General features: G+C 34.8%; 48 protein-coding genes and 1 tRNA gene (1 of these 49 only partly in view). 24 read left to right on the plus strand and 25 right to left on the minus strand.

Annotated features, from left to right (window positions below):
* From GJU43_RS00270 to GJU43_RS00285, 4 genes are all read left to right on the plus strand, one after another.
* A protein-coding gene (locus GJU43_RS00270; protein ID WP_154338863.1) for a TonB-dependent receptor crosses the window boundary here: on the plus strand, nt 1-132 show its final stretch. It extends 2,832 nt beyond the left edge of the window; only the last 132 of its 2,964 coding nucleotides appear in the window; the start codon falls outside the window, past its left edge; the stop codon is at nt 130-132.
* A gap of 36 nt (nt 133-168) precedes the next feature.
* The gene (locus GJU43_RS00275) at nt 169-1,776 is read left to right on the plus strand and encodes a RagB/SusD family nutrient uptake outer membrane protein (protein WP_154338865.1); all 1,608 of its coding nucleotides are present in this window, start codon (nt 169-171) and stop codon (nt 1,774-1,776) included.
* Nucleotides 1,777-1,800: 24 nt separating this feature from the next.
* Nucleotides 1,801-2,553 (plus strand): SusE domain-containing protein, encoded by a 753-nt coding sequence (locus GJU43_RS00280; RefSeq protein WP_154338867.1) that lies wholly within the window; start codon nt 1,801-1,803, stop codon nt 2,551-2,553.
* A gap of 62 nt (nt 2,554-2,615) precedes the next feature.
* Nucleotides 2,616-5,483, plus strand: coding sequence for an alpha-amylase family glycosyl hydrolase (locus GJU43_RS00285; RefSeq protein WP_154338869.1), 2,868 nt, complete (start codon nt 2,616-2,618; stop codon nt 5,481-5,483).
* Between the two features lie 69 nt (nt 5,484-5,552).
* Here the strand turns inward: GJU43_RS00285 and GJU43_RS00290 are convergent, their stop codons facing one another.
* The 3 genes from GJU43_RS00290 to GJU43_RS00300 form a co-directional block, all read right to left on the minus strand.
* The gene (locus GJU43_RS00290) at nt 5,553-5,777 is read right to left on the minus strand and encodes a DUF6814 family protein (RefSeq protein ID WP_154338871.1); all 225 of its coding nucleotides are present in this window, start codon (nt 5,775-5,777) and stop codon (nt 5,553-5,555) included.
* An 11-nt stretch (nt 5,778-5,788) separates the two neighbouring features.
* Entirely contained in the window at nt 5,789-7,285 is a 1,497-nt protein-coding gene (locus tag GJU43_RS00295) for an MFS transporter (protein ID WP_154338873.1), read from the minus strand.
* Between the two features lie 433 nt (nt 7,286-7,718).
* Nucleotides 7,719-7,791: transfer RNA gene (locus tag GJU43_RS00300), tRNA-Phe, on the minus strand.
* 99 nt (nt 7,792-7,890) lie between these two features.
* Between GJU43_RS00300 and GJU43_RS00305 the strand changes: the two genes are divergently transcribed.
* The 7 genes from GJU43_RS00305 to GJU43_RS00335 all read left to right on the plus strand — a co-directional run bounded on the left by GJU43_RS00305 (nt 7,891) and on the right by GJU43_RS00335 (nt 14,876).
* Nucleotides 7,891-8,625: a type III pantothenate kinase gene (locus tag GJU43_RS00305; RefSeq protein WP_154338875.1), complete on the plus strand. Its 735-nt coding sequence runs from the start codon at nt 7,891-7,893 to the stop codon at nt 8,623-8,625.
* Complete coding sequence (locus GJU43_RS00310; RefSeq protein WP_154338877.1) at nt 8,618-9,847, plus strand: hypothetical protein; 1,230 nt, start codon at nt 8,618-8,620, stop codon at nt 9,845-9,847. The genes GJU43_RS00305 and GJU43_RS00310 overlap by 8 nt, the downstream gene beginning before the upstream one ends.
* Before the next feature lie 50 nt (nt 9,848-9,897).
* Entirely contained in the window at nt 9,898-10,449 is a 552-nt protein-coding gene (gene lptC / locus GJU43_RS00315) for an LPS export ABC transporter periplasmic protein LptC (RefSeq protein ID WP_154338879.1), read from the plus strand.
* Between the two features lie 9 nt (nt 10,450-10,458).
* On the plus strand, nt 10,459-10,653 hold the full coding sequence (locus GJU43_RS00320; RefSeq protein ID WP_154338881.1) for a hypothetical protein: 195 nt from the start codon (nt 10,459-10,461) through the stop codon (nt 10,651-10,653).
* Between the two features lie 3 nt (nt 10,654-10,656).
* Nucleotides 10,657-11,916 (plus strand): hemolysin family protein, encoded by a 1,260-nt coding sequence (locus tag GJU43_RS00325; RefSeq protein WP_154338882.1) that lies wholly within the window; start codon nt 10,657-10,659, stop codon nt 11,914-11,916.
* Between the two features lie 109 nt (nt 11,917-12,025).
* Nucleotides 12,026-14,125 (plus strand): peptidylprolyl isomerase, encoded by a 2,100-nt coding sequence (locus GJU43_RS00330; protein ID WP_154338883.1) that lies wholly within the window; start codon nt 12,026-12,028, stop codon nt 14,123-14,125.
* Between the two features lie 298 nt (nt 14,126-14,423).
* Entirely contained in the window at nt 14,424-14,876 is a 453-nt protein-coding gene (locus tag GJU43_RS00335) for a hypothetical protein (protein WP_154338884.1), read from the plus strand.
* 34 nt (nt 14,877-14,910) lie between these two features.
* Here the strand turns inward: GJU43_RS00335 and GJU43_RS00340 are convergent, their stop codons facing one another.
* Entirely contained in the window at nt 14,911-15,825 is a 915-nt protein-coding gene (locus GJU43_RS00340) for a GYDIA family GHMP kinase (RefSeq protein ID WP_154338885.1), read from the minus strand.
* A gap of 113 nt (nt 15,826-15,938) precedes the next feature.
* Nucleotides 15,939-17,252, minus strand: a complete 1,314-nt coding sequence (locus GJU43_RS00345) for a hydroxymethylglutaryl-CoA reductase, degradative (RefSeq protein ID WP_154338886.1) — start codon at nt 17,250-17,252, stop codon at nt 15,939-15,941.
* 182 nt (nt 17,253-17,434) lie between these two features.
* On the opposite strand from GJU43_RS00345, the gene GJU43_RS00350 reads away from it, so the two are divergent.
* The 6 genes from GJU43_RS00350 (at nt 17,435) to GJU43_RS00375 (ending at nt 24,913) form a co-directional block, all read left to right on the plus strand.
* On the plus strand, nt 17,435-19,606 hold the full coding sequence (locus GJU43_RS00350) for a S9 family peptidase (protein WP_154338887.1): 2,172 nt from the start codon (nt 17,435-17,437) through the stop codon (nt 19,604-19,606).
* 36 nt (nt 19,607-19,642) lie between these two features.
* On the plus strand, nt 19,643-21,511 hold the full coding sequence (locus GJU43_RS00355; protein WP_229654977.1) for a peptide MFS transporter: 1,869 nt from the start codon (nt 19,643-19,645) through the stop codon (nt 21,509-21,511).
* 1 nt (nt 21,512) lies between these two features.
* Nucleotides 21,513-22,997 carry a peptide MFS transporter gene (locus GJU43_RS00360; RefSeq protein ID WP_154339099.1) on the plus strand — a complete coding sequence of 495 codons (1,485 nt, stop codon included), beginning with the start codon at nt 21,513-21,515 and terminating at the stop codon, nt 22,995-22,997.
* Between the two features lie 53 nt (nt 22,998-23,050).
* A complete protein-coding gene (locus tag GJU43_RS00365; protein ID WP_154338888.1) occupies nt 23,051-23,518 on the plus strand; it encodes a thioredoxin family protein in 468 nt (155 codons plus the stop codon).
* Between the two features lie 222 nt (nt 23,519-23,740).
* Nucleotides 23,741-24,193, plus strand: coding sequence for a thioredoxin family protein (locus GJU43_RS00370; protein WP_154338889.1), 453 nt, complete (start codon nt 23,741-23,743; stop codon nt 24,191-24,193).
* Nucleotides 24,194-24,463: 270 nt separating this feature from the next.
* On the plus strand, nt 24,464-24,913 hold the full coding sequence (locus GJU43_RS00375) for a thioredoxin family protein (RefSeq protein WP_154338890.1): 450 nt from the start codon (nt 24,464-24,466) through the stop codon (nt 24,911-24,913).
* Between the two features lie 17 nt (nt 24,914-24,930).
* Here the strand turns inward: GJU43_RS00375 and GJU43_RS00380 are convergent, their stop codons facing one another.
* The 5 genes from GJU43_RS00380 to surE all read right to left on the minus strand — a co-directional run bounded on the left by GJU43_RS00380 (nt 24,931) and on the right by surE (nt 29,751).
* Entirely contained in the window at nt 24,931-26,967 is a 2,037-nt protein-coding gene (locus GJU43_RS00380; protein WP_154338891.1) for a ComEC/Rec2 family competence protein, read from the minus strand.
* 53 nt (nt 26,968-27,020) lie between these two features.
* Nucleotides 27,021-27,506 carry a C40 family peptidase gene (locus GJU43_RS00385; RefSeq protein WP_154338892.1) on the minus strand — a complete coding sequence of 162 codons (486 nt, stop codon included), beginning with the start codon at nt 27,504-27,506 and terminating at the stop codon, nt 27,021-27,023.
* An 11-nt stretch (nt 27,507-27,517) separates the two neighbouring features.
* On the minus strand, nt 27,518-28,639 hold the full coding sequence (gene lpxB, locus GJU43_RS00390; protein ID WP_154338893.1) for a lipid-A-disaccharide synthase: 1,122 nt from the start codon (nt 28,637-28,639) through the stop codon (nt 27,518-27,520).
* Between the two features lie 67 nt (nt 28,640-28,706).
* Nucleotides 28,707-28,979: a hypothetical protein gene (locus tag GJU43_RS00395; protein WP_154338894.1), complete on the minus strand. Its 273-nt coding sequence runs from the start codon at nt 28,977-28,979 to the stop codon at nt 28,707-28,709.
* On the minus strand, nt 28,972-29,751 hold the full coding sequence (surE, locus tag GJU43_RS00400; protein WP_154338895.1) for a 5'/3'-nucleotidase SurE: 780 nt from the start codon (nt 29,749-29,751) through the stop codon (nt 28,972-28,974). The genes GJU43_RS00395 and surE overlap by 8 nt, the downstream gene beginning before the upstream one ends.
* A 203-nt stretch (nt 29,752-29,954) precedes the next feature.
* On the opposite strand from surE, the gene GJU43_RS00405 reads away from it, so the two are divergent.
* The gene (locus GJU43_RS00405) at nt 29,955-32,141 is read left to right on the plus strand and encodes a carboxy terminal-processing peptidase (RefSeq protein WP_154338896.1); all 2,187 of its coding nucleotides are present in this window, start codon (nt 29,955-29,957) and stop codon (nt 32,139-32,141) included.
* Nucleotides 32,142-32,228: 87 nt separating this feature from the next.
* The gene (locus GJU43_RS00410) at nt 32,229-33,008 is read left to right on the plus strand and encodes a DNA/RNA non-specific endonuclease (RefSeq protein WP_154338897.1); all 780 of its coding nucleotides are present in this window, start codon (nt 32,229-32,231) and stop codon (nt 33,006-33,008) included.
* On the opposite strand, the gene rpe is transcribed toward GJU43_RS00410, so the two are convergent.
* The 15 genes from rpe to GJU43_RS00485 form a co-directional block, all read right to left on the minus strand.
* On the minus strand, nt 32,985-33,647 hold the full coding sequence (gene rpe / locus GJU43_RS00415; protein ID WP_154338898.1) for a ribulose-phosphate 3-epimerase: 663 nt from the start codon (nt 33,645-33,647) through the stop codon (nt 32,985-32,987). The genes GJU43_RS00410 and rpe overlap by 24 nt on opposite strands.
* A gap of 362 nt (nt 33,648-34,009) precedes the next feature.
* Nucleotides 34,010-34,873, minus strand: a complete 864-nt coding sequence (locus tag GJU43_RS00420; protein WP_007804760.1) for an RNA polymerase sigma factor RpoD/SigA — start codon at nt 34,871-34,873, stop codon at nt 34,010-34,012.
* Nucleotides 34,874-34,958: 85 nt separating this feature from the next.
* Complete coding sequence (locus GJU43_RS00425; RefSeq protein ID WP_154338899.1) at nt 34,959-35,615, minus strand: RNA polymerase sigma factor; 657 nt, start codon at nt 35,613-35,615, stop codon at nt 34,959-34,961.
* Between the two features lie 147 nt (nt 35,616-35,762).
* Nucleotides 35,763-37,517, minus strand: a complete 1,755-nt coding sequence (locus tag GJU43_RS00430; protein ID WP_154338900.1) for a hypothetical protein — start codon at nt 37,515-37,517, stop codon at nt 35,763-35,765.
* A gap of 20 nt (nt 37,518-37,537) precedes the next feature.
* Nucleotides 37,538-38,764, minus strand: coding sequence for a DUF4249 domain-containing protein (locus GJU43_RS00435; RefSeq protein WP_154338901.1), 1,227 nt, complete (start codon nt 38,762-38,764; stop codon nt 37,538-37,540).
* Nucleotides 38,765-38,861: 97 nt separating this feature from the next.
* Nucleotides 38,862-40,082, minus strand: a complete 1,221-nt coding sequence (locus GJU43_RS00440; RefSeq protein ID WP_154338902.1) for a DUF4249 domain-containing protein — start codon at nt 40,080-40,082, stop codon at nt 38,862-38,864.
* Between the two features lie 9 nt (nt 40,083-40,091).
* Nucleotides 40,092-42,872 (minus strand): TonB-dependent receptor domain-containing protein, encoded by a 2,781-nt coding sequence (locus GJU43_RS00445; RefSeq protein WP_154338903.1) that lies wholly within the window; start codon nt 42,870-42,872, stop codon nt 40,092-40,094.
* 4 nt (nt 42,873-42,876) lie between these two features.
* Nucleotides 42,877-43,647, minus strand: a complete 771-nt coding sequence (locus GJU43_RS00450; RefSeq protein ID WP_154338904.1) for a hypothetical protein — start codon at nt 43,645-43,647, stop codon at nt 42,877-42,879.
* A 195-nt stretch (nt 43,648-43,842) separates the two neighbouring features.
* Entirely contained in the window at nt 43,843-45,579 is a 1,737-nt protein-coding gene (locus GJU43_RS00455) for a hypothetical protein (protein ID WP_154338905.1), read from the minus strand.
* The gene (locus GJU43_RS00460) at nt 45,567-46,781 is read right to left on the minus strand and encodes a DUF4249 domain-containing protein (RefSeq protein ID WP_154338906.1); all 1,215 of its coding nucleotides are present in this window, start codon (nt 46,779-46,781) and stop codon (nt 45,567-45,569) included. Before GJU43_RS00460 ends, GJU43_RS00455 begins: the two co-directional genes overlap by 13 nt.
* A 2-nt stretch (nt 46,782-46,783) precedes the next feature.
* Nucleotides 46,784-49,534, minus strand: coding sequence for a TonB-dependent receptor (locus GJU43_RS00465; protein ID WP_154338907.1), 2,751 nt, complete (start codon nt 49,532-49,534; stop codon nt 46,784-46,786).
* Between the two features lie 11 nt (nt 49,535-49,545).
* Complete coding sequence (locus GJU43_RS00470) at nt 49,546-50,271, minus strand: hypothetical protein (RefSeq protein WP_154338908.1); 726 nt, start codon at nt 50,269-50,271, stop codon at nt 49,546-49,548.
* A 159-nt stretch (nt 50,272-50,430) separates the two neighbouring features.
* Entirely contained in the window at nt 50,431-52,566 is a 2,136-nt protein-coding gene (locus tag GJU43_RS00475; protein WP_154338909.1) for a polyribonucleotide nucleotidyltransferase, read from the minus strand.
* Between the two features lie 178 nt (nt 52,567-52,744).
* Nucleotides 52,745-53,011, minus strand: a complete 267-nt coding sequence (gene rpsO / locus GJU43_RS00480; protein ID WP_041516556.1) for a 30S ribosomal protein S15 — start codon at nt 53,009-53,011, stop codon at nt 52,745-52,747.
* Between the two features lie 163 nt (nt 53,012-53,174).
* Nucleotides 53,175-53,630, minus strand: coding sequence for a GAF domain-containing protein (locus GJU43_RS00485; protein WP_154338910.1), 456 nt, complete (start codon nt 53,628-53,630; stop codon nt 53,175-53,177).
* A gap of 70 nt (nt 53,631-53,700) precedes the next feature.
* On the opposite strand from GJU43_RS00485, the gene xrtF reads away from it, so the two are divergent.
* The 5 genes from xrtF to GJU43_RS00510 all read left to right on the plus strand — a co-directional run bounded on the left by xrtF (nt 53,701) and on the right by GJU43_RS00510 (nt 57,600).
* Entirely contained in the window at nt 53,701-54,237 is a 537-nt protein-coding gene (gene xrtF, locus GJU43_RS00490; RefSeq protein ID WP_154338911.1) for an exosortase family protein XrtF, read from the plus strand.
* Nucleotides 54,227-54,673, plus strand: coding sequence for an exosortase F system-associated protein (locus tag GJU43_RS00495; protein ID WP_154338912.1), 447 nt, complete (start codon nt 54,227-54,229; stop codon nt 54,671-54,673). Before xrtF ends, GJU43_RS00495 begins: the two co-directional genes overlap by 11 nt.
* Before the next feature lie 46 nt (nt 54,674-54,719).
* A complete protein-coding gene (locus tag GJU43_RS00500) occupies nt 54,720-55,118 on the plus strand; it encodes a hypothetical protein (protein WP_154338913.1) in 399 nt (132 codons plus the stop codon).
* Between the two features lie 104 nt (nt 55,119-55,222).
* Nucleotides 55,223-57,229, plus strand: coding sequence for a TonB-dependent siderophore receptor (locus GJU43_RS00505; RefSeq protein ID WP_154338914.1), 2,007 nt, complete (start codon nt 55,223-55,225; stop codon nt 57,227-57,229).
* Between the two features lie 29 nt (nt 57,230-57,258).
* Complete coding sequence (locus tag GJU43_RS00510; protein ID WP_154338915.1) at nt 57,259-57,600, plus strand: heavy-metal-associated domain-containing protein; 342 nt, start codon at nt 57,259-57,261, stop codon at nt 57,598-57,600.
* Nucleotides 57,601-57,671: the final 71 nt, after the last annotated feature.

Genomic DNA, 57,671 nt, shown 5'->3' on the forward strand with positions numbered 1-57,671 from the left:
ACTGCGGGAGTACAGAATGTTTTTGTACTTACTAAGTATGATGGTCTGGATCCGGAGAAATTTAATGGAATCGACAACAATGTTTATCCAAGAGCCCGAACTTTTATATTTGGTGTAAATGCTAATTTCTAAAAGTAACTGATAAATAAAATTTAAAAAATAAACAAAATGAAAATATCATTTAAATATATATCCTATTTCTTCCTATTTATTTTAGGATTAAGTATGACGCTTACCTCGTGTACGGACGATTTAAACGTGACGCCAAAAGATGATGATGAATTTCTTTCTGAGACTTTTTATAAGGATCCGGCTTCATACAAACAGGTATTAGCAAAATTATATGCAGGGTTATATGTAGGAGGAAATGACGGAGATGGAACTGCAGATATTGCTGGTATTGGGGGTGATTTTAGTAGTTATTTGCGTTTGCTTTTTGTAACTCAGGAGTTTCCTACTGATGAAGCTATTATTGCCTGGGCTGATGGTAATTTGCCAAGCTTAAACGGACAAACGTGGTCGGCAGATAACGAGTTTTTGTACGGAACTTTCTCAAGAGCATTTTATGAAATTAGTGTTGCTAATGAGTTTTTAAGACAAACTACGGATGAGAAATTATCAGCAAGAGGTGTTGATGCAAGCCTGAAAGCAGATATCTCTAAATTTAGAGCTGAAGCCCGTTTCCTGAGAGCTTTCTCTTATTATAACTTAATGGATTTGTTTGGAAATGTGCCAATTACGACTGAAAATGATCCAGTTGGATTCTTTTATCCAGAACAAAGATCTAGAACAGAGGTTTTTGCATTTATAGAATCAGAATTAAAAGATATAGATAACAGCTTAGCCGCTTCTAAGTCAAATGAATATGGAAGAGTGGATAAAACAGCTGCTAAATTTTTATTGGCGCAAATTTACTTAAATTCAAAAGTATATACAGGAACTGATAGAAATAATGAAGCAGCTACTGTATGTAAAGATATTATTGATAATTCACAATATAGTTTTGCTAATATTCCTTACAAGAATTTATTTTCTGCAGATAATAATAGAAATGGCGCTCAAAATGAATTTATTTTTCCGGTCGTAAGTGATGGAAATGCTATTAGAGCAACAGGTGGTGGAATGAGTTTTATACTTCATGCTTCTATAGGTGGCAGTATGGATGCTGCTGCTCAAGGAATGAATGGTGGTTGGGCAGGAATTAGAACTCGTAGAGAATTTGTTGGTCTTTTTCCGGATGCAACCGCAACAGGTGATAAAAGAGGAACCTTTTATACTGCTGGACAAAACTTAGATATTGCCAGAGTTGATATTTTTACTGAAGGCTATGCTGTTACTAAATATACTAACGTGAATTCTGATGGGACTGCGGCGCAAAGAAATGACATTCCTGATACTGATTTTCCTATGTACAGATTATCTGATGTATATCTAATGTATGCTGAAGCTAGTGTTAGAGGTGCTGCAGCAGGAAACATTGCAACTTCGGTAGGGTACATTAACCAAATTAGAACTAGAGCGGGTGCAGGAACAATTACAGCTTCTGACTTAACACTAGATTTTATATTAGAAGAAAGAGGAAGAGAATTATTTTGGGAATGTCACAGAAGAACCGATTTGATTCGTTTTGGAAAATTTACAGGAGGATCTAAAATCTGGCAGTGGAAGGGCGGTACAATGAATGGTAGTGCTACTGATTCTTACAGAGATTTAATGCCAATTCCTTTAAAAACAATTCAGGCAAACCCAACTTTAAAACAAAATCCAGGATACTAACTAACCTTATAAAAAATAATAAAAATGAAAAATATATATAAAATTTTAATCGCATTCGTTGGTGTATTAGCCGTATCGTGTAATGCAGATGACGTTGAAGATAGACCAGTAATAGAAGCTGCAAAAGCTCCTGTATTATTAACTCCAAAATCAGATTTTAGTATTGTGCTCCAAAATACAAATGCGGCAAATGCTGCAACAACTTTCGTTTGGGATGATGCACAATATCAGGGAACAACAACTATTGTAACTTACAGTTTAGAAATGGCAAAAGCAGGAACTAATTTTGCAAGTCCTACAATAGTTGCTACAACAACTGATAAATTCAAAAGTTTTACAGTTGCAGAGTTAAACTCAGCTTGCTTAAATGCTGGTTTTGCCCCTTTTAAGGCGGCGCAGATTGATGTTCGTGTTAAATCTTCTGTAGGGGCAGCAGGGGCAGTAGATCAGGTTTCAAATTTTTATACCATTACAGCTACACCTTATCCGGCTTGGCCAAATTGGGGTATTATTGGTTCTGCAACTCCTAATGGGTGGAATGATCCCGATACTAATTTAGATTATGATTTGACTACTAAAAAATATTCTTATGTTGGACCATTGGTAGTAGGGGAAATTAAATTTAGATTAGATGATGCATGGACTACTAATTTTGGAGATGATGGTAATGATTTGACATTAGATGCTGGAGGTGCTAATATTCCTATTCCGGTAGCTGGAAATTATACTATAGTTATCGATTTTGCAGCTAAAACGTATACCGTAAAAATGAACTAGGTTTTCAATAATCAAAAAGGGCTGTCTAAGGATAGCCCTTTTTTAATTATAACTAACAAGCTATGAAAAAAACTTTACTCTTATTTTTCCTTTTGCTGTCGACGGCTATTTTTGCACAGCAGCAAACAGTTACGTACTCTATAAATCCGTCACCTTTTGAGGATACCACTTCTATTACCATAACAATTAATGGTTCAAGTGTCAATGAAGGTACCTGGAGTGTTGCCGGCAATGCCTTATATCTTTGGTCATGGTCCTATGATGTAAACGATGCCGCTCAAATGGATTCCCCTTCAAACGGTTCCTGGACGGCTTCAAATGAAGCCAGTAAATTCACGTATAATGCCGGAACAGATACCTATACAAAAACTTTTGTCCCGTCGGTATATTTTAATCGAAACGGAATCGGCAGGATGGGATTTCTGGTTAAAGCAAAAGATGGATCGGGAGGTAAACAATCTCAGGATATTGTCGTTGAAGTGGGTTCTTTTCAGGCCACTTTGACTGCTCCGGCCGAAAATAGCGCCAGCATTATTGCTTCAGGTGCCAACTTTACTATTTCGGCAACCAATACAAACGGTGCTGCAAGTTATACGCTGAAAGCAAACGGAACGACAATCAATACCAATGCAGCTACATCTGCTTATTCCTATTCTCACACGAATATCACCAACAATCAAAGCTATGAATTAACTATAGTTCAGGGAGCAACAACAATTGTTAAAAAATTCTCTGTAATTGTAAATCCAAATACGGTTTCAGCAGCAATACCCGCAGGTTTAGTAGATGGAATTAATTATAACACTTCCGATGCCACAAAAGCCACTTTGGTTCTGGATGCGCCTTTAAAAGACTTTGTTTATGTTGCAGGAAGTTTTAATAACTGGCAGCCTACTTCGGCGTATGCCATGAAAAAAGATCCGGCTTCAGGGAAATTCTGGCTGGAAATTACAGGTTTGGTTTCCGGAGTAAACAATACCTATCAGTATTGGGTAGTGGATGCAACACCGCTTGCTAATTCGCCTTCATTGGTAAAAACGGCCGATCCGTATTCTACTTTGGTTTTGTCACCTTATGATGATGCCGGAATTCCATCAGCTTCTTATCCAAATTTACCAGTATATCCATCAGGACAAAACTTTGAAGTTACTGTGCTTAAAACAGGTCAGACACCTTACAATTGGCAGGTGACTAATTTTACAAAACCGGAGAAAGATAAATTGGTGGTGTATGAAGTTTTGGTTCGCGATTTTGATGCTGCCAGAAATTATCAAAGTTTGATTGATAAAATAGATTATTTTAAAAATCTTAAAATAAATGCGATCGAATTAATGCCGGTAATGGAATTTGAAGGCAACGAAAGCTGGGGGTATAATACTTCTTTTCATATGGCGCTGGATAAATTTTACGGGACATCAGATAAATTGAAAGAACTGATCGATTTGTGTCACCAAAACGGAATTGCAGTTATTCTGGATGTTGCTTTGAATCATGCCTTCGGAAGAAATCCGATGGTGAGAATGTGGATGAACGATCCTGACGGAGATGGTTTTGGTTCGCCAACAGCCGAAAATCCGTATTTTAATACGGTTGCCAAACATACTTACAGCGTTGGGGAAGATTTTAATCATCAATCGCTAAAAACGCAGAATTATGTGGATCGTGTGATCAAACAATGGATTCAGGAATATAAAATTGACGGATTCCGTTGGGATTTAACCAAAGGATTTACGCAAGCCTGTACAGCAAGTGATGAGTCATGTACTAATGGTTACCAACAGGACAGAGTTGATGTTTTGAAAAAATATGCCGATTATTCCTGGAGTCTGGATCCAACGCATTACACGATTTTCGAACATTTAGGTTCCGATTCGGAAGAGCAGCAATGGGCCAATTACAGAATTGCAGAAACGCCAAGTAAAGGAATTATGATGTGGGGAAAAATGACAGATCCTTATAATGAACTGTCAATGGGATACACAAGTAATATTTCAAGAATGACAAGCGGTAGTCGTGGTTTTACAGCAAATCGATTGATGGGTTATGCAGAAAGTCATGATGAAGAACGTCTGATGTATAAAAATATACAATACGGAGCTTCAAACGGAACGTATAACGTGAACACATTAAATACCGCCTTATCCAGAATGTCTGCTATCGGAGCGGTTTCTCTATTGGTGCCGGGCCCGAAAATGATCTGGCATTTTGGAGAATTAGGATGGGATGATTCTATTTTTACCTGTAATAATGGTACGGTAAATGATGCCTCTTCAACCATTTCGGGAGATTGTAAGTTAGACACAAAACCACAGCCTCAATGGGTGGAGAATTGGCTGGGAAATTCAAATAGAAATAAAATCTACAACGATTGGGCTAAAATGATTACGCTAAAAACTACAGAGCCGGTATTTTTGGGAACACCGACCATAGCGAATGCGAGTTCTTTAAGTGTTAACATAAAAATCACCAATGCAAATTTAGCTTCAACGCAACTAAAAGATGTGTTGATTTTGGCCAACTTTGGATTGACACCTCAAAATGTAGCGACAGGTTTTCAGTACACAGGAACTTGGTATAATCTAATGGATAATACCACCATAAATGTTACTGATGCTACAGCACCGATAAGTATTCCTGCAGGAGAATACAGAATCTACGGTAACAAACAGGCAAATTTGGCAATAGCTGATTTTGAAAAAGGGAATACGGTAAATCTGTATCCAAACCCGGTCTCCGATTATTTTACCTTAAATGTAATCACATCAAAAGTGCAGATATATTCCGTTTCGGGTCAATTGGTAAAAAGTTTTGTAACGAATGGAAATGCAGATTTTCAGTTTTCGGTAACAGACCTGACAACAGGATTGTATCTCGTTAAAGCTGTTGATGAAAATAATAAAACACAAGTGATGAAATTCATCAAGAAATAATGGTTTGTTAGTTATGTAAAAGGGCTGTCTGTAAATAGACAGCCTTTTTATTTTGATGCTTTTTCTAATTTATTTCTTTTCGTTGTATTCACCAATAACGGCAAAATAACCAAAAGTTCCCAAGCCCAGAACAATTAAAGGAGTGAGAATAAAAAGGATTATAATCCCAAATACAAGATCATCCTGCTTGTCTGACAGCAGTTTTGGTAAACCAAATTCAAAAACGCAAAAATAGGCAGCAGCAACTGCCAGTATCACCCATAGAAAACCTAACGCCTGTTTGATTGTATTCATTTTTTTTAAATTTAAAGGTGATTAATTTTGTTTTTATTATCAATGTAAATCATTCCAATTATAAAGCATACCGAAGCAATAACAATAGGATACCATAATCCGTCCAGATAAAAATCAGTTTTTCCTGTTTCTTTGGCATGTGTTACAAAATAAGTGGATATCGCAGGAAGCAATCCTCCAAAAATTCCATTTCCAACATGATAAGGCAAAGACATCGACGTATATCTGATCTTGGCTGGAAACATTTCTACCAAAAATGCTGCAATCGGTCCGTATACCATAGTGACAAATAAAACCTGAATAAAAACCAGTAAAATCAAGGTCCACTCATCATTGGAATTAATAAGGATGGAGACGTTGGTCTGAGGTTCTTTCTTCGTATTAAAAGCCGTTGTTTTTTCTATATACGAAGTTCCGTCAGTGTAGGTTTTTGAAATTGTGGTGATTACGTCATTATTTTTTGTTGTTTCCGTGTTTTGACTTCTTTTTTCTACAATTTCAGATTTGGTGCTTACAGCTGTAGTCGTATACATTGTTTTGTAAATGGGCCTGTACAGTAAAATGGCAAGCAGCATTCCGCCCATCATAATGTATTTTCGTCCTATCTTGTCGCTCAGCCACCCGAAAACAATAAAAAAGGGAGTTCCTAACAATAGGGCAATTCCCAGTAGTTCATCAACTTGGGAGGAGTCTATGTTCATTACTGTTTTCATAAAGCTCATGGCATAGAATTGTCCGGTGTACCAAACTACGCCCTGTCCCATTGTCGCGCCAAATAAGGCCAGTAAAACAAATTTTAAGTTATATCGGTTACCAAAGCTTTCTTTTAACGGATTTGTACTGGTAGTGCCTTCTTTTTTAGCTTTAGCAAAAACAGGAGACTCGTCCATGTTTTTTCGAATCAGATAAGAGATGCCAACCATAACAATAGATACCCAAAACGGTACACGCCATCCCCAGGAATCAAAATCTTCAGCTGACAACACATTTTTTGTGGCTAATATGACCATTAGAGAGATAAATAAACCAACAGTCGCAGTAGTCTGAATCCAGGAGGTCCAGTATCCCTTTTGCCCCAGAGGAGCATGCTCAGCAACATAAGTGGCTGCTCCGCCATATTCTCCGCCAAGAGCAAGTCCTTGCAGTAAACGCAGGATAAGTACCAGTAAAGGTGCTAAAAAGCCGATTGTTTCATAGCTGGGAATACAGCCGATTAAGAAGGTTGAGCCACCCATTAATAGTAAAGTAGCCATAAAAGTATATTTGCGCCCAATGATATCTCCAAGTCTTCCAAAGAATAAAGCACCAAAAGGGCGAACTACAAATCCGGCGGCAAAAGTAGCTAAAGTGGATAAAAAAGCTGCAGTCGGATTATCAGTCGGAAAGAATTTGGTGGAGATTACGACGGCCAGACTTCCAAAAATATAGAAGTCATACCATTCTATCATTGTTCCCATTGAGGAGGCCGAAATTACTTTCCAAATGCCTTTTGTAGAGTTTTTACTCATAAATTATCTTGTGTTTTCAATAACAAATAAAATCATTAGGTATCATTTTACGAATATATGAGATATTTTTTTATTTAGTTAATACTTTTTTAACAAAATTATATAATTGTTGAATTTACACTTTTTGGTAATTAAAAGTTTACAAATAAGATGTTTTTTTACCGCAAAGGACGAAGGTTTGCACAATCCCGATAGCTATCTGGAGCAAAGGTTTTATTAAAAGTTGTAAATCAAAGAAGTTTTAATCATGCACCAAAGAAAAAAAGCAAAGGTTCACAAAGCTTAAACTAACTTTGCGAACCTTTGCGTAAATCTTTGCGTACTCTGCGGTAAAACTTTTGGCAAGAATCGGAATAGAGAATATATAAGTAATGCATTTGTCAAAAGATATTAAAAACAAAAAACCCGAATATTTCTATTCGGGTTTTAACGGTGGTGCCTCCAGGGATCGAACCAGGGACACATGGATTTTCAGTCCATTGCTCTACCATCTGAGCTAAGGCACCGTGCTGATTGCGGGTGCAAAGATAGAATCATTTTTCGTTTATCCAAAACATTTTTTAAAAAAAATCAATTCGTATCTTTGCATTTATAAAAAAGTAAACATGATTTTAACTGTTGATGTTGGTAATACCAGAATTAAAGCTGCTGTCTTTGAGGGAAGTACTGTTGTTGAAAATTTTGTTTTTGAGAAAAATGAGCTTGAAAAAAAAATTAAAAAAATTTTAAAAAAATTTCAAAATTGTTCCGATTTGGTCGTTGCTTCGGTCGGAAATATCGAAAAACAGTCTTTTTTGGCTTTCGAAAAGGAACTCAATATTCATTTTTTAACACATGAAGATATTTTTCCCTTCACCAATCAATATGCAACCCCAAAAACTTTAGGAATTGACAGAATGGTTTTGGCTGCGGGTGCCACTTTGCAGTTTCCAAAACAAAACAGATTAGTAATTGATGCAGGAACTTGTATTACCTACGATTTTATCGACGAAAAGGACAATTATCTGGGCGGAGCAATTTCTCCTGGCTTAAGATTGCGTTATGAGGCTTTGCACAATTTCACGGCCAGACTGCCTTTGCTGACTTTGGAGTCGCCGGAACACTATATAGGGAATTCCACTAAAGAGGCGATTCATTCTGGTGTTGTGAATGGGTTCGTCTATGAGATTGATGGTTTTATCGATGAATATCGGGCAAACTTTTCAAATTTTATAATAATTTTAACGGGTGGCGATGCAGATTTTTTGGCTAAACGATTAAAAAATACCATATTTGCCAATTCAAATTTCCTTCTGGAAAGTTTGAGCCAAACATTTCAATATAAAATCGACAATGATTAAAAAAATTATAATAAGTACCTGTTTACTTATATCGTTCGTTTCATTCGCGCAACAAGGTACTGCTTCCCCATATTCCTTTTACGGAATTGGAGATGTAAAGTTCAAAGGAACTCTTGAATTCAGATCTATGGCAGGTGTTGCGGTAGAACAGGATAGTATACATTTGAATATTGAAAATCCGGCAAGTTATGCCAGTTTGGGACAAACGACTTTTTCTGTAGGAGGAACTTTTGGAACTTCTAAGATTAAAACAGAAGGAGAAACTTCAAAAGCACAAAGATCAACTTTTGATTATCTGGCAGTGGGAATTCCTATGGGGAAATTCGGAGCAGCATTTGGTCTGGTTCCTTTGTCGGCTGTAGGGTATAGAATTGCAAATGATAATACAGATACTCCCAATGCTGTAAGCAGTCAGCTGGAAGGAAAAGGAGGCGTTAATAAAGTGTTCTTTGGTTTAGGCTATAAAATTACGCCGAAATGGAACATTGGAGCAGATGTGCAATATGATTTTGGTAAAATTACGACCACCAGTATAGAACTTGTAACAGATGTTCAAAATGCAACCAGAGAAGAGAATATTTCTAAAATATCAGGTGCTACGTTTAACATTGGTACCATGTATCAAACCAGGATTTATCAGAAAATGAATTTATATACCAGCCTGAGCTATAATTTTTCCGGTAATTTAAATTCTGATAATACCAGAACTGTTCAGGTTGATGGTGATGCAGATCCATATACGTATCCTGTTACTTCAACCGACTTGAAATTGCCTAGTAAATTTACCATTGGAGCCGGTATTGGAGAAGCCAGAAAATGGTTGATTGGTACTACTTTGGCTTTTCAGGGAGATGGAAAACTGAATAATCATTACAATACAGTAGACGATGTGCGTTATGAAAAATATGCCAAATACGCTATTGGAGGTTATTATATTCCGAACTATACTTCTTTCTCAAGTTATTTTAGCAGAATCACCTACAGAGCAGGTCTTAAATACGAAAAAATTGGTTTAATCATAAATAACGAATCAGTTAATGATGTAGGTATGAGTTTAGGTGCAGGTTTCCCGATTACAGGATCTTTTTCAAATGTGAATTTTGGAGTTGAGTTTGGTAAAAGAGGAACGACTACTTCAGGTTTGGTTCAGGAAAATTATCTGAACTTTAGTATAGGTTTTTCTTTCAACGACAAATGGTTCGTGAAAAGTAAATACAACTAAGAAGAGCTTACTATTTTTTTAAGCTCATTACAATTTACTACATTTGGCAAATGAATTTACCAAAGAAATATATAATAACCATTGTCACAGTGCTAGCTGTGACAATGTTTTTTGGGTGCGAAAGTAATTTTAAAGAAGTTCAGAAAATTAACTTTTCAGAGTTTGTTCCCGGAAGTGACGCCGATACCGTTAATATAAAATATACAGATTCCGGACGCATAACCGGAGTACTGATCAGTTCAAAAATGCTGGATTATTCTAATCTTGAATTCCCGTTTACAGAATTTCCCAAAGGCATCGATGTTACCTTATATGATAAAAAACAAAAGCGTACTTTTATCCGGTCCAATTATGCGGTTTCGTACAAACAAACTGGAATTATTGACCTGCAGGGAAAGGTGAAAATTACTTCAGAAACAGGTCAGATGCTTGAAACAGAGCAATTGTATTTTGATCAGAAGAACGAATGGTTTTATACGGAAAGAAAATTTAAGCTTACCGATGCAAAAGGAGTTTCTTACGGACAGGGAATAGATTTTAGTAAAGACTTTAAAGTAATCAATTCACAGCGAATAACAGGCGAATTAGAAGCCGAAGAATAAATACATATTATGGGCATATTAAAATATACACAATACGTTTACTTAATAATTGCAGTTGCGTTTATTTATGACGGAATTACAAAGTTAAATGATCCTGCGACTAATCCGTGGTTAAGTTTTATAATTGCCGGCGTTAGTATTTTTATGTTTTTCTTCAGAAGAAAATATGCGAAAAGATTTGACGATCATTATAAAAAACAATAAAAAATGGAGATTAGTATTATAATACTATGTTTAATACTATCAGCCTTTTTTTCAGGAATGGAAATAGCTTTTATTTCCTCGAACAAAATTTATCTTGAAATAGAAAAAAAACAAGACAATTTTGTTTCCCAAATCCTGACCAGACTTACAGAGAATCCTTCCAAGTTTATTGCTGCAATGCTTATTGGTAACAACGTGGCACTTGTAGTTTACGGATTTTTTATGGGAGATCTGATTCTGGCTCAAATCCCTAAATTTGGACAGCATTTTTCGGATCTTACAAGTTTATTGATCCAGACCGTCATTTCTACTTTTATCGTTTTAATAACGGCAGAATTTTTTCCCAAAGTTTTTTTTCAGATTTATGCCAATTCATTAATTCGGATTTTTGCCATTCCGGCCTATCTGTTTTATAGATTATTTTACTATATCTCAACCTTCTTTATATGGATCTCAGACTTTATTTTAAGGAAGTTTTTCAAAACAGAAGGAGATCAGGTGCAGCTGTACTTCAGTAAAATAGAACTGGGCAATTATATCACCGAGCAAATGAGTTCTGTTGAAGATAATGAAGAAGTAGATTCCGAAATTCAGATTTTTCAAAATGCCTTAGAGTTTTCAGGTGTAAAAGCACGTGATATTATGACGCCCCGTACAGAAATTGTCGATATAGATTTATTTGACAGTGTTGGGGAACTTAAGGATTTGTTTGTAGAAACCGGCTATTCTAAAATTGTAGTGAGCCAAAATTCGCTCGATGATATTGTAGGTTACGTGCATTCTTTTGACTTGTTCAAAAAGCCGAAAACAATTAAATCTGTTTTGATGACCGTTGAGTTTGTTCCGGAAACCATTTCGATAAAAGATGCCCTGAACCTGCTGATCAAAAAAAGGAGAAATGTAGCTGTGGTGCTGGACGAACACGGAGGAACTTCAGGTATAATAACCATCGAGGATATCGTAGAAGAGCTTTTTGGTGAAATAGAAGATGAGCACGATTTAGACGAAGAACTGATAGAACAGGAACTGGGAGAAGGTAAATATTTGTTTTCGACACGACTGGATGTAGAGTATCTGAATGAAGTTTATAAACTGGCTATTCCTGAAGAAGATTCCTACGGGACTTTAGGTGGTTTCATCGTGAATTCCACCAAGGATATTCCGCAAAAAGGCGAAGAAATCGTTATTGGACGCTACTATTTTGTAATAGAGGAAGCCACAAACAAGAAAATTGAATTGGTAAAAATGACTATAAAAGAGTAATTTTTTTAGTAATTAAAAAAAAATGTGCAAAATAAAACACTAGTTGTATTGTTATTAACTAGATAATTGTATTTTCGCAAACTGAATATAAAAATTAACGATAATAAAAATGGCAGTTTTAGCAAAAATTAGACAGCGTTCCGCTTTATTGATAGGAGTTATTGCACTTGCATTATTTGCATTTATAATACAAGATCTGTTCACAAGAGGGACTTTCGGTCAAAGTTCAAAAGATGTAGGAAGCATCGATGGAAAAGATATTTCATTTGAAGACTTTAGAGTTAAAGTTAGTAATGTTGAAAAAAGTGGACAAGGGATTTCTTCCACTGAAGCTGCAAACAGAGTTTGGGACCAGGAGGTTTCAATCGCTTTATTGTCATCTCAGTTTGATAAACTAGGATTGAGAGTAGGTGAAAAACACCTTTTGGAAGTTTTAAAAGCAGATCCGAATATTGGTAAAAACCCAATGTTCCTGAATGCAGCCGGTATGTTTGATATCGTTAAATTCAAGGAGTACTTTAAAGCTAATCCTGAAGCGGCACAATATATTTCTGAGAAAGAAAAAGATGCTACTTTAAACGCAAAATTTCAAATCTACAATACTTTAGTAAAATCAGGACTTTACACAACTGCTAGTGAAGGAAAACTGAAATATGAAATGGAAGCCAACAAAGTAAACTTTGGTTATGCTGCCGGATTGTATTCTTCTATTAAAGACAGCGAAGTGAAAATTTCTGATTCAGATATTGTTGATTATATGAAGAAAAACGAGAAAAAATTCAAAGCGGATGAAACTCGTGAAATTCAATATGTTTTAGTAGAAGACAAACCGTCAAAAGAAGACGAAGCTGAAATCAAAGCTAAAATCACTGGATTATTATCAGGAAGTGTTGTTTACAATGCTAAAACAGGTAAAAATGATACTTTGCCAGGTTTCAGAAATGCAACGAACATTGCTGAATTTGTAAATGCAAATTCTGATATTCCTTATGATTCTACTTATATTGCTAAAAATAATTTGCCTGCAGTTGATGCTGATAAATTATTCAGTTTAGCGCCGGGTGAAATCTACGGACCTTATGTTTATGGTAAATACTACTGTATTTCTAAATCTCAGGGATTTAAAGCGGGAGTTAATGCAAAAGCAAGTCATATCTTAATCGGATATACAGGATCTCAGACTCCAAATACAAAAGAAAAAAGAACGAAAGAAGAAGCTAAAGCCAAAGCAGAAGAAATTCTGGCTCAGGTTCAGGCAAATCCGGACAGCTTTATGATGCTGGCGTTTACAAGCTCTGATGATTCATCTGCACAACAAGGTGGTGATTTAGGTTATTTTGGTCCAAACCAGATGGTAAAACCATTCAATGACTTTGTATTCAGCAACGGAATTGGTAAAATTGGTTTAGTTGAAACTCCTTTCGGATTTCATATTATCAAAATTACAGATAAACAAGACGGAATTCGTTTAGCTACAATTGCTCAGAAAATTGAGCCTTCTGAAGCTACTTCTGATAAAGTATTTACTTTGGCTACCAAATTTGAAATGGAAGCTGCTGATAAAGATTTTAATGCTACGGCAAAAGAATTAGGTTTGAAAGTTGCTGCGCCGGTAACGGCAAAAGCAATGGATGAAGCGTTTGGTCCTTTAGGAAACCAACGTAACATTGTAAGATGGGCATTTGACAAAGAAACAAACAAAGGGGATGTGAAAAGATTTGAATTGGCTAATATTGGGCACGTAATTGCACAATACAAAAGCGAAAACAAATCTGGTTTAGTATCTGTAAATTTAGCAAGACCTTATGTTGAGCCAATCTTAAAAAACAAGAAAAAAGCTGAAATGTTAAAAGCTAAAATGACAGGTTCAAGCCTTGAAGCAATTGCTAAAAGTGCTGGTGTTGCTGTTCAGCAGGCTACTAATGTAACTATGGACAATCCGGTTCTTCCAGGAGGAGTTGGACAAGAGCCAAAAGTGGTAGGGAATGCATTCGCTTTAGCTGCTAATAAAATTTCTGCTCCAATCGAAGGAAATACAGGTGTTTATGTTGTTAAAACTATTAGCGTAGTAAAAGCGCCGGCTATACCAAATCATGCTGAATATGTTGCAAAAGTGAAAGCACAAAGCGCATCTGATGCAAGCAGAATATTACCAGCGTTAAAAAACAATGCAAAAATTGAAGATAACAGGTTACAGTTTAACTACTAGGTTCAGAGTGTAGTACGTAAATAAAAATAGTTAGCCCGAAATGTTCTTTGGAATGTTTCGGGCTTTTTTATTTCGATTTATTTAGCAGGTTTTATTTGTAATAAATATCATTCAAATTTTGTTTAATTATATAAGAATTATAGAAATACAATCTAAAAAATTTGGCTTTTTCAAAATATTAATGTTAATTTGTCTGAATTTTTGTTTTAGCAAATGGTATAAAACATTAAACAGGTTTAATAAAATAAAAGAGCTATGATGAAAAAATACTTTAATAATCAGGTCTTTAATGGTTTTTATGTTTAAGTTGTTTAAAAAGAAACCCAGAGAATATTCCAAAATTGAAAATCATATTTTTGGAATCATCACTGAACTATTAAAAGTCGGCAGTACTGACATTAATTGTGATGAATTGGGAGGGAAGTATTATTTAAGCAACGAAGAACAGCACTTTAAAGTAACCATACTGGGACACGATAATGTGATCAGATTGACCAATACGCGTGATTCTGTTGCTGAAAAATACGACAAGATTTTTGTTGAGGATGTTTTAAAAGCGGTAAAAGAAGAAAAGCACCGCAGGATGGAAGTAGTCTACGATTCAATTACCAATAGTATAGAAAAGATGGCAGAGCGTTTACATAACACTCTTATCGAGTCCAATTCTGTTGTTGATTCGAATGAGCAGGAAAATCAGATAGTCCGGCGCCTCGAAACGAAACATATTAAAAATAAAAAAGTAAATTATTAAAAAAACTTTTTATTTTAAAATACAAATGATGTACCTACAAGATCATTTCGTCATACGAAAGAATAGTTTCATAGCCCCTTGAAGCGAAATAGTCCTTCGGATTTTCTTTCGATATTGCCATAACAAAATCGCCTCCCCAGGCTCCAAGACTCTTAACGACACCATTAAAATCAGAAAAAGCAATCTCTTTTATAGTTTGTAATTCTAAGATAGTACTTAAATGAATTTCATGTTTTTCGACAGCGGAAGCAAATTCTTTTAGCGTTTTAGCATTTACAATTGTCTCTGTTATTTTATCATTGTCTGCAATATTTTTTGCTAAATGCTCATTTTTGTTATTATAATAAGCATTTATGGCAACCCTGCTATTTTGTTTTTTATTAAGATAAACAAAGTAAATATAATCTCTGAAATCAGGATTAAAATCAACAGTATCTACAACAGGCAAATTCTGATCTAAACGGTATATAACAGGAGTATTGTTTTGAGCGCAGGCAATGTCGTAACCACTGCCTCCAAAGCTGTTTTTGAGCAAAGTAAAAGCATCGATTTTAGTCCATTGTGCAATATTGTTCAATAAAGTAGAGGAGGTTCCCAGTCCCCAGTTTTTGGGAAATGTAAGGTGCGTGTTTACTTTGTATCCTTTTGCAGAATCAATAAAATCAGGGTTGAGCAGATATGCTTCATGTAAAATACTGATTAATGTCGTTTTTACATTTTCGATTTTAGATCCGGTATTGTTTATAACTTCAGAAAAGGTAATCGTGTCTTCAAACCAGATGTGCTCATCAAAATCAAAACTTTTCCATTGAATTCCGGGAACAGAATCGTTTTCAACGATTAAATTCTGACCAAATTTAGTTGGTAAAGCAAGTGCTTCTGCACCATCTAAAACTAAATATTCGCCTGTAATTAATAGTTTTCCGTTACTATAATAGGTTGTTTTCATGCTTCAATTTTAAAATAAATTCCAATTCCGAAGCCTCAGGGTAAATTCCAAATTCCAACAATTGGGATTTGGAATTTATTCAGAAGCTCTAATACTTGAAATTTTTATTTATTTTATTTTCTAAGATTTTCGATAAATTCCACTACGGCACTATGGGAAATCGCATTTTTCTTAAAATGAGATTTAATTAAATGACGCTCTTCTTCAGTAGCTTCAAATTGATTGATGATGTTGTTTAGGTGCATTTTCATATGACCTTCCTGAATTCCGGTTGTCGTCAGCGAACGCAAAGCGGCAAAGTTTTGAGCCAGTCCGGCAACTGCAACAATTTGCATTAATTCTTCTGCTGAAGGTTTTTCGAGTATCTCTAAACATAACTTTACCAAAGGATGTAAAGAAGTTAATCCGCCGACAGTACCTAAGGCCAATGGTATTTCAAGCCAGAAGGTGAAAATTCCATTTTCGATTTTAGCATGCGACAAACTTGCATATTGACCATTTTTTGCCGCGTAGGCGTGCACGCCGGCTTCTACTGCTCTGAAATCATTTCCGGTTGCCAGAATGACTGCGTCAACACCATTCATAATGCCTTTGTTGTGCGTTACCGCTCTAAAAGGCTCCACTTCGGCAATTTGAACAGCTTGTACAAATCGTTCCGCAAAATCCTGTGGATTTGCAATATGTTTTTCAGTTAAATCTTCAACAGGACAGGAAACTTCGGCTCTGACAATACAATTAGGAACATAATTAGACAGAATACTCATGATGACATTAAGGGTTTCGTTTTCATCAAACGCATCAGAATTCTGAAATTCTTCCTTTAAGGTTGATGCAAATTGCTCGAGGCAGGAGTTGATAAAGTTGGCTCCCATGCTGTCTTTGGTTTCGAAAGTAGCATGAAGCTGAAAGTAATGTTCCAGGAGGTTTCGCTTGTCTTTGAGCTGAATATCGAGAATTCCGCCACCACGTTGCTGCATGTTTTTAGTGATGCTTTGAGTATTCGAGAAAAATAGCGGTTTTATCTGATCGAAGAAGGATTGTAATTTTTGTGCATCTCCATTGAAAGTAAAATGAACCTGACCAATTTTTTGCGTATCTATTACAGTTGCTTTAAATCCGCCGCGGGTTGACCAGTATTTTGCCGATTTTGAAGCCGCTGCTACCACCGAACTCTCTTCAATTGCCATGGGTATGGTTTTGTACTTTCCGTTTATCAGAAAGTTAGGAGCAACTCCTAGTGGTATATATAAATTGGTAATAGTGTTTTCTATGAATTCATCGTGCAGTTGTTGAAGCTTGTCGTCTGAATTCCAGTAATTTCCTATTATTTTAAGGGCCTCCTCAGGAGTTGAAAAATAGGTTTCTGCAATCCAGTTTACTTTTTCTTTTTTGGATAATTTCGAAAATCCGGCAACGGCGTTGTTCATTCTCAGTATATTAAATAGTAATGTTGCCGCAAATATACCAATTATAGGGTTTTGTTTGTAATCTATTTGAAAATTGAAAAGTACGCAATCGTTATTTTTTTTAACATTTAACACTTGAAATGTGTATTATGTTTATTTTTTTTACTAAAATTGGGCTCTTTTTTATATTTAAAATAATTCTAATGAATGCAAGTAAAATTACTGTAATATTTTTGTTATTAGTTGGTACCGTTTTCGGACAACAAAAAATCACTGTTGAGAATATTTACGGCGGCGCTTTCCGGGCCAAAGGAATGGATGAACTTCAATCCCTGAAAAATACAGATCAGTATACGGTATTGAATGTAGATCAGGCCAGCCGGAGTATGCAAATTGACTTATATGATTTTGCAACACTGAAAAAAGTATCGAATTTAATTGATACCAAAAATCATAAGGAACTTGCAGACGGCATTGACAGTTATACTTTTGATGCTTCAGAAAAAAAGATTTTAATTGCCTGCAACTCAGTTAAAATTTTCCGTCACTCTTTTACTGCAGATTATTTTTTATACGATATTACTTCGAAGTCACTAACCAAACTGTTTGACTTCAAAATTCAGGAGCCGACTTTTTCTCCTGATGGGACCAAAATAGCTTACGCCAGAGAAAATAACTTATACATTTACGACATCGCTTCAAAAAAAGCAACCGCTGTTACAACTGACGGGAAGAAAAATGCAATCATTAATGGTATTACGGACTGGGTTTATGAAGAAGAGTTTGCTTTTGTAAGAGCATTCGACTGGAGTAAAGACAGTAAAAAATTAGCGTATATCCGTTTTGACGAAAGCGCTGTTCCCGAATTTTCAATGTCCATGTTTCATAAAGATTTATATCCGACAATTGAGACTTTTAAATATCCGAAAGCAGGAGAGAAAAATTCAGTAGTTTCATTGCATATTTATGATGCTGCAGCAAATACAGCCAAAAAAGTTGATTTAGGAAACTATAATGATTTTTATATTGCCAGATTACAGTGGACAAACGATGCTAATGTATTGTCAGCTCAGGTGCTGAACCGCCACCAGGATAATTTAGATTTGTTATTTGTAGATGGAACAACGGCTGCTGCAAAAGTGGTTTTGAATGAAAAAGACAAAGCGTATGTAGATGTTACGGATAATTTGACTTTCCTAAAAGACAACAGTTTTATCTGGACAAGCGAAAAAGACGGTTTTAATCATATCTATGTGTATGATAAAGCCGGAAAATTAAAAAATCAGGTTACAAAAGGAAACTGGGAAGTAACTTCCTACTACGGTTTCGACGAAAAAACAAAAACTATTTTCTATCAGTCTACTGAAAATGGTTCGATTAACAGAGATATTTACAGAATTGGCTTAGACGGAAAAAACAAAGTACGTTTAACTTCAAAAGTAGGAACAAGTGTTGCGACTTTTAGCCCAAATTTCCAATATTTCATTACTACTTTTTCCAGTAATTTAGTACCAACGACTTATACTTTAAATGAGTCAAAAGCAGGAAAAGAAATTCAGGTTATCGAAAACAATCAGGCGCTTGCTGATAAATTGAAAGGATATAATCTTCCTGCTAAAGAATTCTTTGTGCTGAAAACGGCTAAAGGGAATGAGTTAAATGCTTGGATTTTAAAGCCAAAAGATTTTGACGCTTCTAAAAAATATCCTGTTTTCATGTATCAATACTCTGGTCCGGGATCTCAACAGGTAAATAATGACTGGAATAACACCGATGACTATTGGTTTTTATCGCTTACGCAACAAGGCTATATTGTAGTTTGTGTGGATGGTAGGGGAACCGGTTTTAAAGGTGCTGATTTCAAAAAAGTAACACAATTACAATTAGGAAAATACGAAGTGGAAGATCAGATTGATGCTGCCAAAGTAATCGGTGCTTATCCGTATGTGGATGCGTCAAGAATTGGAATCTTCGGATGGAGTTATGGAGGTTTTATGGCTTCAAACTGTATTTTTCAGGGGAACGATGTTTTCAAAATGGCAATCGCTGTTGCTCCGGTAACCAACTGGCGTTTTTATGACAGTGTTTACACGGAAAGATACATGCAGACGCCTCAGGAAAATGCAGGCGGTTATGATCAGAACTCTCCAATAAATCATGTTGATAAATTAAAAGGTAAATTTTTACTAATTCACGGTTCCGGTGATGATAACGTTCATGTGCAAAATTCAATGCAGATGATGGAAGCTTTAATTCAGGCGAACAAACAATTTGATTCGCAAATATATCCGGATAAAAATCACGGTATTTATGGCGGAAAAACCAGAATTCAGCTTTATAATAAAATGACTAACTTTATCAAAGAAAATTTATAATCTAAATCTTATTAACCTTTAAAAATAATGAATAATATGGGAGAAACTCAAGTAAAAACTGGGCATCCAAAAGGACTTTGGGTATTGTTTGGAACGGAGATGTGGGAGCGATTCAACTTTTATGGAATGCGAGCTTTATTAACTTTATTTCTTGTGAATTCATTATTGATGAAGGAAGAAGAAGCGTCTTTAATTTATGGAGGTTTCCTTGGACTTTGTTACCTGACGCCAATGTTGGGTGGTTTTGTAGCCGATCGTTTTTTAGGTAACAGAAATTGTATCCTTTTAGGCGGATTAACAATGGCTATTGGGCAGTTGTTGTTGTTTACCAGTGGAAGTGTTTTTGGCACTAATTTAAGTCTGGCAACTACTATTATGTATTGTGGATTAGGAGCGATTGTTTTTGGTAACGGATTTTTCAAACCAAATATTTCAAGTATGGTGGGGAGTTTGTATCCAAAACAGGAAAAAACAAAACTGGATACTGCTTTTACTATTTTCTACATGGGAATCAATATTGGAGCTTTCTTAGGTCAGTCAATCTGCCCATTATTAGGAGACGTTGTTGATACAGGTGGTGTGAGAGATATTCACGCTTTTAAATGGGGATTCTTAGCGGCTTCTGTAGCAATGCTTTTAGGAACAATACTTTTTTATGTTTTAAAAAACAAATATGTAGTATCTCCGGAAGGAAGACCTTTGGGAGGATTGCCATCTAAAAATGTAGCGGAAGATTTTGAAGAAGGAGAAGCACAAAAAGCTAATTTTTCGACCAAAGCATTAATTGGTGCTGGTATTGCATTTGTAATTTTAGGTTTGTTTTTTCACTATGTATTGGGGCAAAATCTAATTTATACATTGATTTATTCAAGCGGACTGGCTTTGGCCGGATTGATCATATCTGATTCTTCGCTGACTAAAATTGAGAGAGATAGGATTTTTGTAATTTATATCGTTTCGTTTTTCATTATTTTCTTTTGGGCAGCTTTTGAACAGGCAGGTTCTTCGTTGACTTTTATTGCAAATAATCAAACGGACAGACACTTTTTTGGCTGGCAGATGCCGCCATCTATGGTACAGATTTTTAACGGACTATTTGTTGTAGTTCTTGCCGTTCCTTTTAGTGTATTGTGGGATTATCTAAGAGCAAAAAGCAAAGAACCAATATCACCGGTGAAATTGGCTATAGGTTTAGTTATGATTACAGTAAGTTTCTTTATGATTGCTACTCAGGTTTCCTATATTGGAACTTCAGGATTGCTATTGGTTAAATGGCTTATTTTGTTATACTTTTTAAATACTTGTGCAGAGTTATGTTTGTCACCAATTGGTTTGTCATTGGTGGGTAAATTATCTCCAAAACGTTTTGCTTCTTTATTATTTGGAGTTTTCTTTTTGTCTAACGCTTCAGGTTATGCATTGGGTGGAACTTTAGGATCTATTTTGCCTCCAACAGGCGATAAATATAAAGCTGCGGAGAAAGTTAATGTCGACCTGGCCTCAATATTAGAAAATAAAACGGTAGCAAATGGAGCAGAATTGTTTGCTTTGGCAAAATTACAGATTGCCAAAATCGATAAGGAAAAATCTAAAGAATTTAAATTAGATGTAGAAAAAAAGATTGAAAATATTGCCGAAATAAAAAGCCAGAAAGAATTGGCAGCAAAGACAAATGTGAAGTTTGTAAATAATTTTACGGCAAAAGACACCACATTTACGGTAAAAGAATTAGATATTATCAAAGAAAAAAAGATTGTAACAGTTTCTTATCCTGAGTTTGCCGGATTTATCATTCACAACTTATATGAGTTTTTTATGGTATTTGTGGTTCTTACAGGTATCGCGGCACTTGTATTGTTTGCTTTGACTCCATTCTTGAAAAAAATGATGCATGGAGTCAGATAAAATGGAGAAAACAATTACGTTAGAAGAAATTCAGAATTTTAAGGGCAATTACCCAAAACAATTGTGGTATTTGTTTTTTGTTGAAATGTGGGAACGTTTCTGTTTTTACGGAATGCGTGGGGTGCTTACATTTTTTATGGTAGATCAGCTTTTATTAAAAGATGAACATGCTAATTTACAATACGGGGCCATTCAGGCTTTTGTGTATGCTTTTACTTTTATCGGAGGTATTTTTGCCGATAAAGTATTAGGGTTTAAAAAATCATTATTTTTTGGTGGAATCGTCATGATTCTCGGAAATCTTTTGATTGCCTTTTCGCCACAGGTTATGTTTTATTATGGTATTGCATTTTCTATTATTGGAACAGGTTTTTTTAAACCGAATGTTTCTTCAATGGTAGGGGAATTGTATCATGAAGATGATAACAGGCGAGACGCAGGTTATGGGATGTTTTATGCAGGTATCAATGTGGGAGGTCTTTTAGGAGGCGCCTTATGTATTTATCTGGGTAAATATTATTCCTGGCAATTGTGCTTTTTATCTGCAGCAGTAGTCATGTTTTTGGGGTTGGTTACGTTTTTATTTACCAAAAAATACTTAGGCCCAATTGGAGATTCGCCATTATTAAATTTAGAGCCTGGTAAGAGAAGAATTCGCGAGATAGCAGTCTATGCAATATCAATTTTAAGCTTACCGTTTATTTTCATAATGGTGAAAAATACAGATTATACAGATTATTTCATGTATACAATCGGTATTGTTGCTGTTCTTTATTTTACATATGAACTAATTAAGTTAGGGGATGTGAAACTGCAGAAAAAGCTCTTTGCAGCCTTTTTGTTTGTATTTTTCTATTTGTTATTTAATGCAATCTATGAGCAAAGTGGTGGTTCGTTATCTCTTTTTGCTAAAGATAACTTAAGTAATAAACTGTTGTTTTTTAACATTGATCCCAATGTTGTAAATAATAGTTCGAATACCTTCTTTGTGGTCGTGTTAAGTCCGCTTATTGGTCTGTTGTGGATATGGCTTGGAAAGAAAAGAATTGAACCTAATACTTTAATTAAATTCGGAATTGGATTCTTGTTTTTGGGAGCTTCTTTTTATATTTTTTATCTCACGAAATTCTTCGCAAATTCTGAAGGTATTGCCTCTTTAAATGTGTTTACTTTTGCTTATTTAGTAACGACTATTGGTGAACTTTGTTTAGGGCCAATCGGAATGTCGATTATTACGAAGCTGTCGCCAAAAAGATTATTTGGTATGATGATGGGATTGTGGTTTCTGGCCAGTGCGTTTGGACAATTATTCGCCGGAAAGCTGGGTGCAGAAATATCCAGATCAAATACGGGCGTTACTTTACTTTCAAAACTGCAGTCTTATACAGAAGGGTATTATCAACTGGCGATTTATTCTGTTGTTGCCGGAGTTATTTTAATTGCAGTTTCGCCAATTATTAGAAAATTAATGCAAGAAGTAAAATAGACGACATTTTGCAATTCAAATTTTGTTTAGATTTGTAAAAAATTAAAACGATCATGAAAAAAATATTTTTAGTAGCCTTGTTTATAATTGGTGCTTTTACTTCACAGGCACAGGAATTAAAATGGTATACAGATGTTAAAGAAGCCATTACGGTAAGTAATAAAGAAAACAAACCAATGTTGCTGTTTTTTACAGGAAGCGACTGGTGTGGCTGGTGTATAAGATTGCAAAATGAAGTTTTAAAAACACCTGAATTCACCAAGTGGGCAAGTCAGAATGTTGTTTTAGTTGAATTGGATTATCCAAGAAGAACGCCTCAGACTCCGGAGTTGAAAAATCAGAATAACGAATTACAGCAAGCTTTTGGAATACAAGGTTTTCCAACGATTTACTTTACAAGTGCCGAAGCCAAAGACGGAAAGGTTAATTTTAAAGGCCTTGGTCAGACCGGATATGTTGCCGGAGGTCCGTCAGCGTGGTTAGCAGTTGCCGAAGGAATTGTTCATCCAAATAAATCTTAAAACAAAGAAACACTTATAAATTTTTACAAAACTCCTTACAGCGACGTAAGGAGTTTTTTTGTTTAGTAAGAAAAAGTATCCACATGTGTTTGTGTTAATTGTTGTTTTAATATTTAATTATATTAAAAAAAACAAATAGTGTATTTTTTATATTAATAAAAATTGGAAAATTAAAATATTATGTTAATTTCGTTATGCTAATCTAACCAAAAACCTATCGATATGACCAAAAAATTACTTACCCTACTGTTCTTTTTAGGTTCATTTTTAATGCAGTCTCAAAATTTAGTCTGGAGAACTAATATGACCGATGCAATTGCAATAAGTAATGAACAAAGAAAACCAATGCTCATTTTATTCACCGCCGCTGGCGTGCCGGATAATCTTCAAAATGAAATATTCAAAACACCGGATTTTGCGGTCTGGTCAAGAGACAATGTTATCCTCGTAAAATTAGATTTATCGGATATTAATGCATCTGAAAGTGATAAAGAGCAAAACCTCAGATTAAAAAATGCTTTTGGTGTTGTAGATTTACCAGAGGTATGTTATGCCAGTGCTTCCATCAGGAAGAATAAAACTACTTTTAGTGCATTAGGGAAAATTGCTTATAAGCCTGGTGGTGCGCGATCGTGGATTTCAGAATCAGATGCTATTTTGCATCCTAGTGAATGAATAAAATTTAAATTAAGTTTCTTAGTTTAATTTGTAGAATCCCTTTTTGCTGTTCAGTAAAAAGGGATATTTTTTTACAATTAAAAAAGAGCAAATGAACTATTGTTATTTAAACCCCTTATTTTTTTTATTATATAAAATATTTATCGTTTTAATAATAAATTTCATTTTACTTTATGTTTATTCTGTTTTTAATGATAATATCTATTGTTTTTTAAGTGTATTATGCTAATTTAGTTTTTATTTGTTAACTTAATTAACTGCCCGTTTATGAATAGAAAACTACTTATCCTACTATTTTTTTTAGTTACATTTTTGACAAAGGCGCAGAATGTAGTCTGGACCACAAACGTGACTGATGCTATTGCATTGAGTAAAGAACAAAGAAAACCATTGTTGATTTTGTTTACTGGAACAGGTGCATCTGAAAATCTCCAGATACAGGTTTTTAATACTCCTGAATTTCAGAATTGGTCCCGTAAAAAAGTCATATTAGTAAAACTTGATCTGTCTGCTGAGACTTCCAGCGAGATAAGAGAGCAAAGCATTAAATTAAAAAATGCTTTTAATATTGTCGAATTACCGGAAGTGTGTTTTGCCTTCGCTAACACCAGGAATGGAAAAACAATGTTTCAGGCACTTGGGAAATTATCCTATAAAAATGAGGGAGCAAAAAGCTGGATATCACAATCTGAAGTGATTTTAAATCCGCTTGAATAGGCCTGTATAATAATTTCCTAGTTTAATTTGTAGAATCCCATTTCGTCTGTTGAGTGAAACGGGATTCTTTTTTTGGAGCAGCTCATTTTCCAGTATTTTTGAAGGGAATACGAATTTGATGCATCAGATACAATTATTTTGGGTTTCAGATCAAGCAAGACCCGATCTAAGTTGATCTTCGGAGATTGTGTAAGAATCAAAATGTCCGGGCAGCTGTTTCTTTTGTAGACACCGCTACTGTCAATCAACAATATCTTTTGATTGTTAAAAAAGAAGGTGTTTTTAATTTTGCTTATTGACTTTATGCATTCAGGATTTCCTATTATATTTAGAGATATGCTGTTTTGTTCCGAACCTCTGTTTTTGAAATTTTCATTGGTGAAAAGAAGGATTTTTTTTCCGTTTCGTTCCGTAATAATGGTTTTTTTCTTCGCATGATAGACAATCAGTTCGTGTTTTTCTTCAAGATCTTTTTTGGTTATAATAAAGGATAGCTGGACAAAAATCACAGAAATAAAAACAGCGACTAATTTAGGGTAACTGGGTTTTTTTAACCAAAAAACGGTAGTGATGGTTAAGACATAGAATGCAAGGAAATAATAAAAATTGAAACCGATATCACGGATTACAAAAGATTCTAATGAAGCTACACCATGCGTAATGAGGTTTAGAATGCAAATACTTTTTTCGAAAATTTTAATTAAGAAAATAGGGCAACTGGTAAACACAGAAATTAGCATTACTACAATTCCTGTAATCATTATAAAAGATAAAACGGGAAGGATAAGAATATTGGTTACAAAAAACAGACAGGGAAATTGGTGAAAGTAATACAAACAAATGGGGAAAGTTCCGATTTGAGCGGCAAAAGAAACAGTGAGAGCTTCCCATACGTAAGTTGAAATTTTATTTTTTGGTTTCCAGATCCCTTTTAGTAACGGTTGTATCCATAGAATTGAGAAAAGCGCAATATAACTTAACTGAAATCCAACATCGAACAAAAAGTAGGGCTCGAACAATAAGATCAGAAGAATTGAAATTAATAAGGTATGGTAAATATTGCTGCCGCGTCTTAAATGATTTCCAATCGCCAGAAAGGAAAACATAATAACAGAACGCAAGACTGGAGGCGAAAGGCCTGAAATAATCCCGAAAAGACTTAATGATACCAAAATGGCTATTAATTTCATAAGGGAACCCTTTCTTGTATTGGGGATTGGTTTTAAAATAAACAATATAAATAACATGATATAACCCACATGAAGTCCCGAAACAGATAAAATATGCGTTGCTCCTGAATATTGATAATCCCTGATGATATCAGAAGAAATTTCCTGGCGCTGGCCCAAGATCAATGCCATTGCGACATTCATTTCTGTTTTGTTGAAATGGGCTTTTTCAAGATTGTAGATGATTCGGGAGTTTAGCATTGATGCATAAAACCAAACAGTCTTTTCGATTTTTTTGCTGATCTCTATTTCGGCTTTAGAAATATAGACCTGCGCATATATTTTCTTATTGGAAAGATATTTAGCATAATCAAACTGATTCGGATTTTTAGGTGCAGTTGTGTGTTGTAAAAGGGCTTTTGTCTGAATGGTATTTCCGATAATAAACGTATTCGGAAGATTATCTTTCTGAATGTTTACAATAATTTTACCCCTGTAAATGCTACTTTTAATATGATTTAAACATGCAACATATCTATCGTTATACCTATTGCTTTTCAATTGTTCTGTTAATGTAAAAGAAATAGTTTGTTCATCTTCGAAAGCTTTTTTATAGTGGATATAATTGGATGGCTGAAGGGAGTCTGTGTGGAATAATAAAGTAATAATTCCAAGCCAGAATGAAATAAGACAGGTACTTATTCCGAAAAAAAGGAGTAGTTTTTTATTTTTTCCGGATAAAAAATAGAGCATTAAAAAAAGAATTTCCGTAATTAGTATAGTCGCAACAGCAACGAAAATTGTGGGTTGCCAATAGTAAGAAACCAATATGCCGGTTATAAAACAAATTGTAATTTTAGCCAACGGGAAATCTAATACTTTCATGGCTTAAAAGTATTAAATTTTTGTAAGAAAAATAATATTTTATTGAAAAATAATTATTCGATAACCCTGTTGATCTGAACAAATGAATTTTGGTAATATGGTTCTTTAGTCGAGGAAATTATAACGCCCTTTGAAGTTGAAGAATGTATAAATTTTATTTCACTGCCCGTTTTTTCCGTAATAAGCCCAACGTGGTTGATTTGTCTGCTTTTGTTGGTTTTAAAGAAAATCAGGTCTCCTTTTTGGGCATCATAAAAGGGTATCACTTTTCCAATTTTTGATTGTTCGTACGAACTTCTCGGCATCGTAATGTTTTCAGTCTGGAAAGTAGTGAAAACTAATCCCGAGCAATCATAGCCACTTTTAGTTGTGCCTCCGGCCTTGTACCGAACACCAAGATTATCAGTAGCAGTATCAATTAAATGCTTCACTCTATTTTTGTTTTCCCTTTTCGATTCATTTTTAACGACTGCTGCAGAACTTGATTTACAGGAAGTAAAAATGATGAACAATAGGGCGAAAACAAATACTTTTTTCAAAACAAAATCTTTTAAAGTTGTTTTTTTAAATCAGCTACAATAAGTTTTGCAGTTTTTTCGCTGGCGCCAACTCCGCCTAATTTCTGCTCTAAAATATCATAATTTTTTAGCAGTGCATCGCGATAAGCAGGCTCCAGTAATTTTTGTAATTCTTCTTTAATGCGTCTGGTAGTGCACTCACTCTGAATTAATTCAGTTACCACTTCCTGATCCATAATTAAGTTGACAAGGGAGATGTACTTTAAGGTAATAATACGTTTTGCAATCTGATAGGAAATGTTACTTCCTTTGTAACACACCACTTCCGGAACTTTAAACAAAGCGGTTTCTAAAGTTGCCGTACCGGAGGTTACCAATGCCGCAGTTGAAGATCGAAGTAAATCGTAGGTTTTATTCGAAATAAACTTGATGTTTTTGTTGGTGATAAATTGCTGGTAAAATTCAAAATCCTGACTTGGCGCTCCTGCAATTACAAATTCATATTCCTGAAAATCATCTACAACACTCAGCATTACGCTCAGCATTTTAGTAATTTCCTGCTGACGGCTTCCCGGTAAAACGGCTATAATTGGTTTTTCGCTCAGATGATTTTCTTTTCTAAAAACAGCTTCATCAAAAGGTGGTTGGTTCTGAATAGCATCAATTAAAGGATGCCCCACAAAATCTACAGGAAATTGATGTTTATCTTCATAGAAACTTTTCTCAAAAGGCAAGATGACAAACATTTTGTCCACATCTTGTTTAATAGCCTTGATTCTGCTTTCTTTCCAGGCCCATATTTGCGGGGAAATATAATAATGCGTTTTGTAATTAAGCGCTTTGGCCCATTTTGCAATACGCATATTAAAACCCGGGTAATCAATGAAAATAAGAACATCAGGCTGAAAGGCTGTGATGTCTTTTTTACAAAAAGTAATGTTTGATAAAATGGTTTTTAAATTAAAAACAACTTCAATAAAACCCATAAATGCCAGTTCACGATAGTGTTTTACTAAAGTTCCGCCTGCTTTTTGCATTAAATCACCGCCCCAAAATCTAATTTCAGCCTGAGGATCTTCCTTGTATAACGCTTTCATTAAATTAGAGCCATGCAGGTCTCCCGAGGCTTCACCAGCTATTATATAGTATTTCATATTCGTATTTTTGAGAATGTGTTCTTTTTTTCAACAGAACTAATTTTTTGCAAAGCAAAGATAAGATTTAAATAAACATAGTAGAAATTGCCAGAACAATCACAGCTAAGATAACACCACGAGCCATAAATTCTTTGTCTTTCTTTAAAAGTATGGCAAAAACGGCGAGGTCTAAAATAGTTCCCAAAGTGATAATTTTTCCTAAATAGCCATGATCTTTAATAGTTTTGAATCCTGTTGCCAGGTCAAATTGGGTAAAAAACGTAATAAATAAATAACTTCCTAAAAGAGAAGTAAAAATTCCAACGATAAAACCGATGAGCAGTTCTTTTTTATTCATTTAAATTCCAGGTGTTAAGTTGTTGTATTGTATGATGGGCCGTTAAGTCAAATTGGACAGGTACTACCGAAATGTAGCCGTTTTCCAGTGCCCATTCGTCAGTATCTTCCCCTTTATCTTCGTTTACAAATTTCCCTGTCAGCCAGTAGTAATCTTTGCCGAAGGGGGTTTGTCTTTTATCAAATTTTTGGGCATAATACGCTTTCGCCTGGCGGCAAATCTTTATTCCTTTGATTTCATTTTTCTTCAATTTTGGAAAATTGACATTTAAGACAATTCCTTTAGGAAGTTTATTCTCGAGGGTTTCCAGGGTGATTTTTTTGATAAAAGATTTGATAGGTTCGAAATCCGCATTCCAGTCAAAGTCCAGTAAAGAAAATCCAATGGCGGGAATTCCTTCGATTCCTGCCTCAACCGCGGCACTCATGGTTCCCGAATAAATTACATTTATAGAAGAGTTGGAGCCGTGATTTACTCCGGAAACACAAAGATCCGGTTTTCTCTTCAGGATTTCATTAACGGCAAGTTTTACACAGTCGACCGGAGTTCCGGAACAGCTGTATTCTGCGATGGTGTCATTTTCTCCTGAAATTCTATCCAGATAAAGCGTATTGTTTATGGTAATCGCATGTCCCATGGCACTTTGCGGTTTGTCCGGTGCAACAACAAGTACTTCTCCAATGGTTTCCATAACACTTATCAAAGCTCTGATTCCCGGAGCGAGAATACCATCATCGTTGGTGACTAATATAAGTGGTTTTTCTTGTTTCATGTTGCAGATATTTGGCAGTTAAAAGGATAAAAAAAGCAAATGTAGTGACAGAATTTATTAGAATAGTAACAAATAAAATAAAATTTGTCAACTAAATAAAAGTTAACTTTGGGAAGTAAAACATTTTTATATCTTTAACAAAAAATTATAGTGAACTTGGCTTAACTGGCATAGTTTTTACCGTAACTTAGATTAAAAAATTGATGAATGCTATTATTAAATTTATGAAAAGAAATTATAAAATACTTATAGCCGTATTATGCTTGTCGTTAACCTTATTTGCTTTTAAAATAAATGCCGATAAGACAGTTGATCCGGATCCAAACAGAGATAAAACCCTGTTAGAATTACTTGCCTTCGTGATTGAAAAAGGACATTACAGTCCCGCAGAAATTAACGATGAGTTTTCTAAAGGAATTTTTAAAGATTATATAGATGCGCTGGATCCCTCAAAAAGATTCTTCCTTCAGTCTGATATTGATGAATTCAAGCAATATGAGCTGATGCTGGACGATCAGTTCCTGAATAAGGACCTTACGTTCTTCAATCTTACGTATACAAGATTGATGAAACGTATGGAAGAAAGCAAAAAACGCTATAAGACTATTTTAGCCCAGCCCTTCAACTACAATGTTGATGAGACTTTTAATGCTGATTATGAGCATTTGCCTTATGCTAAAAATGCAGTTGAAATCAACGAAAGATGGAGAAAGCAGATTAAACTTTCAACCCTTTCTTCTCTTGTAACGAAACAAAAATTAGAAGAGGATAAAAAGAAAACAGATCCTGCTTACAAAGCAAAATCTTTTGAAACTTTAGAAAAAGAAACCCGCGAAAGTTCTTTAAAATCGCTGGACGATAATTTCAGCCTTATTAAGGATTTAAATAAAGAAGATTGGTTTTCTGTGTACGTAAATTCTATTATGACACGTTTTGATCCGCATACAAGTTATTTTGCACCGGAAGAAAAAGACCGTTTTGATGTAAATATCAGTGGAAAACTTGAAGGTATTGGAGCAAGACTGACAAAGAAAAATGACTTTACACAGATAGATGAATTGATTTCAGGCGGACCTGCATGGAAAGGAAAACAACTGGAAGCCGGTGATTTAATTTTGAAAGTAGCACAAGGAAACGAAGAGCCTGTAGATGTTGTAGGCATGCGTCTGGACGATGTTGTTAAGAAAATTAAAGGACATAAAGGTACTGAGGTTAAGCTTACCGTTAAAAAAGTGGACGGAAGCATCAAGGTTATTTCTATTATAAGAGACGTAGTCGAAATAGAAGAAACGTATGCTAAATCCAGTATTGTTGAGAAAAACGGATTAAAATACGGCGTAATTTATTTGCCTAAATTTTATATCGATTTTGAAAATAAAGATGGCCGTGACGCCGGAAAAGATATTGCTCTTGAAGTGGAAAGACTGAAGAAAGAAGATATCAACGGAATCGTACTTGACGTTCGTGACGATGGAGGAGGATCTTTATCTACAGTAGTGGATATTGCCGGTTTATTTATCGAGGAAGGACCAATTGTGCAGGTAAAATCTGCAGGTAAAAAGAAAGAGGTTCTATACGATAAAGATAAAAAAATCGAGTGGGATGGACCGTTAGTAATTATGGTAAACAGTTTCTCAGCTTCTGCATCGGAAATTTTAGCAGCTGCAATTCAGGATTACAAACGTGGCGTTATTATCGGAAGTAAACAAACATACGGAAAAGGAACAGTACAAAATGTACTTGATCTGAATCAGTTTGTTCGTAATGCTAATTACGGAGACCTGGGTGCTCTGAAAATTACAGGACAAAAGTTTTACAGAATCAACGGAGGTTCAACTCAGTTAGAAGGTGTTCATAGTGATGTTGTTATGCCGGATCGTTATGCTTACCTGAAAATGGGAGAGCGTGATATTGATAATGCAATGCCGTGGGATAAAATAGACCCGGCTGATTACAGCACCTGGACTTCAAATGAAAAATTCAATCAGGCAATTGCAAACAGCACCAGCAGAATTGCACAAAATGCTCAATTTAAATTAATTGAAGATAATGCAAAATGGATTGATATTAAAAGTAAAGAGAATACGTATAGCTTAAATATTACAAGCTTTAAGGCAACTCAGGAACAGGTTGAAAATGAAGGTAAAAAATACAAACCAATTTCAGAATATAGAAATAATTTAGTGTTTAAGTCTTTGCCTTACGAAGAGCTTGAAATTAAAAACGATGCTACCTTAAAAGAGAAAAGAGAAGCCTGGCACCAGGCATTATCAAAAGATGTTTATGTAGAAGAAGCCTTAAATGTTTTAGATGATTTACAGACTAATAAATCCTCTATGGTTAAAAATAATTCTTCAAAATTAAAAAAAGATAAATTAGTAAAATCTTAATTTTACAGAAGATTAATTTGTTATTAAAACGCTCCGAAAGTTTATATTTACGGAGCGTTTTTTTTTATGTATTTTAAGTATAAGAATATGAGAAAATTTCTTTTTTTGGTCTTGATAACTTTTATGTTTTTTTCCTGCAAAAAAGAAGTAGAAATCGGGAATGAAGTGACAGAAAAGCAACCTCATTTTACTTCTAATCAAAACAGTTCTGATTCCTTGTACACAGTGGCTTATCTGCCAACATCGACAACGAAACAAATTGTAAGGCATAAGTATTATACACTTTCTTATAACGAAAAGTACGAGCAGGCAGAATGGGTGGCCTATGAACTAAAGAAAGAATATTTGAAAAACGGGAATTACAAGCGTCCGTATTTTATTGAAGATCCCAAAGTAATAACGGGTTCTGCCGATTGGAGGAATTATAAAAAATCAGGATATGACAAAGGCCATCTTTGTCCGGCGGGCGATATGGAATTTGATATAAATGCCTATAATGACACTTTTTATACTTCAAACATTTCGCCTCAGAAGCATGATTTTAATAGCGGCATCTGGAATAGAATAGAACAGAAAACGCGCTATTGGGCTGGAAAATATAATGATATTTATGTAGTAACGGGAGGTGTTTTGAAAGATTCAGATAAAAAAATAGGAACAGAAGAAGTTGCTGTTCCTAAATATTTTTATAAAATCATTCTGGCTAAATCAGGAAATAAACATAAAGCCATTGCTTTTTTAGTCCCAAACGAGGATAGTGATAAGTCGCTTTACGATTTTGTAGTTCCTGTTGAAACTATTGAAAACAGGACCGGAATTGATTTCTTTCCGAATTTAAAAAACTTAAAAAGCAGTCAGGATTTTTAAGTCGGCAATAGTGGCTGTAGGGTTTTCGGCTTTAAAGACAAAGCTTCCTGCAACCAAAACATCTGCTCCGGCTTCTACTAGTTGTTTTGCATTTTTATTGGTTACACCACCATCAATTTCGATAATTGTGGAGGCATTTTTGCGGGTAATCAGTTCTTTTAGTTTTTTTACTTTAGTATAGGTGTTTTCAATAAAGGACTGCCCGCCAAAACCCGGATTGACACTCATTATACAGACAAGATCAATATCATTGATCACATCTTCTAATAAATCAATATTAGTATGAGGATTAATAGCTACTCCGGCTTTCATTCCTTCCGCTTTGATAGCCTGTAATGTTCTGTGCAGGTGTGGGCAGGCTTCGTAATGAACTGTTAATCCATTTGCTCCTAAATCAGCAAAAGTTTTGATGTAACGATCCGGATCGATAATCATTAAATGTACATCAATATATTTTTTGGCATGTTTGGAAATAGCTTCTAAAACAGGCATTCCAAAAGAAATGTTGGGAACAAAAACACCATCCATAATATCAATATGAAACCAGTCAGCCTCGCTGTTATTGATCATTTCGATATCACGCTGTAAATTGGCAAAATCAGCTGCTAAAACAGAAGGTGCAATAAGTGTATTTTTCATTGTGTAGTGGTGTGTTGTTTTTTTACAAAGATAAATTTTTTATGATTTGCAGTGAAATTTAACCGCAAAGTCCGCAAAGATTTGCGCAAAGTTCGCAAAGTATTTATTTAAAAATATTACGGATACAAATTCCGCAAAGCTTTGCGAACTTTGCGGTTACAACATTTCACTGAGATAAAATCCTTGCGATCCTTGCGGTTAAAAAATAAAATAAAAAACTCCGGTAATCAGCCGGAGTTTCAATCATCAATCAAAAAACGAACAGTCAATCAAACTGTTGTTTGCTGTAAAATTCCAGATTTGAAAATACAAATTCCAATTTTGAATTGGAATTTGGGATTTACATATTGGAATCCAGGTTTTTAACCTAAATAAGTTTTAAGGATTTTACTTCTTGAAGTATGTTTTAATCTGCGGATTGCTTTTTCCTTAATCTGACGTACACGTTCACGGGTTAAGTCGAAAGTTTCTCCAATTTCTTCTAATGTCATTGGATGCTGATCGCCAAGACCAAAATACAAACGAACTACATCTGCCTCTCTTGGAGTTAATGTTTCTAACGAACGCTCAATTTCAGTACGAAGTGATTCGTGGATTAATTCTCTGTCAGGGTTTGGAGATTCTCCGGAACGTAAAACGTCATAAAGGTTAGAATCTTCACCTTCCACAAGAGGTGCATCCATAGATAAGTGACGGCCAGAGTTTTTCATAGACTCTTTTACATCATTTACGGTCATGTCAAGTTCTTTTGCAATTTCCTCAGCAGAAGGCGGACGCTCATTAGATTGCTCTAGTAAAGCGTACATTTTGTTGATTTTATTGATAGAACCAATTTTGTTCAATGGTAAACGTACAATACGTGATTGTTCTGCCAGCGCCTGAAGGATCGATTGACGAATCCACCAAACTGCGTAAGAGATAAATTTGAAACCACGCGTTTCATCAAAACGCTGAGCCGCTTTAATTAGACCTAAGTTTCCTTCGTTAATTAAATCAGGAAGTGTTAATCCTTGATTTTGATATTGTTTTGCCACAGAAACTACGAAACGTAGGTTGGCTTTTGTTAATTTTTCTAAAGCTCTTTGATCACCGGCCTTTATTCTTTGTGCTAATTCTACCTCTTCATCAGCGGTAATCAGGTCAACTTTTCCGATTTCTTGTAGATATTTATCTAACGATGCAGTTTCACGATTAGTTACCTGCTTGGTGATTTTAAGTTGTCTCATGTTCTTGTCTCCCTATTTTTTTAAAGTGTACAAATAGTTATACGTAAGAAGTGGAGAAAAAGTTACAACGAATTGAAAAAAAGTTTTAAAATTTATAACTAACGCCCGAATGAATTGAGAAACTATAAGGTTTAGCAGCGCCGTTTTCTTTGAAAGTACTTAAGTAGTATTTAAAGATAGGATTGATATCCAGATTAAATTTAGAATTTAGTTTATAGCTGATTCCTATCCTTAAATTGTATGAAAAATTGATTCCTGAAATATTTTTTGCTTCTCCAATGTTTTGCGTAGCAACTTTTTCAGATTTTAAGGAAAGCTGGTTTTGATCTGAAATTAAGAAGCTAAATCCCGTAAAAGCTTCCATTCCGATTTTGCTTTCCTCTTTTTTGAAAGCATACACAAACTCTATTGGAAGTTCATAATAAGATAAATTTGGTATTAAGTCAACTTCACTTGAACCGGCGAAGGTTTGTTTTCCTGCGCTTTTGGCGGAGTCTTTTTTTTTACGGTTCGTGATTTTATTAATTTTGTGTTTACCTGTTCTTTTTAAGAATGACTTTGCATTTTTTATATTGGTAAAAATTTCAATAAAAGAGTCGTGAAGATTGTCTTCTGCTTCTGCATCATTGGGGCAATACTTGAGACTTAACACAAAAAGAGTCTTTTTATACATTTCGTATAACGCTTCTTGTGCTTTTCTGTTTTGCCTGCAACAGTCTTTGATGAGTTGGTCTAAATTCAAATTTTATTTTTTATTCTAACTTACGTTTTATAATCAATAGTATTAAAACAATAAAAAGGTTGCGTGGTGAAATAGAAAATAAATAAAACCCTTGTTTCCAAATTAAGAAACAAGGGTTTTTAGGAGAAAAAACATTGCTTATTTTTTTTAATTTACTGTTGAATCTTTGACTTCAAAAGTTTCTTTTAAGGAAACAGGAGTCCCTTCATTTGTAAATCCTTCGAGGTTTACTTCGTATTTTCCTGAAACATCAGAAGTAAAAAAGGAGATTATGTTTTCTGTGTTGTCTAAAGTTAATTCCGGCTGCCAAAGCAATTGATACCTGTAATCCGGAATTCTTTCGTATTTGCTTTTATCGGTGTAATCTTCTTTGAAAGCGATGATTTTATTCTGAGGTCTTTGAATCTCCGTTTTTAAAATATAAGGGCCATTTGCCGATGTTACGTAATCCGTGTTTTTAGTAGTGAAATTGATAACGCCATTAAAAGCCTTGGGACCATAAAAATAGACGCCCGGAACAATGCTGACTTTATAGATATTTTCTGTTTTATAAGTAAATAATTCATTTACATTCTGGATTAAAAGCCCGTCCACCAGGACCAAAGCCGGTTCCGAAAAATATTCCAGATCGTAATTGATATCTCTCAGGTTTAAAGAATAATTATTGTCTTTTTCACGATAATACATCTCTTTTACAACTTCTGTAATGGTTTCTTTTAGGGTTGGGAATTTTGTATAATCCCCCAATACATATTCTTTTTCCAGCGGATGATAAAACGGAAAAGTACTCTGATTAGCCGCTATACTGTCTTTTTTTAGCGGGTAATACGAATTCTCTATCTGATTAGCAATAGATCTTTGTTCGATAGCTTGTTTGTAATCAGTGGTCAGGGATAGCTCATCAGTGGTTTTTAAGTCAGACAAATTGTATCCTGTGTTTCTGTCAAGTTCTATTTTATAGTCGTTTTTGTCATTTTCCACTACCTGAACCACAACATTCGAATAGTTTGGGTTTTTATCCAGTATAAAGTTGAACCTTCCCGAAGCATTGGTCTGAACAATTTTAAAGGCAAATTCTTTACCGGGAATAGATAATGCTACGTTTTTATGGCTTACCTGCTTAGGGTCTTTGCTATTTGTAATGACGCCTGAAATAATCTCACCTCTAAGCTCAGGAATAAACTGGATTGAATCATTTATACGGTTTGTTATTTCATTAGTAGAATTGAATTTTACAAACTCTGAGGCGTTCATTTGTTTTTTAGCAGGTAAATTGTCGATTTTCTTTACGGAAAGAGAAAAGCTTCCTTTGCTGATTTCAGGAGTTAAAGATTTTATTTTTAACTGAACCAGTTCTCTTTCCTGAAAGGTGTTTTTATCTAATGCTATTTCAAAAGTTTTGTTCTTAATCTGATTTTCTGTAACAGATTCATTTTCTGTCTCTTTTGTTTTTTTGTTTTGGGAGTCAGCGTCTTTATCTGAGGTGCTTTTTTTACCGGCTACATAGGGATTGATTAATACAAGATCCGTTTTGGAAGTTTTAAACTCATTTTTGTTTAACATCCATTTGGTGTAGGCAATAAGTTTGTAGTTGCCTGTTTCAATGGTGGATGGTATGAAAAAATCACCTTGTCCTTTCCCGTTATCCAGATAAATTTTATTGGTAAAAACAACCTGATTGTCACTATTGATAAGATCAACATAAGCAATTTTGCTGATTTTGCTCAAAGCGTTATTGGACGGATTAATACAATACAATTTGCAGTGCAGCGTCTCTCCTGCAATTAATGTGGTGTTGTTTAAATGAACAAATATATTTTCATTCGTAGCTGTACTAATAGTTTCATTTTTGTTTAATGAACTATTTTGGGCAATAGCAAAAGTATTTATTGCTATTAGCATTATTGTGCTGGTTATTCGTTTTAATCTATCCAAAATAAAGGTTTAATGTTAGATGAAATTTTAGTACAGTCACCACAAGGGGCAGGAGTAAAAACATAGGTCGTGTTATTATTAAGGGCGGCAAAAAACACATACTCTGTTCCCGTCCCTGTAACTATCGAATATATTTGCGGTCCTCTGCAGAATTTGTCGTTAAAGCAGTTCGCTAATGATATTGTTTTACTGCAATCAGCAATAAATGGCGGGTAGGGATCGTCTTTAAAGATATCCCTGAAATTAAAAAAGATTCTTTTTGATGAAACGGATGAGACTTCAAAATAGCCAATTATTTTCTCGTCAGAATTATCATTTGATTTTAAATTACCATAATTAAATCCCGGCTGAACTTGTGATAAAAGACTAGAGGAAGTAGAAAGGTTTTTTAAGGTTTTGTAATAGGTATAAGAGGCTAGATTCTGAACGTATTCCCTTACTATGATGCTGTATCGTTCGTAAAGTATCGGACTGTTGACGTCTATAAAACGGATTGGGAGGTTGATTCGGTCTTCGCTCAGTCCTACATTGCTGATTAATAGTAAGTCATCTGATTTTTTAGTGGTAAAACAAACCCTTGATTCTCCGTTATCTCTCGGAACAGTCAGATACGTAAAATCAGGACCGGGATTGCTCGGATCTAAGATTAGTTTATTGGGTTTCCAGTCCGGAGATACTATTTTATAAGTTTCATCATATTCGAATCTGTAAAATTGTGATTTTGAAGTCGGATCATAACTGGTCACTACTATTTGTACCCCTTTTTGTCCATCGATGGTTTCGATTTTTGGTTCCACCTGAATTTCAGTAACAGGAGTTAAAATTTCTGGTGCAGACGAGTATGATTTTCCGTCCGGGGTTGTAATATTCAGTTGATATGATTTTCCGGGAATCGCCTGAAAAGGATTGTTTGAAACATAAAGCCCGGAGAATTCTTCAAATTCAAATTCATAGCTGTTGTTGTCGCTATCTGTAACGTAGACAATTGCTCCTTTTTCAGGAGATGGTCCATTTTCCTCCAAACGATAGGATCTGGTGATTTTTATTTCCTGCTTTTTTAATTCATTTGTAATGATTCCCTGAACAACAGGTATGCTTTCAAAGGTGTTGGTTTGAAAAGCATATTGTTCGGTACAGCTCCCCATAAAAAGGCAGGAAAGTGCCAGGGCAATTGTTTTGCCTAAAAAGTTAATATGTTGCATTATAAATTTCATAAGCAGGTAAATTTGTATTCTCTTTTTTCTTACTGACTATTTGGTGTAACAACTAAAATGTGTCAGGTATTGATAATTAATTGTGTTTATTGTTTTTTTAATCTATCCAGAATAAAGGCCTGATATTGGATGAAATTTGAGTGCAATCACCACAAGGTGATGGAACAAATATAATTGTTGACATATAGTTCTGAGATCCGTAAAATATAAACTCTCGTCCTAATCCCGTAACTAAGGAATATATTTTTGGGCCATCACAACCCAAATTCCAGCAATTACTTAATTCCAGTGGAGTACAACTGAAAAAAAATGAAGGATTTGGCTCCGTTATAAAGATATCCCTGAAATTGAAAAATATTCTTTTTGATGAAATTGACGATACCTCAAATAAGCCAATTATTTTCTCATCCGGATTATCATTTGATTTTAAATTACCATAATTAAAACCTGGTTGTACTTGTGAAAGCAGACTTGCAGAAGTAGAAAGATTTTTCAGTGTTTTATAATACGTATAAGATTCTAAATTCTGAACATATTGACGGACTATAATACTGTAACGTTCCATAATAATCGGATCCTTGATGTTTATGAAGCGTATGGGTAAATTGATACGATCTTCGCTAAGGCCTACATTGCTTATCAGAAGTAAATCATCTGATTTTTTTGTGGTATAACATATTCTTGATTCGCCGTTAGTTCTGGGAACAGTAAGATAGGTGAATTCAGGTCCCGGGTTGCTCGGGTCTACAATAAGCTTATTAGGTTTCCAGTCGGGCGCTACAATTTTGTATGTTTCGTCATATTCGAATCTGTAAAATTGTGATTTTGAACTTGGGTCAGAACTGGTCACCCTTATTTGTACTCCTTTTTCTCCGTCAATGGTTTCGATTTTTGGCTCTACTTCAATTTCACTAACAGGAGTCAGCGTTTCCCTCTCAGACGAATATGATTTTCCCTCTTTGGTAGTGAAATTTAATTGATAGGATCTCCCGGCCACTGCCTGAAAAGGATTGTTGGAAACATAAAGACCCGAGAAGTCTTCAAATTCAAATTCATAGCTATTGTTTTCGCTGTCGGTTACATAGACAATTGCTCCTTTTTCCGGAGTTGGTCCGTTTTCCTCCAGACGATAGGACCTCGTAATCTTAATTTCCTGTTTTTTTAACTCATTGGTAATGTTTGCCTGAACAACAAGTATATTTTCAAATGTATTGGTTTGAAAAGCGTATTGCTCAGTACAACTGCCTAAAGAAAGGCAAAAAAGTACTAAAACAATTGCTTTACACAGAAAACGAATATGTTGAATTACGAACTTCATTTATGAGTATTAAAATTTGACATTATACGTTATGGTTGGAATTGGCACCGAAAATATAGACGTTTTGTATGCTTTTATCTCTCCATTAGTCGTCACAAAAAAGATAGAATACGGATTGTTTCGGCCTAAAACATTATAAATCGATATGTTCCAGAAGCTATGTGACAGCTTTTTGATTTTGTGATTCCCTTCGATGTTAAAACCAACATCTAATCGGTAATAATCAGGAATTCTAAATTTATTCCTGTCACTATACAAGGTGTATTCCAGGCCATTATAGACATAGCTTCCTATAGGATACGTAATTGGTCTTCCCGATTGATATACAAAATTACTGGAAAGACTGTATCTTTTTGTGAATTTATAGTTTAATACCGCACTCACTTCATGTGGCTTGTCAAAATTTGTCGGGAAATAATGGCCATTGTTTACCTTTTCTTCCGCAAACTGACTGTCTGATTTAATGAAAGTACGGGCATACGTATAGCCTAACCAGCCATTAAGGTTGCCAGTATTTTTTTTGATTAACAATTCTACGCCATAAGCTTTTCCTTCTCCCTGAAGTAATTGTGTTTCTGGGTTTTTATTCAATAGCAATTCAGCACCCACCTTATAGTCTAATAAATTATTAGATTTTTTATAATATCCTTCTAAACTAAGTTCTACTTTGTCATCGTCCAGGTTTTTATAGAAGCCTAATGAAAATTGCTGTGCTTTTTGAGGGGCTATATTTAAATCAGATAACTTCCAGGCGTCAGTAGGTGATTGTGTTGTATTGCTGGTTAACAGGTGAATATATTGATACGTTTTGTCATAGCTGGCTTTTACAGAGAAATCGTCGGTAAATAAGTAGCGTGCTGCAATTCGGGGCTCAAATCCGCCATAGGTTTTGATAGCTTCATTTTTCTTGTAATATTGGGAGCCTATTACCGTATTGTCGTTGATAGGAGCATTACTTTGATAAATTCTTTCCGTTGCTTCACCCAGGGCTGAATAACTCGAATAGCGTAAACCTAAAGTGATTAGTAGTTTTTCAGTAATATTATAATTGTCTGCAAAATAAACCGCTGATTCTAATGCCTTCTCGCCGTCTAGGTTTACTGAAATTAAAGTAGCATCTTCCGGTTTTTTTGGATGCAGATATCCGGGATCAACATTATAAAGTTTACTTGAGATTCCATAATTAAAAGCGTGCTTTTTATTTAAGGTATAATTCCCATTTAGAATACCCTGGGTTTCATTTAGTTTATATCCGTAATCAAACGAATTGATTCCTCCGTTGTCATAGTCAATATTGAATTTGTATTCACTATTCGTAAATATCAGATCGGCTTTACTTTTAGCATTGAATGTGTGATTCCACTTTAGAGAAACCAGTGCATTGCTGTATTTATACACAGAATCCGAAGAAATGCTAAAACGATCTTTACTGTAATATAAAGTGGTCTCAATATTGTTATTGGTACTTATTTTGTGATTGTATTTTAGGATTCCGTCAAAAAATGAGGCTTCACTGTTTTTTAAAGATTCATCTTTTAATCGTTTTAGGATCCATTCAGAATAGGTTCCTCTGATGCCGACTAATAAGCTTGCTTTGTTTTTTATTATTGGCGTGCTGATCGAAAGGTTGCTTGTTACAGATCCGATTCCTCCTTCACCTGAGAATTTTTCAGGATTTCCATTTTTTGTGGTAATATCAAAAACAGAAGATAGTCTTCCTCCAAACCTTGCCGGGATACTCCCTTTGTAGATGTCTACTTTGCTGGTGGTGTAGGGATTAACAGCAGAGAAAAAACCCAGGAAATGCGAGGTATTGTATAAAACAGCATTGTCTAAAAGGATTAAGTTCTGATCGTCTTTTCCTCCGCGTACATTAAATCCTGCGGAACCTTCACCGGTGGTTTTTATTCCGGGTAAAGTAGTGGCAACCCTGAAGATATCGCGTTCCCCAAGAACCAGCGGAATATTTTTTATTCCTTCAACATCTATACTGGAAACTCCGGCTACGGCAGTTTTTACATTTCGATTCGCATTTTTATTGATGACTACTTCGTCGAGCTCATTGATGCTTTCGTAAAGCGTTACATCCAGCTTGCCATCGTCGTAGACCATAATTGGTTGTGTGTCTTTTCTATGGTTGATGGACTCTATCTCTATATAATTGAGGCCGTAAGGAACTTCAATTTTATAATAACCCTGTTCGTCAGTTGTGGTGCTGATGTTTTTATCGCGCACTTTAATGGTTACGTTAGAAAGAGGCTTTTTAGTTTTTTCATTCTTAATATTCCCTGATAATGTGTACGATTTTAATTCTTCTCCTTTTTTCTCTTTACCAATATAAGTGATGCCATTACTGGTAGTGTTTTGCTTTTTTGCATCCAGCTGCTGGTGAAACAAAGGTTTTGTTGTGCCTTTGTTTTCGGCAACAACTGTTTGAGCAGGGGGTACGGTTTCAAAATAATTATCAGGCAGGGAACTATGAATGATAGTATTTTTTGTCAGTATTATTTTTTTATTGGTAATGAAGTAATTCAGGTTTGTTTTTTCGAAAACAGCGCTTAATACTTCGTCAATGGAAGTGTCGGTGTAAGTTCCGTTTATTACAACAGTTTCAGATTTTATCCAGTTTTCATCAAAATAAAATCGGTATCCCGCTATTTTTTCGAGACTTTCTATTGCTGTTTTTAAGTCAGCATTTTTAAATTCAATTGAGATGTTGTTCTTTTTTTCCTGACTAAACGATACCGTATGAAAAGCTAATAAAAATAGGGCTAATATAATTTTTCTCATTTCTTTAATTGACTTCATTAGGGATAAGACTGTTTATTTCTTTGATTAAATTTTCAATAAAAACGTTCTTATCGGATTTTTCTAATTGAGTGTTAGAGTTATAGTATTTTTTTATTTTGCTTTTGTGCTCTGGAAAAATTTCAATAACGTCACTTTTCGAACTTATTTTGTAATAGGCGTCTTTGTACTTTAAGATGTACTCATTTTTTTCTTTGAATTCGTCAGAGCTATTCTGATTAGTCCCGTCAGAAATTGTTTTGGTATCGATAACTTTTGTCTTGTTTTTATGGTGTTTGATGTAAAGTATGTTGTTTTTTGAAAAGATAATTTCCTGATAATAACCAGTCATGTAAGCCGGGCATGCAGGATTGTTGAAATTGATATTAATAAATTTTTTGTTGTTAAGAGTAAACCAGGCCGTTTTCTCTTTGATCAGGCTCATACCCAAATAATCGTATTCACCAGTAGCTTTCAAAACTATGATGTCATTATTAATATCATATTTAAGATCCATATTGTAGTAATCCTGACCCTCGTAGTTAAGATCTCCTTTGCTGTAGTTGTTGGAGAAATAATAGCTATGGCTTTTATCCAGTGTCCTGTAGAGATTAACATGGCGGGGGGCATTGTACAGTTCTAAGTTTTGTTTACCAACAGTCTTGTCAAACCAGTTGTATAAAGAAGAAGTATTGCTTGTCTGGCTATGTATTGTACAGATATTTAATAATAATCCAAATAAAATAAGGAAAATAGATTTATTTTGATAATTTTTCAAAATATTGTGTGGTTTTGATGATTTGTATTGATGATTTCAAAAGTATTAAAAAATGGGATAAAAATCACACAGTAACTGTTAAAACATACTATTTTTTATTTTTTTAAGGCAATAATTCGTCTTATTCCACAAACTGTTCCAAAAGGTGGGACTGCTAATTAGAACAGTTCATTGCCCGAAATTTATACCAAAAATTTAATTGGAATTGGATTTTTTTACTTCGATAATCTCCCTTATAAACACAGGTTTTCCGCTTGCTGAGAAACCTTCTAATACGATCTCAAATTGTCCGGATATATCTGATGTGTAAAATTTAATAGTTGTATCAGTTAAATCGGCACTGGGTAACCACAAAAGTTGATGTCTGTAATCCGGAATTCGCGTGTTTTTACTGTCTGAATAGTCCGGTTGAAAGTATTCTTTTTTGCCATGAGGTCTCAAAAGTTCCGGTCTTATTATAAAAGTACCTTTAAGTTTTGTTTTGTAATCTCCGTTTTTTGTGGTAAACGCCACAACTCCGTTAAATGATTTTGCACCATAATAATAAAGTCCTTTTACAACATTAATTTTATAAATATTCTTAGGGCTATAGCTGAAAAATTCGTTTAAATCATCAAGAATAAGTCCGTCAACCACAACTAAAGGTTCTGACGAAGATTCATAATTTTCATCATAATCAAATACATGCAAAGAATAGTTTTTATTATTTTTTCTAAAGACCACTCCACTTACCACTTCTGTAATGGTTTCTTCCATGGTTGGAAATCTTGTAAAATCATCCAGTTTATATTCTTTGGATAAAGTGCCATAAAACGGAGCAAAGTTAGCAGGAGTAAGCAAACTGTCTTTTTTTATGTTGTAATAGGCGTTTTCTACCTGACTTGAAACCAATCTTTCGGTTATATTTTTGTCGGATTCCGGATTGAATTTCAGATCAGAAAATTTTAAGTCAGAAAGATCCGCTTCCTTTTGTTTGTCCATTTCAATGGTATAACTTTCTTTGTTATATTCCAGTACCTGAACGATAATATTTGAGTTTGGATTTGCTTTTTCTATATTAAAAATAAACTTCCCTTGCTCATCTGTCTTTGCTACTTTTACATCATAATTTTTACCTATGATAGAAAGACTGATCTTTTTATTTTTAACTTCTTCACTAGCAGATGTTATTCTGCCGGATATTATTTCTCCTCTTAATTCAGGTAAAACAAAATTTGAGGTATTAACGATATTGCTATTAGATGAATTCTGATTTTTTGACTGATAATCGTTAAAAATTATTTTGTTTTGAGCTAAAAAACCATCTGTCTTTCTTACCGAAATCATATAATTTCCTTTTAAAAAATCATCAGAACCGGCATTGACTTTTAATTCGGCCTGTTCCCGGGTATTAAATATTTTGTTCTTTAAATCAAACGAAATGTTGTCATTAGTTGTGCGTGTTATTACCAGCTCTTTTGGATCGATAACAGGATCAGAAACTGCATTTTCTTTATAAGGATTTACAATATAAATATCAGAATTGAAATAAGCTCCGGAGCCATTATTTGACAGCATCCAGTTTGTATATCCAATAATTTTATAGGTTCCGGTTTCTAATGTAGTTGGAATAAAAAAATCGCCATGACTGCTTCCGTTTTCCAGAAATAGTTTATGAGTAACAATGGTCTTTTTATTAGTATCAATAAGTTCAAAATAAGCAACTTTAGTATATTTTGTGGGTGCATTTGTTGTTTTGTCCATACAAAATATTTTATAGTACAAAGTCTCTCCTGTTAAGAAAGAGTTTGTATTGGTGCTGATGAAAACCGACTCGTTTAAATTTTTGTCGATAGTTTTAAGTTCCGCTAAAGCATTGTTTTTCTGAGCAAATACAATTTGCTGATAACTTAGTACTAAAGTTATCACTAATAAATATCTTAATCTATCCAAAATGAAGGTTTTATGTTTGATGAAAAAGAGGTGCAATCTCCACATTGTATGGTATATAATATCAATTTCGGAAGCTCTTGCGTTGGGAAAAACACTCTTGCCCGGCTTTCGATCAATTCTACTATAGTCGGGCCCTGACAAGTTGAATTTGGGCTTGTACTATAGCAATTATTGAAATAAAAATTGCCGGCTTCAAACTCAGGAATTACAGCCGGGCAGTAATATTGGTATTCCGGAGGGGATGTTTTGGGAAAAAGATCAGTAAAGTTGAAAAATATTCTTTTTTCAGAATAAGACGACACCTCAAAAAAACCAATTACTTTTTCACGGGGATTATCAACAGAACTGATATTTCCACGAAAGAAACCGGGCTGTGTCTGGGATAATATGCTTCCATTATCTGATATTTCTTTCAGTGTTTCATAATAGGTATGTGCAGCAAGACTTTGGACGTATTGTTTGACAAGAATACTATATCTGTTTCGAATCATAGGGTCTTTGCTGCTAATGAATTTAACGGGAAAATTGCTCACCCGGTCTTCAGATAAGTCGTTGGTGCCTGTTAGTAATATTTCATTAGATTTCTGATCGGAATAACAAGTTCGGGCCTCTGTAGTCCTTGGTCTGAACGATACAATATTGCCCGCGGGAATAGCTTCCTCAGCATTCCACATAGGCGCTACAACTTTATACGTTTCGTCATATTTATATCTGTAATATCTGGATGTATTTGTGGGGTCCGAGCTGTTTACTTCAATTTGCACACCCGGTATTCCGTCTTTGGTGATTACGTTTGGTATTACACTTGCAATCTGCGTCTGGGTGGTCAGTTTTTCTGTAGTTGAAACATAGGTTCTTCCGTTTTTGGTTAAAATATGTAATTGGTACTGTCGTTCGGGAACTGCCTGAAATTTAACCGCAGATACGTAGGAAGAACCAACTTCGGCAAAATCGTATTTGTTTCCTAAATCATCGGTTACATTTACAGTAGCCTGAGATTCAAATTGCGGAAAGCTTTCTTCCAGAGAATACGTTCTGGAAATTTTTACTTCATGGTTTTTATATTCGTTTGTTAAGGTAGCTTCTACTATTATAACATCTTCAAAGTCGTTATTTTGATAATTATACGGCGTCGTGCAGCTGAAAATTGATGCTAAGAGTGCAATTGCGGGAAAGCTATATAGAAGGATCTTTTTCATCATCTTTAAAATTTAAAATTATAAGTAATAGTGGGTACAGGCATTCCAAAAATAGAAGTTTGATATGCTTTTACCTGTCCTTCTTTCGTTACAAAAAAGATGGAATACGGATTGTTTCTGCCTAATACATTATAGACTGAAATGTTCCAAAAGCTATGTGCCAGTTTCTTTATCTTATGGTTTCCTTCGATATTTAATCCTATATCGAGTCTGTAATAATCAGGAATTCTAAATTTATTTCGGTCACTGTAGAGCGTATATTCTGCTCCTTCATACGTGTATTTTCCAATAGGATACGTAACGGGTCTGCCGGTTTGATAAACAAAATTAGAGGAAAAGCTGTAACGATGTGTGAATTTGTAATTCATTACGATACTTACATCATGAGGTTTGTCAAAATTGGCTGGGAAATAATTCCCGCCATTTACCTGTTCATCATTAAACGGACTGTCCAGTTTTATAAAAGCTCTTGAATAGGTATAGCCAATCCATCCGTTAAGCCTTCCGTATGATTTTTTTAATAAAAATTCTACTCCGTAGGCTTTTCCTTCCCCCTGCAATAATTCGGTTTCCAGATTTTGATTTAAAAGTATATTGGCTCCTACTTTGTAGTCTAAAATATTCCTGGAAGTTTTATAATACCCTTCCAGGCTTAGTTCTAAATGCTCGTAATCTAATGTTTTAAAAAGACCTAACGAATACTGTAATCCGCTTTGCGGTTTAACATTCAGATCCGATAATTTCCAGGTATCTGTTGGTGATTGTGTGGTATTGTTGGATAATAAATGGATGTATTGAAAATTTTTGTCGAAGCCGGCTTTTATAAAGAAACTATCATCAACAATATATCGTAATCCAATTCGGGGTTCAAAACCTCCGGAGGAATTAATGACCTCATTATTCCCGTATTTTTTTTCCTCTATGACGGTTGATGGTGTTTTTGGAACTCCATCCTGATAAATCTTTTGGGTTGATTCTCCCAAAGCGGCATAAAACGAATATCTTGCACCGATATCAAGCAGTAATTTTTCTGTAATTTCAAACTTATCCGAGAAAAACAATGCTGATTCCCATCCTTTTTCAGCATCAATTCTTATGGGAGCTATCAATGAAGATTCACCATTTGGACTTAATTGTCCGGGATTAATTTTATAAAGTTTCCCGGAGAGTCCGTAAGTAAATTTATGTTTATCACTGTACAGTGTATTAAATTTTAAATTGACCTGGGTTTCGTCAATTTTATATTTAAAAACAAATGATTCAGGATTAGTGGATTCATAATCAATACTGAATTTATATTCGCTGTTGGTTACGTTAAATTCACTGCTTGTTTTTTCATTAAAAGCATGTTTCCATTTCAAAGAAACAAGCCTGTTGCTGTACTTGTATAAAGAGTCAGGCGTTATCGTGTACGCATCTTTGCTGTAATATACAGTTCCTTCAACAGCGTTGTTTTTGTTTATTTTATGACTGTATTTTGCAATTAAATCATAAAAAGAGGCATGGCTGTTTTTTAAATTTTCATCGTCCAGGGTTTTTAAAATCCAGTCAGAATAGGTGGCTCTTCCTCCAACCAATAAGCTTGCTTTTCCTTTTACAACAGGAATTGAAGCAGTAAGATTGCTTGTCACGGGACCTAAGCCTCCTTCGCCGGTAAATTTTTCTGTATTGCCATTTTTAGAAATAATATCAAAAACAGAGGATAATCTGCCTCCATATTCGGAGGGAATTCCTCCTTTATAAATGTCTACTTTGTTAATAGTATAAGGGTTAAGAGAAGAGAAGAATCCGAACAGGTGAGTAGGGTTGTATAACGTTGCATTGTCTAGTAATACAAGATTTTGATCTTCCTTTCCTCCGCGCACATTAAAACCGGACGAACCTTCACCTGCAGTTTTTACTCCGGGAATGGTCAGGGCAACTTTAAGAATGTCTCTTTCGCCAAGAACCAAAGGAATCGTTTTTACTCCTTCTGCTTCAATTGTGGTAACGCCCGTTATCGCAGTCCTGACATTCTGATTGCCTTTTCCGTTTACAACAACTTCATCCAGTTGGTTTACTTTTTCAGTGGTCGAAAAATCAAGAGTACCATTGCTGTAAATCATTATTTTTCGGGAAGCAGGTCTGTAAAAAAGGGATTCAATTTCGATAGTACTTATTCCGGTCGGAAGTTTTAAGCTGTAAAATCCCTCTGCATTAGTAATCGTGCTGGCAGAGGTGTTTTTTACTTTAACAGTAATATCTGCCAAAGGTTTATTGTCTTTTAAGTCCGTAATATGTCCTGAAAGCGTATAGAAATCAATTTCAGAATCTTCAGCTTCTTTTCCAATTAAGGCAATTGTAGCAGTTGTATCTGTTTTGTCTTTTTTAACCGAATCATATTGTTGGAAAAAGATTGGGGTTTTTGCTTTTTCAGGACCCTTTTTGACTTTTCCTTGGTATTTGTCGTAAATAATACTGTTTTTCGTTAGTATGATTTTAGTGTCATCAATAAAAAAATTAAGCTCTGTATCTTCAAAAATTTTAGCCAATACTTCCTGTATGCTTTTATCGGAATAACTTCCTGATATCAAAACGGTTTTGTCAAACCAATCCTCCTGAAAATAAAAGGTATAATGGGTTGAAGCTTCTATTTTTTTTAAAACCTCGATTCTGTTAGTATTACTGTAACTGATGCTAATGTTTGTTTTTTGACCCTGCGCATACATGAATTGATTTAAACCAAAAAATAATAAAATAATAGTAAATATTCTCATTGGGATAATTTCTACAGATTTAAATTGTTAATGTATTTCATTAGGCTTTTGATAAATAACGAGGGGTCTTCTTTTTTTAAGTTTCGGTTCTTAAAATAGAAATCATTTATTTTTCTTTTGTCGTCAGGATATAATTTTATGATTTCTTTTTTCTCATTTATTAAATGAAAATCCTTTTCCTTTAAAAGGATATAATCATATTTGGGAAGATACTCGATGTATGAAATGTTCTCTTTCATGGCATTGTTTCTCTCCTTGTAATACTTGATGTAAAGTGTTGTATTGTTAGTAAGATTTACTTCTTCGTAATAGCCTTTTTTGAAATTCGTAGAATTTAGTTCTTTTAGGTTAATAAATTTTTGATTACCAATTTTAAAAGAACTGACATAATCCTTAACGATATTTATTTTTGTAGTGTTGGATTCGCTATACGGCTTTAAAACTAATTCATCAGCATAGATGTCATATTTTAAGTATAAATCAAAATAGTCCTGGCCATTATAAGTAACACTGCCGTTTTTAAAATCATCAATATAATAACGATTCTGATTGTGGGCTGTTTTATCAAAGTTTAAGTGGGCTGGTCCATTTTTGAGATCTAAAGATTCTATTCCAAGATTTTTATCAAACCAGTTATAAGTAGAAATTTCATTATTGGTTTGGCTGTGAATACTGTAAATGTTTAGGAATAATCCAAATAAAATTAAAAAATACAGTTTTTTTTGAAGTTTTTTCAAAGGATTTTTGGTTTTTTGTGTTTTTGGTTTGGTGTTTCCAAAAGTATCAAAAAAATATTATAAAACCATTTTTATTTATTCTTTCCAAACGAAAAACCCCAATTCAAATAAATGAATTGGGGTTTTCTATGAATAAACCTTTAGTAAACTAAGATCTGATTACTCTTTTTTGTCCTCACGCGGAGGTCTTTGTAAAAGTGCTTTTCTGGACACTTTTTCTTTTCTTGTTTTAGGATCAAGACCTAAGTATTTCACTTCAAAAACATCTCCCATGTTTACAACATCGGTAACGTTTTCAGTACGTTCCCAGGCTAGCTCAGATACGTGAAGCAATACTTCATTTCCTGGCGCGGAAGTATATTCTACTACAGCTCCAAAGTCAAGCATTTTGATGACTTTTACTTCATAAGCTTCTCCTACCTGAGGTTTGAATGTAATAGACTTAATTTTAGCCAGTACTGCTTCAATTCCTGCAGGATCTGTACCTAAGATTTCGATAACACCTTCTTCGTTTACTTCGTTGATTACGATAGTTGTTCCCGTAGCTTTTTGTAATTCCTGAATTACTTTTCCACCAGGTCCGATTAATGCTCCAATAAAGTTTCCGGGAATAGTTCTGGTAATGATTTTTGGTGCGTATGCTTTTACATCTTCTCTTGGAGCAGCAATAGTTTCTGTTAATTTCCCTAAGATATGTAAACGTCCTTCACGAGCTTGTCCTAAAGCCTGCTCCATAATATCATAACGTAATCCGTCAATTTTGATATCCATTTGACAAGCAGTAATACCGTCAGCAGTTCCCGTTACTTTAAAGTCCATATCTCCTAAGTGATCTTCATCACCTAAAATATCAGACAATACAGCAAATTTCTCACCATCAGTAATTAATCCCATAGCAATACCTGAAACAGGTTTTACCATTTGAACTCCGGCATCCATAAGAGCCATTGTTCCGGCACAAACTGTTGCCATAGAAGAAGAACCATTAGATTCTAAAACTTCAGAAACAATACGGATGGTATATGGACAATCAACAGGAATCATGTTTTTCAAAGCTCTTTGAGCCAAGTTACCATGACCAACTTCTCTTCTTGAAGTTCCTCTTAGAGGTTTTGCTTCACCGGTAGAGAAAGGAGGGAAGTTATAGTGTAAATAGAATTTCTCTTCACCTTGTTCGGATGGAGAATCAATTTGGTTTGCTTCTCTTGAAGTTCCTAAAGTTACGGTAGCCAGGGCCTGAGTTTCTCCACGGGTAAATAAAGCAGAACCGTGAACTCTTGGCAAATAATCAGTCTCACACCAGATTGGTCTGATGTCAGTTGTTTTTCTTCCGTCTAAACGAACACCTAATTCCAATACTACGTTACGAACAGCTTCTTTGTTTGTTTTGTAGAAGTATTTAGAAACTAAATCACCGTCAGCCGCTAATTCTTCTTCAGTAAATAAAGCTTTTATTTCTTCTTTTACTTCAGCAAATGCAGCAGTTCTTTCGTGTTTGGCTGAACCAACTTTAGCAATAGCGTAAATCTTATCGTAAGCTGCAGCTTTTACTTTTTTGTAAATTTCTTCGTTTTCTTTCTCACCTTCGTAAGTACGAATTTCTTTCTTTCCAAAAGCAGCTTGCAGGCGTAATTGTGCTTGAATCTGAACTTTTATAGCTTCGTGAGCAAATTTAATGGCTTCAACCATTTCTGCTTCTGAAATTTCTTTCATCTCACCTTCAACCATGGCAACTGAGTCCAAAGAAGCTCCAATCATCATGTCGATGTCAGATTTTTCTAAGTCTGTTCTGCTTGGGTTGATTACAAATTTTCCGTCGATACGTGCTACACGAACTTCAGAAATTAAGTTGTAAAAAGGAATATCTGAAACGGCTAAGGCTGCAGAGGCAGCTAAACCGGCTAAAGCATCAGGCATAACTTCTTCGTCATGAGACATTAACTGAATCATAACTTGTGTTTCAGCATGATAATCGTCTGGGAAAAGCGGACGTAAAACACGGTCTACTAATCTCATTGTTAATACTTCGCTGTCGCTAGGTCTTGCCTCTCTCTTGAAGAAACCTCCCGGGAAACGACCAGCTGCGGCAAATTTTTCGCGATAATCTACCGTTAATGGTAAGAAATCAACGTTTGGGTTAGCGGTACGAGCTGAAACTGCTGTTGCAAGTATCATCGTGTCGCCCATTCTTACTACTACAGAACCATCCGCTTGTTTTGCTAAACGGCCTGTCTCGATTGTGATGCTTCTGCCATCACCTAAATCGATTTTTTCTACAAATAATTGTGGAATCATAAATTTTTTCCTTATTGGTTATACAATGGGTTTTAGTTGTGTTGTAGTTGTTGTGTGTAGTTGTTGTTTATTCTAAAACCCAATGAAAAACCAAACTTTTTTTCTTATAAAATGCTTGTAATAAATATATTCCGTAAAAAACAAAAAGAGGCACTTTCGCACCTCTTTTCTATATTGATTATTTTCTGATATTCAATACTTTGATAATCTCACGATATCTGTTGATCTCTTTCTTTTTCAAGTAATCCAACAAAGATCTTCTTTTACCTACTAACAGTACAAGAGAACGCTCAGTGTTGTAATCGTGACGATTTTTTTTCAAGTGCTCAGTTAAGTGTGAAATTCTGTAAGTGAACAATGCAATTTGAGCTTCTGCTTTTCCAGTGTTTGTTGCTTCACCGTGCTGTGCAAAAATCTCTTCCTTTTTTTCTTTAGTTAAATACATTCCAATATTATTTAATGATTTTTATGTAGTCCGACATCTTTTGTAAGACGGTGCAAAATTACATTTTTTTTTCGAAAAAATAAATTTAAAGACTGAAAAATTTAAAGTTCAGATAATTTAGGCGAAAAAATGCCATTCTGGTAATTCTTTAAGTGCTTAATTTTTAAAATAATTTAGCAACTTCCTGATTTACAAATTCTAAAAACCTTTCGTCAGCTTCCGTAAACGGATCAATAACGTGACTGTCAATGTCAATCTGGCCGATGTTTTGTCCGTTTACAAATAAAGGAACTACGATTTCTGACTTTACCGTAAAACTGCAGGCGATATAATTGTCTTGTGCAGCAACGTCCGGTACCACAAAGTTGGCATTGCTTTCCGCAACCTGACCACAGATTCCTTTTCCAAAAGGAATTACGGTGTGATCGGTTTCTGCCCCTACATAAGGACCTAAATGCAGCGTTTTGTTTTCGTGATTCGCAAAATAGAAGCCAACCCAATTGTAATATTCGACGTTTTCGTTTAACAGTTGGCAGACAGCTAATAGTTTTTCGTCCCTAACCGTATTTGTATCAGCGATTATAGCGCTTATTTTTGGTTGTAATTCCTGAAATGTCATAATGCAAAATTTTATGCAAAAGTATTTAATACTGAATTTAAAAAATACATAAATTTGTTAAAAATTTCACTTGAAAAAATATCTACTTCAATTTAAACCCTTTCTGATTTTTATAGGCACTTTTTTCGCTGCTTATATCGGATTGACGATAATTTATAAATTTTACTTAAACAGTTTTGAAGCAAATGATATTGATGGAATAACCACAATGGTTGGTCATAATGTAGACCAGCTGATGCAGTTGTTTAATGAAAATACCAAAGTTGTCAAAAGTCTTTCAGGTCCTTACTTAGAAGTTCGTTATAATAATAAGTTCACCATTATCATAGTAGAAGGATGTAATGCTCTAAGTGTTATTATTCTTTTTGTTTCTTTTGTGATAGCCTTTTCCGGAAAGTTTAAAACGACTTTGCTGTTTATTCTGTTTGGTATTGTTCTGATTTATGTTATGAATGTCATCCGAATTGGTTTATTGACAGTATTGCTGTATCATTTTCGGGAACAGGAACATTTTCTGCATGGAGTCCTTTTTCCATTAATCATCTACGGATTGGTTTTTGGTTTATGGGTTTTTTGGGTCAACAAATTTTCAAAATATGCTAAATAAAATAAAGGACCATAAGGGGAAAATCATATTTGCGGTTTTTATAATAGTAGGCTTTGGTTTGATAAGAGCTTTTGAAAAGACAATGTTTTATGATCCTTTTTTAGCTTATTTTGATTCCGATTTTAAAGGACTGCCTTTCCCCAAAGTTAATGTCTTTAAACTTTTTTGCGGACTTTTACTGCGGTATTTTCTAAACACGGTCTTATCGCTCCTTCTTATTTATGTACTGTTTCGCGATTTAGAAATGGTTAAGTTTAGTGCCTTTTTGTACGGCTTTTTTCTGGTGATTCTTTTCGCGGTTTTTTTTGTGATTTTGGAATATTTTGCCGACGGAAGCTGGTTGCTTTTTTACGTTAGAAGATTTATTATTCAGCCTGTTTTTGTATTGCTTTTTATTCCGGCCTTTTATTACCAGATGCAGGGGGGCAAAAAATAACATTTTATTTTGTTTTTTCTGCCGTCTTTTGGATATTTTTGCAATTATGAATGTAAAGAAGTGCACCGGATTATTTTTAGCCTTCCTTTTGTTGGTTTCCAACATTGGGTTTGCTTTTGATGTGCATTATTGTGGAGGAAAAATTGCTTCCGTTTCTTTAAATACCACAGCTTCTGTTTCTCCTGAAAAAAAATGTTGCGGGGCTTCTGAGAAAAAATCATCCTGTTGTAAAGACAAAGTAGTTCATTTCGAAAAAAAATCGGATAATGCTACCTTTAAATTATTCTTTTTTCAGCTTGCTTTTCCTGCCGTCATTCAGGAATTCCAGCCAATTGCTTTTCTGGCGGTACCAAATTTTAAAAGCCATCAGATCATTTCGTATTATTCTGATGCGAATGCACCTCCTTTATATCAGTTATACAGACAATATATTTTTTACGCCTGATTTTAATATTTAGAATCAAGTCTCTCAAGGCTTGTATTGTACTGTTTTGGTGTTTCCTGAAAACGTCAAAAACAGAATTTTCTAAATAATTAAAATCATTTTTTATGCAAAAAAAGATCATGCTTTTTGTGATGTTTTTGCTTTCCGTTTCCGTGTTTTCGCAAGAAGACCTGGAAGAAGTGAAAATTACAAAAAAGCAAAAAGGAATTAAAAAATCCTATACTGTTACCGCCAACACGACTCTCATTACAAGTAAAGAATTACTAAAGGCCGCTTGTTGTAACCTTGCTGAAAGTTTCGAAACAAATCCGTCGATTGATGTGAATTTTTCGGATGCTTTAACGGGAACCAAACAAATAAAAATGCTGGGCTTAACCAGTCCGTATTTAATGATTACGGAAGAGAATATTCCGTCAGTCCGAGGAGCTTCTCAGGCTTACGGCTTATCGTTTACCCCGGGAACCTGGATCGAAAGTGTTCAGATTACCAAAGGTGCCGGAAGTGTTATTAATGGTTATGAAAGTATTTCAGGCCAAATTAACACAGAACTATTAAAACCGTTAGGTGACATTCCGTTTTTTATAAATGCTTACGGATCTACTGATTCGCGTTTTGAGCTGAATACCCATTTCAATAAAAAATTATCCGATAAATGGGCAACAAGTCTCTTTCTTCATGGGAATACACGCGTGGCAAAGAATGATATGAATAAGGACGGTTTTCTGGATAATCCTTTAGGAAAACAAATCAATATTCTGAACCGGTATCAGTATTACGATGCCGAAAGCGGTTTGGTGAGTTTTATCAATTTCAGGTATATGAATGATAAAAAACAAACGGGTGAGGTTAATTTTGATAAAGACCGGGACAGGGGAACCACTAACTATTGGGGTTCGGAAATCAACACGGAACGTTTTGAAGTTTCTACAAAAATAGGCTATGTTTTTAAGGATATGCCGTATCAGAGTATTGGTTTTCAAAATGCTTTCAATAGCCATAATCAGGAATCTTATTTTGGTCTAAACCAGTATAACATCAAACAAAATAGTTATTATTCGAATTTGATTTTTAATTCGATTATCAACAACACGATGCACAAATTCACCACAGGTTTGAATTTTTCTTATGACCAGTACCAGGAGTTTGTAAATGTAAATGATTACAGCAGAATCGATAATTCGGTTGGGGCATTTTTTGAATACACCTATGATAACACCGATAACTTCAGTGTGATTTTAGGCGGAAGAGTCGATAACCATAACCGCTTAGGTTTTTTTGTAACACCGCGTTTGCACATGCGATACAATCCGTGGAAAGACGGCGTGCTTCGTTTTTCAGCCGGGAGAGGAAAGCGTTCTGCGAATATTTTTGCTGAAAACCAGCAGCTTTTTGCCAGTTCAAGAACATTTTCAATTTTAGACCAAAACGGAAAAATTTACGGTTTAAATCCTGAAATAGCATGGAATTATGGTGTGAGTTTTTCTCAGAAATTCAAATTGTTGGGTCAAAACGCAGATGCCGGATTTGATTTATATCGTACGGATTTTCAGAATCAGGCCGTTGTCGATTTGATGCAAAGCCCTCAGGAAGTTTTATTTTATAATCTTAAAGGAAATTCATTTGCGAATAGCCTTCAGGTGGAGTTCAATTATGAGTTAATTCACAATCTCAATCTTAGAACAGCTTATAAGTATTACGATATTCAGACCGATTACCTGCGAGGAACTTTTCAAAGGCCTTTGCAGGCAAAACACCGTTTTTTAGGAAACCTCGAATATGAAACCAATTTAAATAACGACAGGCAATGGAAGTTTGATTACACTTTTAACTGGTCAGGAAAACAGCAATTACCCTATACGGCATCAAATCCGGCAGCAGATCAGTTTCCTGATTTTTCCCCTTCTTATGCTGTTATGAATATGCAGGTTACCAGAGTTTTTTCTCCGGTATTTGAAGTCTATATCGGCGGGGAAAACATAGGGAATTACAAGCAGGAAAAAGCAATTTTAGGATCCAGTGATCCTTTCGGACCTAACTTTGATGCTTCTGTAGCATATGCGCCAATATTTGGGCAAATGTATTATGCAGGATTACGATTTAAAATAAAATAATAACTTTATAAACTTTAATATTCAACAAAATGAAAACTATAATTTTAATTGCCCTGATTGCTGTTTTTGGATTATCAGCCCAGGCTCAGACTAAGAAAAACAAGAATTTAAAATATGCCACAGAAGTAAATGGTAATTGTGAACAATGCAAAAAACGTATCGAAAAAGCTGCTTTTGGGGTACCGGGCGTAAAGACGGCTAACTGGGATATTAGTTCGCACCAGCTTACTGTAATTCTGAACGAAGAGAAATCTTCTCCGGATGACCTTAATAAAGCAATTGCAAAGGCTGGGCACGATACGAAAGAGATAAAAGCAGCTCAGGCAGATTATGATAATTTGCATACCTGCTGTAAGTATGAAAGAAAATAATTTTGAAGGCCCGGGTTTAAACCGGGCCTTTTTGAATCGTTAATTTATCTTTAAAATACCGCATTTTATTG

This window comes from Flavobacterium sp. LC2016-23 (assembly GCF_009674775.1).
Classification (GTDB): Bacteria; Bacteroidota; Bacteroidia; order Flavobacteriales; family Flavobacteriaceae; genus Flavobacterium.

Coding starts and splice junctions, on each gene's coding strand:
- GJU43_RS00275 (WP_154338865.1), top strand. CDS start 169: ATGAAAATATCATTTAAATATATATCCTATTTCTTCCTATTTATTTTA.
- GJU43_RS00280 (WP_154338867.1), top strand. CDS start 1,801: ATGAAAAATATATATAAAATTTTAATCGCATTCGTTGGTGTATTAGCC.
- GJU43_RS00285 (WP_154338869.1), top strand. CDS start 2,616: ATGAAAAAAACTTTACTCTTATTTTTCCTTTTGCTGTCGACGGCTATT.
- GJU43_RS00290 (WP_154338871.1), bottom strand. CDS start 5,777: ATGAATACAATCAAACAGGCGTTAGGTTTTCTATGGGTGATACTGGCA.
- GJU43_RS00295 (WP_154338873.1), bottom strand. CDS start 7,285: ATGAGTAAAAACTCTACAAAAGGCATTTGGAAAGTAATTTCGGCCTCC.
- GJU43_RS00305 (WP_154338875.1), top strand. CDS start 7,891: ATGATTTTAACTGTTGATGTTGGTAATACCAGAATTAAAGCTGCTGTC.
- GJU43_RS00310 (WP_154338877.1), top strand. CDS start 8,618: ATGATTAAAAAAATTATAATAAGTACCTGTTTACTTATATCGTTCGTT.
- lptC (WP_154338879.1), top strand. CDS start 9,898: ATGAATTTACCAAAGAAATATATAATAACCATTGTCACAGTGCTAGCT.
- GJU43_RS00320 (WP_154338881.1), top strand. CDS start 10,459: ATGGGCATATTAAAATATACACAATACGTTTACTTAATAATTGCAGTT.
- GJU43_RS00325 (WP_154338882.1), top strand. CDS start 10,657: ATGGAGATTAGTATTATAATACTATGTTTAATACTATCAGCCTTTTTT.
- GJU43_RS00330 (WP_154338883.1), top strand. CDS start 12,026: ATGGCAGTTTTAGCAAAAATTAGACAGCGTTCCGCTTTATTGATAGGA.
- GJU43_RS00335 (WP_154338884.1), top strand. CDS start 14,424: ATGTTTAAGTTGTTTAAAAAGAAACCCAGAGAATATTCCAAAATTGAA.
- GJU43_RS00340 (WP_154338885.1), bottom strand. CDS start 15,825: ATGAAAACAACCTATTATAGTAACGGAAAACTATTAATTACAGGCGAA.
- GJU43_RS00345 (WP_154338886.1), bottom strand. CDS start 17,252: ATGAACAACGCCGTTGCCGGATTTTCGAAATTATCCAAAAAAGAAAAA.
- GJU43_RS00350 (WP_154338887.1), top strand. CDS start 17,435: ATGAATGCAAGTAAAATTACTGTAATATTTTTGTTATTAGTTGGTACC.
- GJU43_RS00355 (WP_229654977.1), top strand. CDS start 19,643: ATGGGAGAAACTCAAGTAAAAACTGGGCATCCAAAAGGACTTTGGGTA.
- GJU43_RS00360 (WP_154339099.1), top strand. CDS start 21,513: ATGGAGAAAACAATTACGTTAGAAGAAATTCAGAATTTTAAGGGCAAT.
- GJU43_RS00365 (WP_154338888.1), top strand. CDS start 23,051: ATGAAAAAAATATTTTTAGTAGCCTTGTTTATAATTGGTGCTTTTACT.
- GJU43_RS00370 (WP_154338889.1), top strand. CDS start 23,741: ATGACCAAAAAATTACTTACCCTACTGTTCTTTTTAGGTTCATTTTTA.
- GJU43_RS00375 (WP_154338890.1), top strand. CDS start 24,464: ATGAATAGAAAACTACTTATCCTACTATTTTTTTTAGTTACATTTTTG.
- GJU43_RS00380 (WP_154338891.1), bottom strand. CDS start 26,967: ATGAAAGTATTAGATTTCCCGTTGGCTAAAATTACAATTTGTTTTATA.
- lpxB (WP_154338893.1), bottom strand. CDS start 28,639: ATGAAATACTATATAATAGCTGGTGAAGCCTCGGGAGACCTGCATGGC.
- GJU43_RS00395 (WP_154338894.1), bottom strand. CDS start 28,979: ATGAATAAAAAAGAACTGCTCATCGGTTTTATCGTTGGAATTTTTACT.
- surE (WP_154338895.1), bottom strand. CDS start 29,751: ATGAAACAAGAAAAACCACTTATATTAGTCACCAACGATGATGGTATT.
- GJU43_RS00405 (WP_154338896.1), top strand. CDS start 29,955: ATGAATGCTATTATTAAATTTATGAAAAGAAATTATAAAATACTTATA.
- GJU43_RS00410 (WP_154338897.1), top strand. CDS start 32,229: ATGAGAAAATTTCTTTTTTTGGTCTTGATAACTTTTATGTTTTTTTCC.
- rpe (WP_154338898.1), bottom strand. CDS start 33,647: ATGAAAAATACACTTATTGCACCTTCTGTTTTAGCAGCTGATTTTGCC.
- GJU43_RS00420 (WP_007804760.1), bottom strand. CDS start 34,873: ATGAGACAACTTAAAATCACCAAGCAGGTAACTAATCGTGAAACTGCA.
- GJU43_RS00430 (WP_154338900.1), bottom strand. CDS start 37,517: ATGCTAATAGCAATAAATACTTTTGCTATTGCCCAAAATAGTTCATTA.
- GJU43_RS00435 (WP_154338901.1), bottom strand. CDS start 38,764: ATGAAATTTATAATGCAACATATTAACTTTTTAGGCAAAACAATTGCC.
- GJU43_RS00440 (WP_154338902.1), bottom strand. CDS start 40,082: ATGAAGTTCGTAATTCAACATATTCGTTTTCTGTGTAAAGCAATTGTT.
- GJU43_RS00445 (WP_154338903.1), bottom strand. CDS start 42,872: ATGAGAAAAATTATATTAGCCCTATTTTTATTAGCTTTTCATACGGTA.
- GJU43_RS00460 (WP_154338906.1), bottom strand. CDS start 46,781: ATGATGAAAAAGATCCTTCTATATAGCTTTCCCGCAATTGCACTCTTA.
- GJU43_RS00465 (WP_154338907.1), bottom strand. CDS start 49,534: ATGAGAATATTTACTATTATTTTATTATTTTTTGGTTTAAATCAATTC.
- GJU43_RS00475 (WP_154338909.1), bottom strand. CDS start 52,566: ATGATTCCACAATTATTTGTAGAAAAAATCGATTTAGGTGATGGCAGA.
- rpsO (WP_041516556.1), bottom strand. CDS start 53,011: ATGTATTTAACTAAAGAAAAAAAGGAAGAGATTTTTGCACAGCACGGT.
- GJU43_RS00485 (WP_154338910.1), bottom strand. CDS start 53,630: ATGACATTTCAGGAATTACAACCAAAAATAAGCGCTATAATCGCTGAT.
- GJU43_RS00495 (WP_154338912.1), top strand. CDS start 54,227: ATGCTAAATAAAATAAAGGACCATAAGGGGAAAATCATATTTGCGGTT.
- GJU43_RS00500 (WP_154338913.1), top strand. CDS start 54,720: ATGAATGTAAAGAAGTGCACCGGATTATTTTTAGCCTTCCTTTTGTTG.
- GJU43_RS00505 (WP_154338914.1), top strand. CDS start 55,223: ATGCAAAAAAAGATCATGCTTTTTGTGATGTTTTTGCTTTCCGTTTCC.
- GJU43_RS00510 (WP_154338915.1), top strand. CDS start 57,259: ATGAAAACTATAATTTTAATTGCCCTGATTGCTGTTTTTGGATTATCA.